A 56712-nucleotide genomic window follows, 5' to 3' on the forward strand; every position below is an offset into this window, starting at 1 on the left:
GGACCGTCTCGTAGACGACCCGCAGCGTCGTGCGGGAGACTCCGGCTTCCTCCGCGGTCTGCCGCTCACTGGCGTGGTGCAGGGGGCCGCCCGCGATCTCGGCGAAGTTCAGGTGCGCCCGCAGCACCCGCAGCGCGGTCCGTCCTCGCTCACCACGCCACGGTGTCGTCTCGATCCGGTCCCGCAGTGCGGCGAGGACCTCGTACGCGTCGTGCCGGGAGCTCAGCGCGATGGTGGTGCTGATCGTCTTGGAAGCGCTGTTCCAGACCCGGCGGATGTAGTCCAGGGCGCGGGTCTGCCCGGAGCGCAGCGCGATGCCGCGAGTGTGCCGTCCGCCTTCGTGCTCAGGGTGCAGCAGAAGTTGCGTCAGCTGGTCGATGCTGCCGCCGGCGCGGGCGACGTGGCAGGCGATGGCTGCGGTGATCCGGTGTCCGTGCTCGGCCGCGCCTTGGCGGTCCGCGCGCGGGATCACGGTCCGGCCGTCGGAGGTGAGTCGGCTGTAACTGCCGGTGGCGTAGCGGCCGGTGAGGTCGCCGAGCAGAATGAGATCGGTTGCAGCCGACGGAAGTTGGGCGTAGCCCAGAACAACGCCGTTGAATTGGGATGCGTTTGGTCGAGAGAGGTCGTGATGGGTGTTGTGCGTCACGGTGGGGTCGTCTCGCAAAGACGTGGACGCCACCCAGGCCCGCTAAAACCACGGGTGGTGCCCGGAACCGACCTCCATCAGCGCCGGCAGGGTCCCCAGGATTGCCGTCCTGGAGGCCCTCGTCATACCGGCCCCGAGTGGAGGCAGGCGTCCCCATCGCAGCTCGACCGAGGTCGAAACAGAGCCCCGCCAGAGTGGTCCACTCTTGATCCACCCCGGTCAACTCAGGTCCCCCAGAGGCCTGTTGCAGAGGCTGATGCCTCTGACTGCCTCCGAGCGACCCGGGTCGAACCGGGGTCGAATCAGAGCGGTTTCCTCTGACTGCCTCCGCTCGCCTCTGCAACCCGACCTAGCAGGTCACAGCCTCATCGCCCCCACACAAGCGCAGGTCAGAAAGGTGCGCTAGCTGTACCACTGGTTCCTGGCGAAGGCGGTCGTGTGCGGCATGGATGCGGCTCCCGTCGTTGGGTGATGGCGACATCGTCGGGAAGGGCGTCGCGGCGCCGCAACACCTCTTCCGCCTCACGGAAGGGGCTGGGGAAACTGCCTGTTCAGGGCGGGTGCTCATCTGTTGACCAGAGCTCTCTCGCGCTCAGGTCCACGGTCCGCCGGGGCCGCGCCTGCGCCGGTCGCGGGTGGTGCTCGTCGGGTCGGAAGACGGGGCGAGCGGGTGGAGGCAGGTTTGACGAGGCCGTGGAGGTGGGCGTAGGCGACGGCCTGGACCCGGTCGCGGAGGTTGAGTTTGGTCAGGATGCGGGAGACATGGCTCTTCACGGTCTCGTCGCCGATACCGAGGCGGTCGGCGATCTCGGTGTCGGTGCAGGCCTCGGCGACCAGCAGCAGCACGTCGCGCTCCCGCGAGGTGAGGTGTTCCAGGCTGGCGGGGACGGCCGGCGGCGCGACCCCTTCGGCGAGGCGGGTCAGGAGGCGGCGAGTCACCGAGGGATCGATGAAGGCGTCGCCGCGGGCGGCGACCCGGACGGCGGCGATGAGCTCCTCCGGGGGGAGGCTCTTGAGCAGGAAGCCGCTGGCTCCGGCGCAGGGCGCGGTGGACGTAGACGTCCTGGTCGTAGGTGGTCAGCAGAACGACCCTGGTGCTGTTCTCCCACGACGACGGCCGCGAAGATCACCCAGTGCCACGTCGTCAGCGGGTGGGATCCGTCGGCGAGGAGGAAGCCGAGGCAGTCCACGACCAGGGTGGTCGCGGCGACCAGGAGCGACTGCCGGGTCAGCGATCCGCTGACGTCGCGGGCGCGGACGGACGCGGCCCGGCGCCCCACGTGCTTCACGTCGTCCCCCGCTCGGGGGAGGCGGCCTCCCCTCTCACATGACCGTCCTCTCCCAGCCCGGCCCCCCGATGGCCCTGAGCTACTGACGAGCGGATCCCCGTCGAGCGCGTCGCGGCCCGTGGCCTTGAGGGGCGGTGCTTCAGGGGTGTGTAGCGCGACCGGCGAGGGTGCGGCCGCACCCTCGCCGGTCGTTCTTTCACACCATTGCGACGGGTGTCAGGTGAGGGTCCACTTCTGGTTGCTCTGGCCGTTGCAGGTCCACAGGATGAGCTTGGTGCCGTTGGCGGTCGCCGCGCCGGAGGCGTCCAGACACAGGCCTGAGAGGTTGTTGGTGAGGGTGCCGTCGGAGTGGGCGGTCCACTTCTGGTTGGTGCCGTTCGTGCAGTCCCAGATGATGACCTTGGTGCCGTTGGTGGTGCCGTTGTTGTCGGCGTCGAGGCACTTGGTGCCGTAGACCACCAGTTCGCCGCGTGAGGTCTGCTGGAGAGTCTGGTTGCGGCCGCCGGAGCAGTCCCAGATCTGTGCCTGGGTGGCGTTGACGTACGTGTTCTTCTCGATGTCCACGCAGCGGCCCGAGGCGGAGCCGACGAGGGCCGCCCCGTCGGTGCCGGGGACCCCTTGGACGCGGAGGGCGTCGATGTCGGGTGGGGTGCCGCCGGAGACCGCGGCGAACTTCACGGTGTTCGCGCCCTTGGCCAGATGGGCGAGCACGGAGACGGTGCGGTAGGTGGTGGCCGAGCCGGTGGGCGGGAAGGAGACGACGTACGCGTACTGGCCGTCCACCTTGATGGTGGCCTTGCGTGCGGTGGTGCCGCCGTTGGAGTAGGTGATGTCCACGAGCTTGGTGCCCGCCGCGGAGGCGGTGACGCCGAAGCTCGGCGTGGTGGCGGTGGTGGTGTCCTCGTACGTCGTGCCGGATGCCTCGGTGCCGGAGACGGTCAGCAGCACAGCGTCGTTCGCCGGGACGGAGGTCGTGTAACTGGTCGCGAAGGATCCGGCGTCGGTGCGGGTCCAGGCGTTGCGTACGGTCGCGTTGGCCGGGGTCAGGCCGAGGTCGGCCCAGCGGACGGTGATGTTCGCGGCGGAGCCGGTGCGGTTGAACAGCATCACGGCTCGCTTGCCGGTGCCGGCGAGTACCTTGCCGTACACCTGCAGGTTTCGGGTGTCCTCGGCGACCTTGACGCCCTGCAGGCCGCGCGGGTCCTGGTCGATGGCGAGGACCTCGGGGTTGGTGAGGATGTCGCGGGTCTCGGTGGTCATCGTGGCCACGTTGTTGCCGGCCAGCAGCGGGGCGCCCGCGATGGACCACAGGCTCATGTGCAGCCGGTTGCGGGCGGCGGTCATGCCGTTGAGGCCGACCATGAGCATGTCGGGGTCGTTGTAGGAGCCGGTGTGCTGGGCGGCGGGCTGCAGGGCCTCGTCGAAGTTGCGGTACATCTTCGTCAGGCCTGGGGTCTCCTGGTACAGCAGCACGTCATGGCTCGTGCGCCACAGGTCGCCGTAGCCCGTGGCCCAGTTCCACGGCAGTCCGGTGCCCCATTCGCAGAAGGACAGCACCAGGTCGCGGCCGGTCACGGCGCTCGCGGCCTCGTTGGCGGCGGCGATCTGCTTGTACGTGGTCTCCTGGTCCAGTCCCTCGACCTGACCGCCGCACCAGTCGATCTTGACGTAGTCGAAGCCCCAGCGCTGGAAGGTCTCGAGGTCCTGCTGGTAGTGGCCCTCCATACCGGTGTCGGGCGCCGCGGCGCGGGTGGTCGGGTAGTAGTAACCGCAGCCCTGCTTGCCCGCGTCGGTGTAGATGCCGGCCTTCAGGCCCTTGCTGTGGATGTAGTCGGCGATCGCCTTCATGCCGCCCGGCCACAGGGTTTCGTCGACGACGATGTCGCCGTCCGCGTCCCGGTCGCCCTGCCACCAGCCGTCGTCGAGGTTGACGTACTGGTAACCCGCGGCAGCCATACCGGAGGAGACCAGAGCGTCGGCCTGCTGCTTGATCACGCTGTGGTCGATGCTGCTGAAGAAGGTGTTCCAGGACGCCCAGCCCATCGGCGACGGTGTGACGTCGATCTGGTTGGTGCTCACGGCAGTCGGCTCGGCGAACAGGGACACCGACGGCTCCTGCCGGTCGAGGCTCGCCAGGCCCGTGACCGCGAGAGCGGCGGCCAGGGCCTGAGCGGCAACGCGTCTGGTCCATCTTCGTACCGCGGGGTGCGACATGCGGCTCTCCAGGGGGGAAGGAGGGGGATCACTGGCGTGCGAGGCTCCGGGCCGACGGTGGCCGCCGGGCCTTGTCACTACGTCGGCTGCTGCCGGGGTTCTGGGCCCCGGGAGACCGGTGAGCTGTCGACGTGGCGGGGACGTGTACTCGGTGACCACCTTGAGGGACACGCCCTCGCGGCTAGAGCCACCGTCCGATATGTCGGACGGTGGTCGATGAGCCGGTCAAGAAAGTAGGACTGAGAGGGTGTCAGGTCAATGGTTCTGTCGTTTCTCGTTGGATTCTGTGTGAGTGGCGGAACCGTGAAGTGGGTGTGCCCGTGACGGATCAGGGAGCGTGGGCGCACAGGTCGGCCGACCCTGGGCCCGTCGACCGAGCCGACCGAGTCGCCGGCGTCGAGGACGCGGCCCGCCCGATGCGCCTCGGAACTGAAAGGCGCCAGCGTGCTTGCCTCTGCGGCGCGCATGGCGGTGCATGCGACTGGCGATGCCGTCGGCCCGGATGACGGGCTGAAGCGGCCCTGGAGACCTCGGACGGGAACGTCGACGACGTGGTGCGGTCGACGAGGCTCTGGCGTTCTCGGCCTGGCGTGGGAGATGCCGGCCCGTGCGCCCGGCCCTTCGCCGAGCGGGCGTCACTCGACGCGTCGGCGCCCTGTTGAGGCCCATTCGGCGGGCCTCACGGTGTGCGGAACCCCCGGAAGGTCACCTGCGTGCGGCTTTCGAAGCCGAGCCGTTCGTAGAGCGCGATCGCGGCGGTGTTCGTGTCGGCCACGTGCAGGAAGGGGCGTTCGTTCCGGGACAGGACGCGTGCGGCGAGCGCGCTCACCAGGCGAAGAGCGTGGCCCTGCCCGCGTGCCTCAGGAGTTGTGCAGACAGCGCTGATCTCGGTCCACCCCGGAGGCCGCAGCCGTTCGCCCGCCATGGCCACCAGCCTGTCCCCGTCACGGATGCCGAGGTAGGTGCCCAGTTCGTGGGTGCGCGGCCAGAACGGTCCCGGTTGGGTCCGTGCCACCAGATCGAGCATCTCGGGCACGTCGGCCGCACCCAGTTCGACCACGCCCGGGTCGGTCGTGGCACCGGCCTGAACGGGTCGGTCGCCGCGCCAGATCATCTGTCGGCCTTCCAGGGTGAAAACCGGCTCCCAGTCCGGAGGCGGGGCCGCCCGGCAGCTGAACATGTCGGCGAACCCGCCGCTGCCGAGCAGTCCGGCGAGGTCGGCCCAGTCCGTCGACTCCGCGGCGGCGGGCACCGCCGAGAACGTCGCGACGTCCGGCAGGTAGGTCACGGCCCGGCCGAGGCGGCGGGCGAGTCCCGCGTGACGGCCGCGCAGCGACTCGCCCACCGGGTCGTCGAGTACGGCGGCGTCCCTGCTCGTCATCGTGATGCGCCTTTCTCGGACCGTTTCGTGGATCCTGATCTCCGGGTCCGCGGACAGTCAGGGCTTCAGGCCGCCGACGACGTCTTACGCCATGCCCGGGACGTTGGATTCATGGCCGTGATTCCGGTAAGGGCGGCGGAGTGATGGAGTCGTGATGGAGTCATAACCTCTGTCAATCGCCCATGCCCTCATCGGCGTACTGAGCGAGAGTCGCGACGAAGTGCTCCAGGTCGGCGGCGAGCGGGGTGCCGTTGTCCCAGACGGCCTCGTAGGCGATCTCGACGGGAGCCCCGGCCCGGACGAGGGGGCGGCTGCCGCCGTGTTCGGGTGTGGTCTTGGACTGGGGCAGCAGCGCGGCGCCCACGCCCATGCGCGCCCACTCGTCCAGCACGCGGTAGTTGGAGGCTTCGCCGGGGTAGGTGCGCAGCGCCAGGTCGTGGCTGCGGAAGAGTTCGGTGGTGAAGGTGGTCAGTCCGCAGCTGTCCGGTACGAGGATGTAGGCGGCGTCGGCCGCGGCGTGGAGCTCGACCGGGCTCTCGGTCCGGGAGCCGGCGGGGTCGATGACGACGACCGGCTCGCGGGAGATGACGCGGCGCCGGAAGGTGGGCATGGCCTGCACGGCGGGCACGAGCACGATGTCCAGCTCACCTGCTCGCAGGTCGTCGCGCAGGTGGGTGAGATCCGCCTCGCGCAGGACCAGGTCGCGCGGCCGGGCCAGGTTGCGGGCGGCGTCGAAGGCCCGGGCGACGAGGTCGGCGCCGATCAGCGGGGAGACGCCCATGCGGATCGTGTCGGCGGTCGGGTGGGCCAGCCGGTGGGCCTCGGCGACCACCGAGTCGAGGGCGTCGAGGGCTTGGTCGATCATGGGCAGGATGCGGGCGCCGTCCGGGGTCGGCGTGACCCCGCGCGGCGAGCGTTCGAACAGCGTCACGCCGAGTTCCCGTTCCAGGCGTGCGATGCCGTTGGACAGGGCCGGCTGGGTGACGCCGTAGGCTCGCGCGGCGGCACTGAAGGACTTCGTCGCGGAGACGGCCCGTGCGTAGCGCAGCCCCTCGATGTTCATACTGCTCCCCTCCTGGCTATAACTAGCATTTATACCCCCATTCCCCATGATCCTCTACCGGGGTCCTCCGGAACGCCTTACGGTGCAGACGAAGCCGCACCTGCGGTATTGCGTGGATAGCCACGCCCCTTTTCATTTCTTGGAGAGAATCCCGTGGCCCAGGATGCCAACCGTTTTCACCGGGCCGCACAAGTGGCGGAGCCCGGGGGCGCCGTACGGGTCGTCCCGGTCGAGGCACGGCCGCCCGGGGTCGGCGAGGTGCGTGTCGACGTGGCGGCGACCGGGATCTGCGGCGCCGACATCGGCACGGTCTGCAGTCCCGCTCCGGCGGCCGGCTTCCCGATCACTCCGGGCCACGAGGTCGCCGGGGTGATCGCGGAGCTGGGCCCCCAGGTGCAGGGCTGGGACGTGGGGGAGCGGGTGGCCGTCGGCTGGTTCGGCGGCAGCTGCGGGCACTGCTCCGCCTGTCGGGTCGGGGATGTCGTCCACTGCCCGGAGCGGAAAGTGCCGGGACTGTCGTATCCCGGCGGCTGGGCGAGCACCATCACGGTTCCCGCCACCACCCTCGCCCGGATCCCCGAGGGGCTGTCCGCGGCGGAGGCCGCGCCCTTCGGCTGCGCGGGCGTCACCACCTTCAACGCCCTGCGGCACTCCGGCGCCGGGCCGGGTGACCTGGTCGCCGTCCTCGGGATCGGCGGTCTGGGGCATCTGGCGGTGCAGTTCGCGGCGGCGATGGGGTTCGAGACGGTGGCGATCGGCAGGGGCGAGGAGAAGCGGAAACTCGCCCAGGAACTGGGCGCGCGGCACTACATCGACACCGAACGGCAGGGACCCGGAGCCGCGCTGGGGAAGGTGGGCGGGGCGAAGCTGATCCTGTCCACGGCCGCCGGCAGCAAGCCGCTCGCGGAACTCGTGGACGGGCTCGCCCCGCACGGGCGGCTCACCGTCGTCGGCTTCGACGGATCGCCCTTGCAACTTCCCCTGGCCAAGCTCGTCATGAGGGCTCGCAGCGTCAGCGGTCATCTGACCGGCAGCCCCGCCGACACCGAACAGGCCATGCGTTTCGCCGTCGCCACCGGTGTCCGCCCCCGGGTGCAGACCGTCCCGCTGGAGGAGGCACAGCAGGCGCTCGACACCCAACAGGCCGGCAAGGCCCGCTTCCGGATGGTCCTCGCCCCCGGTGCCTGACCGCCGTCGTGGAGCGGAGAAGCACACCGGCAGAGCAGAGAAAGGGAGCCGCGCATGCTCCAGCAGGACGGCCACGACGTGGTCGTGATCGGTGCCGGGATCGCCGGACTGGCCGTGACCGCCGCTCTGACGGCGGCCGGGCGCGACACCGTCTGCCTGGAGGCGCGGCACCGCTGCGGCGGGCGTCTGCTCAGCGTCGCGGCCCCGCCGGGGGCGCTCGACCTGGGGGCCACCTGGTTCTGGGACGGCGAGCGACGGGTCGCGGATCTTGCCGCGCGGCTCGGCATCGACACCTTCGAGCAGCACCTCGCGGGGGACACGATGCTTCAGGACTCCACCGGGGTACGCCGGCTGGCCGGCGATCCGATCGGCGTCCCCGCCCGTCGCTTCGCGCCAGGAGCCGACACCCTCGCGCGCGCTCTCGCGGCCGAGCTGCCGGCGGACGTCCTGCGACTCGACACCCCGGTCACCGCGATCCATCGCCGCGCCACCGGCGGGCTCGACGTCCGTACGCCGGACATGGTGCTGCATGCCGAGCACGTCGTGCTCGCCGTTCCGCCCGCGCTCGCCCTCTCTCACATCGCCTTCGATCCGGAACTGCCCCCGGACCTGGTCCGCCTCGCCCGGACGACTCCGGTGTGGATGGGGGCCGTTGCCAAGATCGTCGCCCGATACCCGTCCGCTTTCTGGCGGGAGGCGGGGCTCGCCGGGGCGGCGTTCAGCAGAACCGGCCCGCTGCAGGAACTGCACGACATGTCGGGGCCCGACGGGCGGCCCTCCGCGCTGTTCGGCTTCGCCCCGGCCCAGGCCGTCGGCCCCGGCTTCGAGCAGGCGGTGACCGCCCAGCTGTCGCAGCTCTTCGGCGCCGCCGCCGCGGAACCCGAGTCGCTCCATGTACAGGACTGGAGCAGCGAGCCGTGGACCGCGCCGCCCGCCGCGCATCGCCTGGCCGACTACTCCCTGTTCGGGCACCCCCTCTACCAGCGGCCCGCGCTGGACGGCAGGCTGCACTGGGCCACGACCGAGACATCCGTCCAGTACGCCGGGCACATCGAGGGCGCTCTCGCCGCCGCCGAGCGAGCGGCCTGTGCCGTTCTGTCCACACCCCCTGCCCGCACGGGCACCCCCGCTCCGTGACAACGGCACCCCTGAACGCAGAAGAGGCGACACCATGCACGAGATCGAAGCACTGCTTGGCGAGTACGACCGCGCCCGCGCCTACACCGACGACCTGTGGCGGGACCTCACCCCGGACGAGGTGACCTGGCGTCCGCACGAGAACTCCAGCGCCATCGGCTGGCATCTCGGCCATCAGGCCCACGTCGCCCACTTCATGATCCGCAACCTCACCGCGGCCGAGCCCAGCCCCGACCCGGAGCTCGACGGACTCATGGACTCGGCGAACCCCGAGCAGTTCCGGGGAGCCCTGCCCACCGTCCGGCGACTCACCGACTTCCGTACCACCGTCGCCGAACGCGTGCACGCCCGCATGGGCGACATCGCCGCCGGCCGGGTCGGCGCCCCCACCCAGCTCACCATCGTCGCAACCCACTTGCTCACGGCGCTCATCAACCACGAGTACCAGCACGACCAGTGGATCAGCGAGGTGCGCGGCAACGATCTCGGGCACGCCCTGCCGCCGGATCCCGACTGCGCGCACGTCCGGCGTATTGACGGCTACCTCGTCGTTGACGGGTTGTAGCCGGCCGTCGACGAGTCGTGGTCAGTTTCTGGCACGTCACCACCAGCCCGGCGCTGCCGCCGTTCGTGCAGCGCCGGGCGATGTCGTCCCCTGCCGGCTTCGGCCGCCTCACCGGAAAGAAGAAGTCCCCGTGACGAGTACCGCCTCAGACACCCCAGCTGGTATATCCCCCCGGTCCGAGGCACAAAGTCGAGTCCTCACCGTCCTGGTCTGCAGCCAGGTCCTGAGCGGGGCCGGGCTCGCCGCCGGTATCACCGTCGGTGCCCTGCTCGCGCAGGACATGCTCGGCTCCAGCGACCTCGCGGGCCTGCCCAGTGCCTTGTTCACCGCCGGCTCGGCCCTCGCCGCCGTCACTATCGGCCGTATCTCCCAGGCCCGGGGCCGCCGACCGGGCCTGGCCGCGGGATACCTGACCGGAGCCGTCGGCAGCGCGGGTGTCATCGCCGCGGCGGTCGCCGACAGCCCCGTGCTGCTGTTCATCGCCCTGTTCGTCTACGGCGCCGGGACGGCCACCAACCTCCAGGCGCGCTACGCCGGAGCCGACCTCGCAGCGCCCGCCCACCGTGCCCGCGCGGTCTCCACCGTCCTGGTCGCCACTACTCTCGGCGGCGTGGTCGGCCCGAACCTCGCCGCGCCCACCGGCGACTTCGCCGACCACCTCGGTATCCCCACTCTGGCCGGGCCGTTCCTGCTGGCCGGCGCCGCCTACGCGCTGGCCGCCCTCGTCCTGGCCGTCTGGCTGCGCCCCGACCCTCTGCTGCTCGCCCGCACGCTCGACCTTCAGCAGCCGACGGAGGCCACCGCGGCGGAGACGCGCGGGCCGGGGCTGATGCCGGGTGCGCTGACGATGATCCTCACCCAGCTCGTCATGGTCGCGATCATGACGATGACCCCGGTGCACATGCACGACCACGGGCACGGCACCGCCGCCTCCGGCCTGGTCATCGCCATCCACGTCGGCGCCATGTATCTGCCCTCACCGCTGACCGGCTGGCTCGTCGACAGATACGGCCCCACGGTCGTCGCCGCCGCCTCCGGACTCACCCTCCTGGCCGCCGGCCTCACCGCCGCCGCGGCGCCCGCGGACTCCGTCGCCCTGCTCGCCCTGGCGCTCGCCCTGCTCGGGCTGGGCTGGAACCTCGGCCTCGTCTCCGGTACGGCGATGATCACCGACGCCGTGCCGCTGGCGACCCGCGCCAGGACCCAGGGGCTGGTCGACGTCTCGATCGCCATCGCCGGCGCCACCGGCGGCCTGAGCTCAGGTCTCGTCGTCGCGGCCGCAGGCTACCCGGTCCTCGCCCTGACCGGCGGCGTCCTCGCCCTCGCCGTCCTCCCGGCGATCGCCGTCAGCGCGAGCCGCCGATGAGTAGGCCCGCTGCACCCGCCGGTGCCGGCCTCACCGTGGACGGCACCGGATTGCTGTGCGTCACCCTCTTGCTGCGTCTTCGCCGGGCCATCGACGGTGCGGCGGCGGGCACCGTCGTCCACGTCGTCGCCACCGATCCGGCCGCGCCGCTCGACCTGCCCGTCTGGTGCCACATGACCGGGCACCTGTACCTCGGTCCTGTCCCGGGCACCGACCGGGCGGTGTACGCGCTGCGGCTCGCCGCCGACGCGTACCCCACCCACCCCGAGGCCCCGTGGCGGCGAGCCGGAGACGTACAGGGAGGTGCGCATGTGCCGTCCCCTCCGCCCGGCGATGCGAGGAACCCTCTTGCATGTTCTATGGCATACCCCATAAGTTACCTATCGGTAGTGGCCGTGGGCGCCCGAGGAAGGCCGGTGACGGTGTGAGTCCGCGCAAGAGCGACAGCCGGGAGCGGATGGTCCTCGGTGCCGCCGCCCTGCTGGGGGAGTACGGCGCCGGCGCGACCAGCGTCGACCGGGTCCTCGCGCACACCGGTGCTCCGCGCGGATCGGTCTACCACCACTTCCCGGGCGGGCGCGCCCAGTTGATCGACGAGGCGGTGGCGCGGGCCGGTGACTACATCGCTGGCCTCATCGACGCCGCGACACGGGCCGACGACGTGACGGAGGCGATCGACGCGTTCTTCGCCCTGTGGCGGAACCGGCTCGTCGACAGTGACTTCCGGGTCGGCTGCCCGATCGTGGCGGTGGCCGTCGAGACCAACGACGACGCCCCGCAGCTCGTCCGCGCGGCCGCCGAGGTCTTCGCCCGCTGGCGCGAGGCGCTGGCCGCCCTGTTCCTGCGCCACGGTCTGCCCGAGGGGCGGAGCAGGAGGCTTGCCGCCTTCGTGATCGCCGCGGTCGAGGGCGCCGTGATCATGTGCCGGGCCGAACGCAGCACCACGCCGCTGGACGACGCCGCCGCCGAGATCCACGACCTGTTGGTCCACGCTCTGCGCGACCGGCCCGACGCCGACCCCGATCCCGGTCACGGCACCCGCTCGTGACCGCCCAGCCCGAGAGAGCCGCCATGCCTCAACTCGACCGACAGGACGACGTCTTCATACTCGATCTCGGAGACGGCGAGAACCGTTTCCACCCCGACTGGATCGCCGCCGTCGACGCCGCGCTGGACGAGGTGGAGAAGGCGGACGGGCCGCGCGCCCTGGTGACCGCCGCGACGGGCAAGTTCTACTCCAACGGCCTCGACCTGGACTGGCTGTTCGCCCACGCCGACCAGCACATGGACTACGTCGTGTCCGTGCAGGCGCTCTTCGCCCGGCTGCTGTCCCTGCCGGTCGTCACCGTGGCGGCCCTCCAGGGGCACACCTTCGCCGCCGGTGCCATGTTCTCCCTGGCCCACGACTTCCGGGTGATGCGCGCCGACCGCGGCTTCTGGTGTCTGCCCGAGGCCGACATCAACATCCCCTTCACACCCGGCATGTCCGCCCTCATCCAGTCCCGACTGACGCCCCGGACCGCCCACGAGGCCATGGTCACAGCCCGGCGCTACGGCGGCTCCGACGCCCTGGACGCCGGTATCGTCGACCACGCCGTCGACGAGGGCGCCGTACGGACGACGGCAGTCGGGATCGCGCGAGCCCAGGCCGCCAAGGCGGGCGACACCCTCGCCACCATCAGGACCCGCATGTACGCACCCGTCCTCGCCGCCCTGCGGGACACCAGCAACCCCCTCGGCTGAAACCCCGAGCAGCACAGAGCTAGGAGCAACCCGTGTCCACGACCGACCCCACCGCCCTGTCCGGCCTCGAACTGATGCGCTGGATACAGTCCGTGCGGCCGACCGACACCGACATCCCCTCGATCGGCAGGCTGCTCGGCATGCGGTTCGACGAAGTGGAACACGGCCGCGTGGTCATCTCGCTCGACACCCGGCCCGACTTCGCCAACCCCCTCGGCGCCGTCCACGGGGGCATCGCGGCCACGCTCCTGGACTCCGTCATGGCGTGCGCGGTGCACACCACCCTGCCCGCGGGCGTCGCCTACACGACCCTCGAACTCAAGGTCAACTACATACGGGCCGCCCACACCGGCGGCCAGACGCTCAGCGCCGAGGGAAACGTCATCCACGCCGGCCGCCGCACCGCCACGGCGGAGGGCAAGGTGGTGGACGACGAGGGGAAGCTGATCGCCCACGCCACCACGACCTGCCTCATCCTCGGCAGCGACTGAGGACCCCGCTGCTCTGCACGATCCGTGCGGTCATCGCCAGGACGACGGCCGCGAGCAGGGCCAGGGCGGCCGAGCGACGCCGACGCGGCGGCGAGAGCCTGCTCGACCGACTCCGGATCGCGGACGTCCGCCGCGAAACCACGCGCGGTGACGCCGTCGGATTCCAGCCTGGCCGCCAGCTCGTCCACACCGGCCTGCAGAGACCCGGCCTGAGCCGGACGGCCGCCGCGCCGGGGCGTCCAGGACTCAGGGCCGCGGGATCACCGGCGCGTCGGTGCGGGACGCGATGTCCTGGGCGGTCACGCCCGGGGCGCATTCCACCAGTGCCAGGCCGTCGGCCGTGACGTCGAGGACGCCGAGGTCGGTGATGACGCGGTGGACGCAGCGCTCGCCCGTGAGCGGGAGGGCGCACTCCTTGACGATCTTCGGGGTGCCGTCCTTGGCGGTGTGCTCCATCAGGACGACGACGCGGCGGGCGCCGTGGACGAGGTCCATCGCGCCGCCCATGCCCTTGACCATCTTGCCGGGGATCATCCAGTTGGCCAGGTCGCCGGTGGCGGAGACCTGCATGGCTCCGAGTACGGCGGTGTCGATGTGGCCGCCGCGGATCATGCCGAAGGAGAGGGCCGAGTCGAAGAAGGACGCCCCCGGGAGGACGGTGACGGTCTCCTTGCCGGCGTTGATCAGGTCCGGGTCGACCTCGTCCGCCGTGGGGTACGGGCCGGTGCCGAGGATGCCGTTCTCCGAGTGCAGGACGACGTGGACGCCGGGCGGGAGGTGGCCGGGGATGAGGGTGGGCAGGCCGATGCCGAGGTTGACGTAGGTGCCGTCGGCGAGTTCGGCGGCGGCGCGGGCGGCCATCTGGTCGCGGGTCCAGCCCGGTCGGGTGCGGACGGTGGCGCTCATGCTCGTACGGTCCTCTTCTCGATGTGCTTGTCGGCGGCCTGGGCCGAGGTGAGGGGCACGACCCGCTGGACGAAGATGCCCGGCAGGTGCACTTCGTCGGGGTGCAACCCGCCCGGTTCCACGAGCTCTTCGACCTCGGCGATCGTGACGCGTCCGGCCGTCGCGGCGAGCGGGTTGAAGTTGGCGGCGGACTTGCGGAAGACCAGGTTGCCGTGGCGGTCGCCGCGCCAGGCCCGGACGAGGGCGTAGTCGGTGGTGATCCCGAACTCCAGGACATGGGTACGGCCGTGGAAGGTGCGGGTCTCCTTGGCGGGGGACGCGTAGGCCACCGACCCGTCCGGCGCGTACCGCCAGGGCAGACCGCCCCGGGCGACCTGTGTGCCGACGCCGGCGGGGGTGTAGAAGGCGGGAACGCCCGCGCCGCCCGCCCGCAGCCGCTCGGCCAGCGTGCCCTGCGGCACCAGCTCCACCTCCAGTTCGCCCGACAGGTACTGCCGGGCGAACTCCTTGTTCTCGCCGACGTAACTGCCCGTGACACGGGCGATCCGGCCGGCGGACAGCAGGACGCCCAGCCCGCGCCCGTCGACCCCGCAGTTGTTCGACACGACCTCGAGGCCGGTCGCGCCCTGGGCGTGCAGGGCCTGGACGAGTACGTCGGGGATGCCGCTGAGGCCGAAGCCTCCGACGGCCAGCGACGCGCCGTCGGGGATGTCGGCGACCGCCTGCGCGGCGCTCGGACTCACCTTGTCCATGGAGGGAGGGCCTTTCTGCCGTGCGTTGGTGCTGGGTCAGGCGCCCGTGCGCAGGGCGTCCGAGATCGACTTGGTGCCGCCGTGCGCGGTGAGGCCGCCGTCGACCGGGATCTCCGCACCGGTGATGAAGGAGGACTCGTCGGACAGCAGGAACACCACGAGCGGGGTGATGTCGTCGACGGTTCCGGTGCGGCCGAGCGGTGTCTCCCGGAGGTTGGCCTCGCGGAAGGCGGGCGCGGCGGAGGCGGTCATCTCCGTCTCGACGAAGCCGGGGTGGACGGTGTTCACGCGGATGCCGCGGGGGCCGAGTTCCATCGCGGCGGTCCTCGACAGGCCGCGCAGCGCCCACTTGCTCGCCGTGTACGCGACCGGGTAGTGGGCGGTCAGCGCCGCCGAGGAACCGACGTTGACGACGGAGGCCCCCGGGCGCATCAACGGCAGGAGGTACTGGATGCCCAGGAGCGGACCGGTGACGTTGACCGCGTGGACCCGGGCCATGTCCTCGGGCCGTACGTCGTCGAGGCGGGCGCGCCGGGTGACGCCCGCGTTGTTGACCAGGCCGTGCACCTGCCCGTAGGCGTCGCGCAGGTCGGCGGCGAGCTCCGCCCAGTCCTTCTCGCTGGTCACGTCGAGGCGGCGGCAGCCGGGTGCCTCCGTCACGTCGGTGGCGACGACCCGGGCGCCCTGCCGGGTCAGCGCCTCGGCCTCCGCGGCGCCCTGGCCGCCGGCCGCGCCGGTCACCACGACGACCTTGCCGAGCAGCCGCTTGGGACGGAGTCCGTCGGTCACGGCCGCTCCCGCGGACGGCGCCGGGCGGCCGGAACCGGTACGGGATCGGGACCGGTCACCACGGTGTTGGAGAGCGTGCCGATGCCCTCGACGGTGAGCGTGACCGTGTCGCCGGGCTTCAGCGGCGCCGGGTTCCGCCGGCCTCGTACGCCCCAGAGCTCCGCCAGACAGCCGCCGTTGCCGCAGGTGCCCGAGCCGAGGACGTCACCGGGACGCACCCAGGTCCCGCGCGAGGCGTAGGCGACCATCTCCTCGAAGGTCCAGCTCATGTTGGACAGCAGGTCCTTGCCCACCACCTCGCCGTTGACCTCGGCGGTCAGCGCGAGCCGCAGGAAGCCGTCCGGGTCGCGGTACGGCTCCAGCTCGTCGGCGGTGACCAGGTACGGGCCCAGGGTGGTGGCGGTGTCCTTGCCCTTGCACGGGCCGAGGCCCACTCTCATCTCGGCGGACTGCAGATCGCGGGCGGACCAGTCGTTGAAGACGGTGTAGCCGACGATGTGGTCGCGGGCCTGCTCGGGGGTGAGGTCGCGGCCCTCCTTGCCGATCACGGCGGCGACCTCGAGCTCGAAGTCGAGCACGCTCGACGCCGGCGGCACCGGGATCTCGTCGTAAGGCCCGTACACCGCATAGGGGTTGGTGAAATAGAACGTCGGGGCCGCGTACCACTGCTCGGGCACCCCGGCCGCCCCGTCGACCGATCGTCGTACACCCTCGACGTGTTCCTCGAAGGTCACGAAGTCCCGCACGGTGGGCGGCTGGAGCGGCGGCAGCAGGGTGACGTCCGAGACGTGCGGACCGGCCGGGACGTCGAGCATCACGGAGCCCGCGTCGAGCAGTTCGGCGAGGCCGCCTCGGTCGGCGAGCAGGCCGGTGAGCGAGCTGACGCCGGGCAGCGGGTAGAGGTGGCCGTCCTCTTCGACGACGGCCACCTGGCGTCGGTTGCGGTGTTCGTACGTGGCGAAACGCATGGGAGGGGTCCTGTCGACGGGAGGACGGGAGGACGGGAAGACGGGGAGGCCGGGGGGAGGCGGACGGAGCGGGACCGGGGGCGCGGCGGGGAGTCAGGGCATGACCGGGCCGCCGCGCCCCCGGAGTGCGGGGGATCAGACCGGCGGAGCCACGAACACGCCGGGGTCGACGTCGTTGAACGACTCCTTGGTGACCAGCTCGTTCATGGGGTTGGCGGTGCCCCACTGGTCGGTGACCTCGGGCTGGGAGAAGTCGTAGACGTGCGGGTGCCAGGTGTCCTCGTCGAGGAGCTCCAGCTCGGTCGTGTACTCGACGGTGTTGCCGTGCGGGTCGAGGAAGTAGGTGAAGGTGTTGTCGCCCGCCATGTGCCGGCCGGGGCCCCAGATCTTCCGGAAGCCGGCCCGCATCACCCGGCCGGAGCCGCGCATGTACTCGTCGATGCCGCGCATCTCGAAGGAGACGTGGTGCAAGGAAGTGTGCGGGCCCTTGGCGATGGCCATGGAGTGGTGCTGGTTGCTGATCCGCATGAAGTGCATGACGTCGCCGATGTGCGGATGGCCGAGGGTGTCGGACAGCCGGAAGCCGAGGTGGGTCTCGTACCACCGGCGGGTGTTGTCGAGGTCGGGGGAGTTGAGGACGACGTGCGAGAGCTTGACCGGGATGGCCTCCTTCTCCTCGATCTTCCGGTGCCGGCGCACCTCGACGTCGGCGGAGACCTCGATGGTGCGCCCGTCGACGTCGAAGAAGCGGAAGCCGTAGCCGCCGCCCGGGGTGTCGACCTTGCCCGGCTGCGAGATCAACCGCACGCCTGAGGCGAGGAGTCGCTCGGCGAGCGTGTCCACGTCGGCGGCCGACGCGGCCCCGTAGGAGACCAGGTCCAGGCGCTTCTCGTCGGCCTTGCGCAGCCGCACCACGTACTGCTCGGGGCTGCCCTCGGCGGCCAGGAAGGAGATCCCGGAGTCCTCGGCGACCTTGGCCAGGCCCCAGACGCCGGCGTAGAAGTCGAGCTGCTTGTCGTAGTCCGGGACGGCGAGGTCGACGTGTCGCAGATGGGTGAGCAGGCGGTCGCTCATGGGGGGTTCCTTCTCAGGAGAGGTTGAGCAGGGCGGCGGCGTTGCCGCCCCGCACCGCGTGGAAGTCGTCGTCGGGCAGACCCGCGGCGCGCAGTGCGCCGAGCGGGTCCTCGGTGCCCATGTCGAAGGGGAAGTCGGAGCCGAGCAGGACCCGGTCCGGGCCCGCGGCCCGCAGCAGCTCCCGCAGCACGTGCGGATCGTGGACGAGAGAGTCGAAGTACAGCTGCCTCAGGTAGCTGCTGGGCTCCCGTGAGCAGCTCCGCGCGTCGGGGCGGGCCCGCCAGGCATGGTCGGAGCGGCCGATGTGAGTGGGCAGATAGCCGCCGCCGTGGGCCGCGATCAGCCTCAGGCCCGGATGGCGGTCCAGGACGCCGGAGAAGATCAGCTGCGAGAGCGCGACCGCGTTCTCGGTGGGCTGGCCGACGGTGTTGGACAGGTACCACCGGTCGAGGCGCTCGTCGAGGGTGCAGCCGAACGGGTGCAGGAAGACCAGGGCGCCGGTCTCCTCGGCCCGGGACCAGAAGGGCTCGTACGCGGGATCCGAGAGCTCACGGCCGGGGGCGTGCGAGGAGATCTCCACGCCTTTCAGACCCTGGTCCAGCGCGTGGTCTAGCAACTCCACGGTGAGACCGGGGTATTGGAGGGGCACCAGGCCGAGGCCGTGCAGCCGGTCGGGGGCCTTCGCGCAGTGCGCGGCGGTGCCCTCGTTGGCCAGCCGGCAGACCTGCTCGGCCAGCAGAGAACCGGCCCAGTAGTGGTAGTGCGACGGGGACGGGCTGATCACCTGGATGTCCACACCCTGCTCGTCCATCGCGGCCAGGCGTACGGCGGCCTCGGCCAGCTTCGGCACGCGCGCCCCGACCATCGGGCCGTTCACGGCCAGCGCCGCCGGACCGTTGCGGCGGGCGTCGAGCTCCCGGGCCTCGGCGAGGCCGGGGTGCCCGGCGACGGCCTCCTCGATCTCCGGCAGCAGCAGGTGCGCGTGCACGTCGATCGTGGGCACGGAGGATGCGGTGGAGGTCACGGGCGCTCCTTGAGGAGGTTCATGGTGCGGCCGACCAGCCCGGCCATGTCGGCGTCGCGCACGCCGTCCAGCTGCCACTGGCCGATCTGCACGGATGCCTCGACGACGGTGCGCACGCGGGGGATACGGCGGTCGTGGAAGGCCTGGAGCAGCTCGTCGTCCCAGTCCCCTCCGCCGGTCAGCAGCTCCGCCAGCACGGAGGCGTCCTCCAGGGACATCGCCGCGCCCTGCGCGATGGTGGGCGGGCAGCAGTGGGCGGCGTCGCCGATGAGGACGACCCGGCCGCGGTGCCAGGAGCCCTCGACCAGCAGGCGGTCGAACCAGGTGTAGTTGACCTTCGCCGGGTCGGTGATGTGTGCGGTGATCTCCGGCCAGGCGCCGCCGTAGTGCCGCGCCAGGCGGCGCATCTCGTCGGCGTAGGTGGCCGGGTCGATGGCGGCGCGGTCGCGGCACCCTTCGACGACGTAGGCGTAGATCGTGTTCTCGCTGGTGGGGCAGTAGCCGGCGATGTAGGCGGGGCCGCCGTAGGCGAGGTCGGTGCGCGTCACGCTCTCGGGGCGCGGGGCGGCGATGCGCCAGATGGCCATGCCGGTGGGTTCGGGTTTGTCGGTGATGCCGATCGACGCGCGGGTGGCGGAGTTGAGGCCGTCGGCGGCGATCACCAGGTCGTAGCCGCCTTCGCTGCCGTCGCTGAAGCGCACCGAGACGCCGTCGGCGTCCTGGTCCAGGATCTCGGCGGTCGTGCCGAGGCGGATGCCGGCGCCGGAGGCGCGGACCGCGTCGATGAGGATCTGCTGCAGCTGCGGGCGCTGCATGCCGAGGGTGGCGGGCAGGTCGGGGCCGCCGGTCTGGATGTCCTCGGCGACGAACAGGACGGTGCCGTCGGGCGCGGTGACGCCGAGCGAGCCGAAGGGGTATCCGGAGGCCTCCACCTGGTCCCACACGCCGAGTTCGCGCAGGACGCGCAGGGCGTTGCCCTGGAGGGTGATGCCGGAGCCGGTGGTGGCGTTCCAGTCGGGCTTGGCCTCGATCAGGTCGACGGCGACGCCGGCGCGGCGCAGCAGGACGGTGACGGCGCTGCCCGAGGCGCCCCCGCCGATGACCAGTACGGAACGAGGGCTGGTGATGTGGTCAGCCATGTCGGGGATACCTCCCGGGGTTGGGCCGCGCGGCTTCGGGCGGCTGGGGTGCGGCTACTTCACCGCGACGGGATTGACCGGGGAGCCGACGGCTCCGGTGATGGGCAGGGGCGCGGCGGTGAGCCAGAACGCGTACACACCGTCGGCCGCGCAGTCGGCGGCGAGTGCGTCCGCGTCCCACATCTCGCCGATGAGCAGGCCGATGTGGGGGATGGCGACCTGGTGCAGCGGCTGGAAGGCGTGCTCGAACTCGTTGGGCCGTACCTCGAAGCCCCAGGTGTCGGTGGCGATCGCGGCGATCTCGGTGCGGTGCAGCCAGCCGGCGGTGGTGAAGGACAGACCGGGCGCGGGGCCGCCGGCGTAGTCGCCCCAGCCCTCGCGCCTGGCGCGGGTGAGATGACCGGTGCGGACGAGAACGATGTCGCCGCGGCCGACGCTCACGCCGTGGGCCTCGGCGGTCGCGGTCAGGTGCTCCTCGGTGACGGCGAAGCCGTCCGGCAGCTCGCCGTCCTCGCCGATGACTCGGCCGACGTCCAGGAGGACTCCGCGTCCGGCGACGTACGGCGCCATGTGCTCGATGCCGGTGACGAGGTCGCCGTCGGAGGTGACGACCTTCTCCGCCCGTCGCCCGTTCCAGGCGTTGCCGTGGTCGAAGATGTGGCCGAGCCCGTCCCACTGGGTCGAGCACTGGAGCGGCATCGCGATCACGTCGTCGGCGCCGCCGATGCCGTGCGGGAAGCCCTGGTTGCCGAGGGCGGCGTCGGTGCCGGTGTCCAGCATGGTGTGCACCGGGTTGGTGCGCCGCCGCCAGCCCTTCTGCGGGCCGTTCATGTCGAACCGCTGGGAGAGCGAGAAGCTGACGCCCCGCCGTACCAGCGCGGCGCCCTCGCGGCGCTTGGCCGCGTCGAGGAAGTTCAGGGTGCCGAGCACGTCGTCGGCGCCCCAACGCCCCCAGTTGGAGCAGGCCTTGGCGGCCTCGGCGATCGCGCCCTCGGGGTCGAGGCGGTCCAGGCAGCTCATGCCGTCCCCTCCGCGACGCATCGGGTGCGCTGCACGCCGAGGCCGGTGATGGAGCCCTCCATCACGTCGCCGTCGCGCAGCAGCCGCCCCCAGTGGATGCCGTTGCCTGCGGGGCTCCCGGTCAACACCAGGTCACCGGGGAGCAGTCGAGCGGTCTGCGAGATGTACGACACCAGCCGGGCGACCCCGAAGAGCATGTCCTTGGTCGACTCGTCCTGCATGGTGTCGCCGTTGAGCTTCAGCGTGACCCGCAGGTCACCGGGGTCGGCGATCGACTCGGCCGGCACGATCCACGGCCCGAGCGGGGTGAATCCCGGCGCGTTCTTGCAGCGCAGCCAGTCGGTGCCGATGGCCTTCATGTCCCGGCGGAACACGGTGGCCCGGTCGGTGAGGTCGTTGGCGATCGTGTACCCGGCGACGTACTCCAGTGCCTCCTCGACGGAGACCCGGTGGGCGGGCTTGGCGATGACGGCGGCCAGCTCCAGCTCCCAGTCCGGCTGTTCGGCCCAGGACGGGAGCACGACGTCGTCGTAGGGGCCGGCGATGGTGCTCGGCAGCCCGATGAACACGTACGGCAGGTCCTCCGCCGCCCGGCGGTCCATGACGGCGGCGATCTCCGCCCGCGCCTCCTCGACCGTGCGCGGGTCGTCGGGGGAACGGTGGGCGACCTCCAGATCGATCACGTGCTGCCGGTAGTTCGCACCGGACTGGAAGAGCTGCCGCGGCTCGACCGGCGCGTGCACCCGCAGGCCGTCGAGTGGGTGCCGGTCGAGACCGGGGTCGTCCGCCAGTGCGTGCAGGACGGGCAGGAACTCCTCCCACCGGTCCAGTACGGTCCGTACGTCGGCCGGCGCCCCGTCCAGGGCTCTGCTCAGGTCGAGCACCCGGTCCGCGGCCACGAGGCCGGGGAAGCGAGGTCCCTCCGGAGCGGAGAACGTGCCGAGCGCGAAGGGGCCGGCAGGTTGCGCGAGCGTTGCCATGAGATGTCCTCCTGCTGGGTTGCGGTCCACTGTGGCCCTCATCGACCGATCACGGAAATAGATTCTGTGGATGCGGCAAATCCATGCGACTGATACCTCTGGGCCTACGGCGCGGCCGCCCTTCGGCGCGTCGCCTGCCCGTGCGTTGCATGAGGAGGCGCCCGGTATCCGGCTCACCTATCGGCACCCGTACCCTCCGCACGGTGCCCCGCGGCCGTCACGGGCAGCGGTCACGCCAGTTGTTCCGGCAACGGCCGCGGATCGATCGCCTCACCCCGCCGCCGGGCGGCCGCCCACAATCCGCCGGCGACCAGGGCCGCGGCCAGCCCCAGCACTCCCACCGCACCCGCGAGGCTCCCCACCGCGGCCTCTCCCGCGAGCAGCACCAGCGGGCACACGAACTCGCCGCCGAAGAAGGCCGCCGTCCACAGCCCGGTGCCGCGGCCGCGGTCCTCGAAGGCGAGTCGGGACATGGCGCTGGTCAGCAGCGCGGGCAGCAGCATTCCCGTGCCGAGGCAGTTGACGATCGCCCCGGCGACCAGCAGCGGTGCGTTGCCCGCCAGGAACATCAGCCCGAAGCCCACCGCGCACACCGCCAGGATCGCGGGCAGCATCGGGTCAGGCGAGCGCTTGAGGCGGGCGAAGGCGACCGCGCCGCCCACCGTCGCCGCGCTGGCGATCGCCGTGGCCAGTCCGATCACCCCGGAGTTCTTCACTCCGAGGTCGTCGAGCAGGTACGCCATCTCGACCGGGACCGTGTAGAAGACCATCGCCCCGAAGAAGGTCACGGCGCAGATCCCGCCCAACTGCCGCCAGGGGAAGGGGTGTCGGGCCCTGGAGGCCGGCGTCTCGACCGCCGCCGCGCGGGGCGCCGGGCTCGGCAGCGCCGTCGCCATCAGCGGGGCCAGCACCAGACTCACGGCGTAGACGAAGAACGGCACGCGCCAGTCGGCCGATCCGGCCGCGCCGCCGAGCACGAAGAAGACCGTGGCCGACGCGGACGCGCACATGGTCTGCAGGGCGAGGTACCTCACCCGCCGCTGCCCCGAGTAGTAGTCACCGATCAGCGTGGTGCAGCACGTCATGATCGCGGCCTCGGCCACACCGACCAGGGCGCGACTGGCGATGATCGCGCCGAGCGAGTCCAGCCAGAGCGGGGCCGTGCCGAACACGGCGTACAGCAGGGTCGCCACGACCAGCAGCCGCTTGCGGCCCAGCCGGTCCACGATCACCCCGGCGAACGGGGCCAGCACGGCGAGGGCCAGGGCCGGCACGGTCAGCGCGAGCGGCACCAGCGCCTTGGCCCCCGGCACGGAGGCGAAGTGGTCCTGCATCTGCGGCAGGACGGGGGCGATCAGCACCGCCCCGAGGATCGGCAGACAGCTGCCCGCCATCAGCAGGGTGACCCGCAAGCGATGGGCCGGGCCCGAGACGGCCACGGGGGACGAGGCGGCGTCGTCGACCTCGGTGGCGGACGGCGACGGAACGGAACCGGGCATGGCGACTCCAGAGGACGGGATACGGAGCGGGCATGCCTTTCACAGGCGCGAGCGGGCGCACGGCATGCCGGGGACGGCCGCGCACCGAGGGCTCATCCGGACATCGGCGGGCGGGTAGAGACGACTATGGGTGGTCACGTCGCGCACCGCCATCCTCGGCGCGATCCGAATCGCGTATCCGCGTCATCCACGCGGTTGATGAGCACGGACCCGCGTGAGACGCCGACGCAGGCAATCGATGTCGGCCCAGGGGGCGTGTCAACTCCCGGGGCCGACAGGCTCGCGAAACACTTTCGGAAACCTGCCAGTGACATGACGGGACGGCGTCCCAATACTGACTCCAGCCGCCGCAGGGCTCAACGAGCCGCCTTTGTATTCCCTGAGCAGCGGGGCGCGAAAGGGTTTCCGGATTCATGTACACATGGGCAAGAAAGGCTCTCGCCGCAGCGACAGCCACAGGCATCGGCGTGGCATTCGCCATCGCTTCCGCACCGACCGCGTCGGCATATCAGCCGACCTCCACGAACCTTTATACGGCGACGAATTCGGCCGCCTGCAACAAGAGCCCCTGCGTCCTCTACCCGAAGTCGGCCCAGCTGCCCAGCGGGCGGATCGTGGCGACCTTCGAGGACAGCGAGAGCGCTCCGGTGGGGCAGACACTGCCCGTCTACAAGAGCGACGACGACGGCACGACCTGGTCGAAGCTGACGGACGTCAAGGCCCCCGCCCACCTCTCCAGCGACTCGGCGTACGCGAAGTACACGAGCAACTGGACCAACCCGTACCTCTACGTGCTCCCGCAGGACGTGGGCTCCCTGAGCGCGGGCACCCTGCTGCTCGCGAGCATCGTCTCGGGCGACGACTACTACTACCAGGAGCAGAAGGCCGCGAACTCCTCCTGGACGCCGACCGCCGACGGCGACCGCAAGGACGTGGCGCTCGCCCTGTACGCCAGCACCGACGACGGGGCGACCTGGAGCTTCAAGAACATCATCGCGGCCGGTGGCTGGCAGGGCGGCAGCGCGGGCAGCATCGGCCGCACCTCGACAGCGAACACGTACCAGCAGGTCGACCCGGTCTGGGAGCCGCACCTCCTCGCGCACAACGGTCGGCTCATCGCCTACTACTCCGACGAGAACGACTACACCGGCTACGACACCTCCACCGGCGCACCCACGCTCGACCCGGCCAACGACACGGCGACGGACTCCGGCGGCCAGGTCCTCCTGCACCGCACCTGGAACGGCACCAGCTCCTCGTCCTGGAGCAGCCCGGTCGTCGACGTCCCCGGCTCGACCGTGAACATGGGCGGCGGGAAGACGGAGATCGGCGATGGCCGTCCGGGCATGACGACGGTCGCTCCGACGACCGACGGCAAGTGGCTCATGACGTACGAGTACTGGGGCGGCGGCACGAACGTCCGTTACCGGATCGCCGACGACCCCACCAAGTTCTTCTCCGGCACCGACGGGGCGATCACCTCGCTACCCGTGCCCTCGGGCGGCAGCACCCTTTCCATCGGCGGCAGCCCGGTCCTCCTTCCGATGCCCGACGGGCGGATCGTCTACAACGCGTCCGGCAGCGGCAGCGTGTGGGTGAACGAGTCCGGCACGAGCACCGGCACCTGGAAGCAGTACCAGACGCCGATCGCCGCCGGGTACAGCCGCCACCTGCAGTACGTCGAGGGCACGGGCCGCGTCCTGGTCCTCCAGGCGTCCTGGAGCGGTACCAGTGTCGGGCCCGTGAAGTACGCCGAGGTCGACCTCGGCCGCTCCGACGGCGCCTACTACAGCCTCGTCAACCGGCTGACCGGCCAGGTCCTGTCCACCGCCTCCGGAAGGACGCAGGACGCGAACCTCACCGGAGACAGCCCCGACCTCGTCCTGGGCGCGGACACCTCGGCCACCACACAGCGCTGGCACCTGACCGCCAAGGGCAGCGACGTGACGCTGCTCAACAAGGCGGGGGGCCGCGCCGTCGCCATCTGGACCGGCAGCGCCACGGCCGGGCAGAAGCTGGCCCAGTGGGTCGACGACGGAGCCACCGACAAGCAGTGGACGCTCGTGTCCTCCGCCACCTCCGGCTACTACAAGCTCCGCTCGGTCCGTAACACCAGCCTGTACATGACCGGCTCGACCGCGGGCGGCTCGGTCACCGTGGCGGCATCGGCCGGCGACGGCTCACAGGACTGGCAACTGGTCCAGGACCCGCTCCCCACGGACTCGGCCTTCACCCTCAAGGGCACCTACTCCGGCAAGTGCCTGGACGTGCCGAACGGCAGCACCGGCGTGCAGGTGCAGATCTACACCTGCTCCGGCAACGCCAACCAGACGATCACCCAGACCACGGCGGGCGAGCTGCGGGTCTCCGGCAAGTGCCTGGCCGCGGACGGCGACGGCACCACCGCGGGCACCAAGGTCATCCTGTGGGCCTGCAACGGCAAGACCAGCCAGCAGTGGTGGTTCCGGGTCGACGGCACCATCGCCAACCGTTCCAACGGCCTGGCCATCGATGTGACCGGCTGGGGCACGGCCAACGGGTCCAAGGTGCAGCTGTGGACCCCGCTGGGCAATGCCACCCAGGGGTGGACCCGGGGATAATCGCACGGTGACCGTTCAGGACAAGGGACAGCTGGACGCGCAGTACGGACTGCTGACGAGCATCGCCCAGGAGGTGGGCGTCTCGCTCAGCACCGTGTCCAAGGTCGTCCACCGGCGCCGTGACGTCGGCGCCACCACCCGGGCCAGGGTCGAGGAACTCCTGGCCCGGTACGGGTACGTCCGCTCCTGGGAGCGGGAGGCCGAGGCGCCCCGCCAGATCATCACGGTGTTCCGGGACCTGTCCGGCCCCTACACCCTGGAGGTGGTCCGCGGCATCGTGGAGGCGGCGGGCGAACTGGGCGTCGACGTGGTCACCGGCACCACCAGCCGGCGCTCCATCTCCCAGTGGCTCCAGGAGTGCGTGACACTCGGTGCCACCGGACTGGTCATCGTGATCTCGATGCTCTCCGAGGACGACCAGCGGCGGATCGTCGAGCAGAAGCTGCCGGTGGTGCTGGTGGACCCGCTCAGCGCGCCGTCGTCGGACATCCCGAGCATCGGGGTGACGAACTGGAGCGGGGCCAGGGACGCGGTGCAGCACCTGATCGGCCTGGGCCACGTCCGGATCGGCATGGTCGCGGGCCGCTCGCACTCACTGGCCGGGGCGGCCCGCCTGCACGGCTACCGGGCCGCGCTGGAGGAGGCGGGCATCGCCTACGACCCCGCGATCGTGCGCTCGACCGACTTCGACTACGACGAGGCGCTCGCCGCCACCCTCAAGATCCTGCGCGCGGAGCGGCCGCCCACGGCCGTCTTCGCGGCGAGCGACGCACAGGCACTCGGCGTGCTGGAGGCCGCCCGGCAGCACGGACTGCGTGTGCCGGACGACCTGGCGGTGATGTCGTTCGACGACACCCTGGTGGCGGCGATGGCCAGCCCCCCGCTGAGCGCGGTGCGCCAGCCCTTCGAGGAGCTGGGCCGTGAGGCCACCCGGATCCTGCTCCAGGTGGCCGAGGGCCGTCCGCCGGCCTCGCCGCGCATCGAACTGGCGACGGAACTGGTGCTGCGGACCTCTACAGGTTCCGCTGTCCGCCGGTGAGCCGCAGCACGGCCTCGTTCGGGGTGTCACCGCTGGACGAGCCCGCGTACAGCAGGATCTCGCCCGGCTCCACGATCCGGTGCCCCTCCAGGCCGGTGAAGGCGAGCCGGTCGGTGTGCACGCCGAACCGCACGACCGTCTCCTCACCGGGCTCCAACTCGACCTTGGCGAAGGCCAGGAGCGCCCGCACGGGCCGGGTGACCTGGGCGACGGGGTCGGTGAAGTAGAGCTGGACGGTCTCGGCACCGCGTACGGCACCGGTGTTCCGTACGCGGACGGAGACCTCGAACTCCCCGTCCGTGGGCACCTGTTCACGGTCCAGGCGCAGTCCGTCCACCGCGAACGTCGTGTACGACAGCCCGTGCCCGAAGGGGAAGGCGGGCGTCGGGTCGAGGTTGGAGAGCCAGCTCTGCCGGTCGCCCAGCGGCGGGTGGAGATAGGTGTACGGCTGTCCCGCCGGGGAGCCCGGGATCTGGACGGGCAGCCTGCCGCTGAAGTTCGCGGCGCCGGACAGGAGTTCGGCGACCGCGCGGCCGCCCTCCTCGCCCGGCAGGAAGACCTGCACCAGGGCCGCCGTGTCGGCCGCGAACCGCCCCACGGCGTACGGCCGCCCGCTGTTGACCACGAGCACGACCGGCTTCCCGGTCGCCAGCACCGCCTCCACCAGCTCCTCCTGTACGCCGGGCAGCCGCAGGTCCTCGACGTCGCAGCCTTCGCCCGAGGTGCCGATACCGAACATGCCGGCCTTGTCGCCGACGACCAGGACGGTCAGGTCGGCCCGGTGGCTCGCCTCCACGGCGGCCGGGATGCCCGATCCGTCGGCGTCCCGGATCGGGCAGCCGGGCACGAACTCCCACTCCACACCCGGCAGTTCCGCGGTGAGCGCCTCGCGCAGAGATACCGCCTCGACACCGTTGCCCAGGTCGTCGCGGTCGGCGAGGACGTGGTTGGGGAAGCTGTAGCAGCCGAACATGGTGCGGACGTCGTCGGCGCACGGGCCGATCAGCGCGATCCGGCCGGCGGACGGCAACGGCAGACCATCAGCATTCTGGAGCAGCACGACGCTCGACTGGGCCACCGTGTAGGCGAGTTGACGGTTGGTCGGCTTGTCCAGGTCGAGTTCGCCCGCGCGCAGGGCGGGCGGCTCGGGGGCCCAGTCGGGGTCCAGGAGACCGAGCGCGACCTTCTGGCGCAGCACTCTGCGCACCGCCCGGTCGACGTCGGCCTCGGCGGCCCGTCCCTCGCGCACGGCGGTGACGAGCGCGTCGCCGAAGCCGCGCTGGTCGGGCAGTTCGACGTCCAGGCCCGCCGTGAGGGCCAGCGCCCCGGCGTCGGGCAGGTCGGCGGCGACCCGGTGCGCGTTCACCAGGAACGGCAGCGACCAGTAGTCGGAGACCACGGTGCCCTCGAAGCCCCACCGCTCGCGCAGGACCTCGGTCAGCAGCCAGCGGCTCGCGGCGGGGGCCTCGCCGTCGATCTCGGCGTACGAGTTCATGACGGAGCCCACTCCGGCGGCGACGATCCGCTCGAACGGCGGCAGGATCACGTCGTACAGCTCGCGGCGGCCGAGGCCCGCGGGGGCGTGATTGCGACCGCCCATCGAGGCGGAGTACCCGGCGAAGTGCTTGAGGGTGGCGACCACCCCCGCGCTCTGGAGCCCCAGGACGTACGCCTCGCCCATCTCGCCGACGAGATGGGGGTCTTCGCCGTACGTCTCCTCGCAGCGGCCCCAGCGATAGTCACGGATGACGTCGACGACCGGGGCGAGGCCCTGGTGGACGCCGGCCGCGGCCATGTCGATGCCGATGGCCGCGCCGACCCGGCGGATCAGGGCGGGGTCGAAGGTGGCGGCCATGGCGAGGGACGTGGGGTAGATGGTGGCGCCGTACGCGGTGAAGCCGGTCAGGCACTCGTCGTGGGCCATGGCCGGGATGCCGAAGCGGCTCTGCGCCATGATCTGCCGCTGGCGTTCGGCCAGGAGACGGGCGTGCTCCAGGGCCGGACGGGGGAGGGTGCCGTAGGGGCGGGTGAGTTGCCCGAGGCCGTGGCGGGCGACCTGGTCCAGGTCGCCGACTCTGCCGAAGTGGTTGCTGCCCGGGGCCACTTCGGGGCCGTCGGCCTCGATGTCGTCCCAGGTGCTGCTCAGTTGGGCGACCTTTTCCTCCAGGGTGAGGAGGGCGAGCAAGGCCTCGACGCGCTCCTCGACGGGCAGACTCGGGTCGGTCCAGGGGCGCGCCGGGGAGAGGTCGGCCTGGCCGGGCAGGGTGGTCGTCAACGCACGACTCCGTTCTGGGACATGCCGAGGCGGGCCGGCGCCCCGGGGGCGCCGGCCGACTGCCTTCGGCGGAGAGTTACTTGGAGAATCCGGCGGTCAGTCCGGCGACCAACTGGCGCCTGGCGAGGACGAACACCACCAGCATGGGAAGGGTGGACAGGACGACCGCGGCCATGGTCGCGGGCACGTCGATGCCGAACTGCCCCCGGAAGAGGGTCAGAGCGAGCGGCAGGACGGCCTTGTCGCCGCTCTGGGTGAGGATCAGCGGGAAGAGGAAGCCGTTCCAGACCTGGAGGCCGTCGTACACCGCGACCGTCACCAGCGCGGGGCGGGCCATCGGGGCCGCGAGTGAGAAGAGCATGCGCCAGTCGCCGGCGCCGTCCACGACCATCGCCTCGAACAGCGAACGCGGCACGTCCCGGAGGAAGCTGACCAGGATCATCACCGTCACCGGCAGCGCGAACGCCGCAGAGGGCAGCACGATCGCGAGCAGGCTGTCGTACATGTTCATACGGATGATCAGCAGGTACACCGGGATGATCACGGCCTGCAACGGGATCGCCAGCCCGAGCAGATACAGCCGGAACGTCAGACGGGACCAGCGGTTCGTGTACCGGACGATCGAGAACGCGGCCATCAGCGCGACGGCCAGGGTCACGGCGACGGTCGCGGCGGTGACGATCACGCTGTTGAGCAGGTAGGTCGTGAAGTCGCCGGCGAGGACGGTCCTGTAGTTGTCGAAGGTGGGGCTGGTCGGCGGCGCCAGCGGGCTCGCGGTGGTGAAGTCGGTGCGGCCGCGGAGGCTGGTCACCACCAGCCAGTACACGGGGACGACGACGAGCGCGGTCCACGCGAGCGCGGCACCGCCGGTGAGGGTGCGGCGTAGGGCGGTCACAGGCCCTCCTGCTGGCTGTCCATCCGGGTGAAGCCGGACAGGCGGGTGGTGAACAGGGACAGTGCGAGGCCGAAGACCACCAGCAGCGTGGCGATCGCGCCGGCCCGGCCCATGTCGTGGGCCTGGAAGCCCGTGATGTACATGGCCAGCGGCAGGACGCGGGTGGCGGTGCCGGGGCCGCCGGTGCCACCGGACAGGACGTAGATCAGGTCGAAGTAGGTCAGCGAGCCCACCAGCATGAGCGTGCTGGAGGTGACGAAGGTGTACTTCAGCTGCGGCAGGGTGATGCGCAGGAAGCGGGTCACCGGTCCCGCGCCGTCGATCGCGGCGGCCTCGTACAGGGAGACCGGGATCTGCCGGATGCCGGCCTGGTAGAGCAGGGCGTGGAACGGCACGAACTGCCAGGCGATCACGAAGATCACGGTGTACAGGGCCAGGTCGGGCGAGCCGAGCAACGGCTGCGCCAGCCAGTGCAGACCCGGGGCGGCGCCGATACCGAAGGACGGATCGAGCAGCGCCTGCCAGGTCAGGCCGATCGCCACCGCCGACAGCAGCAGGGGCAGGAACCACAGCACGGACAGCAGCGCGCGCACGCGGCCCTTCGGGGCCTGGAAGACGCCGAGGGCCAGGGCGAGCGGCGTCTGGACCAGCCAGCTGACCACCATCACCTTGAGCGTGAGCCACAGCGCCTGCCAGGTGGAGTCGTCCGCCAGGACACCGCTCCAGTTGGCGAGACCGGCCCAGCCGACGCTGCCGAGTCCGTCCCAGCGGGCGAGGCTGAGCACCAGCACACCGACCAGGGGGACCAGACCGAACAGGCCGAACAGCAGCAGGGCGGGCGCGGCCATCAGCAGGCCGCCGGAGCGGCGGCGGTGCCGGCGGGCGGGCACCGAGCCCGGCCGCGTCCTGTGGGACGCGGCCGGACGGGACGTACGGACCACGGCGGTCATTACTGCGCCGCCTCGCTCATGTTCGTACCGAACTCCGCGGGCTCGATCTGCCGCAGAAACGATTTGTCCACGTTGGTCAGCAGCGGGTCCGCCTGGTCGGAGGGCAGGGCCTGGTCCCAGGAGAGCTGGAAGCTCGGGGAGTCCTGCACCAGCTGGTAGACGAAGCTCAGCCAGGCCCTGTCGCCCGACTTCACGGCAGCCAGCTTCGAGTCGAGGCCGTTGACCGGGGGCACGCTGCCCGACGCGAGGTAGGCGTCGACCTGGTCGTCGTTCATGACGTACTTCTTCAGATACGTCAGCGCGGCGGACTTGTGCGTGCTCGCCGAGTTCAGCGACAGGAAGTTGGAGGGGTTGCCGACGATGGATTTCGGGTCGCCCTTGCCGCCGGACAGGGAGGGGAAGGCGACGTAGCCGAGGTCGTTCTTCACGAAGTCCGGCGCGGCCTTGACCAGGTTGGCGTACTCCCAGGTGCCCATCAGTTCCATGCCGGCCTTGCCGGTATGGAGGAGCGCGGTGGAGGCGCCCTGGTCGTAGCTGACGGACGAGGCGTTGTCGCCGAAGGCACCGGCCTTGGAGAGTTCCTGGAGGCGGGTGTTGGCCGCGGTGACCGCGGTGTCCTTCCAGCCGCTCGCGTCACCCGAGGCGATCTTCTCGAACACCTGGGAGCCGCCCTCGCGGTCGAGCAGGTACTCCAGGTACATCAGCGTCGGCCACTTGGAGTTCGCGGCCAGCGAGATCGGGGTGACGCCGTCACCCTTCAGCTTCTTCACCGCGGCGAGGAGTTCGTCGTACGTCTTCGGCGGCTGGACGCCCGCGTCCGTCAGGACCTTCTTGTTGTAGTAGAGGACGACCGGGGCGAGGCCGTTGGCGGGGACGCCGTAGACCTTGCCGTCGAAGGTGGCGCTCTTCAGCACGCTCGGGGTGAACCGGAGCAGATTCGCCTGGGCGTCGGTGAGGGGGTCGACCTTGCCGGCCTTCACGTAGTCGTTCAGGGCGCCGCCGCCCCAGCTGAAGAAGATGTCCGGGGCCTGGTTCGCGCCGAACGCCACACGCAGCTTCTGCTTGTAGTCGTCATTGGCGAACAGCCGCAGGGTGATCTTCTCGTCCGGGTGGTCCTTGTTGTAGGCGTCCACGGACTCCTTCAGGATCGTCTGGTCCGTCAGCGCCCACATGGTCAGGCCGTTGGACGAAGAGGTGGAGGACGGCCCGGACGTCCCGCACGCGGCGAGGAGGCCCAATGCCGCGGTCGCGGTGACCACGGCCACGCCCGCACGCCACGTCGTGGAAAGTGCGCGGCCACCTGAAGGGGCTGTCCCCGGGAATCCGTGCATGGTCTGTCTCGCTTTCGAAAAGCTTTCGGTGAATTCACCGCGGATTTCCTACCTGCTGGACCGGGACACTGACATGCGCTTCACGCCCGGGACAAGGAGGGGAAATCCGTCGGTTACGAAAGACTTTCGTTCACCTCTCGTGGATCACTGTCCACCGGGCAGACGGTCACCGCGGTTTCCTGGGCTCGCGTTCCGGGCCCACCTCCGCGCCGGTCTCGTTCGACCTCAACGGCAGAACCTCTCCTCCGGCGCCGACACCAGCCCCGAGTCCGGGTGGCCGACCGGTGCGCCCGGATTGAGCGGAGCGCGGCGGGTGGCGCAACCGCGCGGGCCGGCCATGACGTCCGGCACCCCTCGTCAACGGCTTCTCCGATGCCTCGGCCCCCTTCCCCTTCCGACGGCCGCCCCCCGGCACACCGGCCTGCGGGAGCATCACCGTCCGCCCGGTCCGCGAGGGCTTCGTGGACATCGAGCGCATGAAACGGATCGCCAACGGCAGCGACCTCACCCCGGCCGTGTACGCCCTGCGCCGCACCGAGTACCTCGGCGACCTCACCCGGCCCCGCTCCGGCCGCATCCCGCGCACGTCGAGCCTGCCCTACGCCGACTCCTCGGCCCGACAACACCCTCTGCGGCGTGCGCAGGACCAGGAGCGGCGAGGAACTCTGGATCAAGGACGTAAAGATGTGGGATCTCCTCGATCCGACCCTGAGGACCTGATGACTGCCCATGTGTGGGATATCGATGTCTCCCCACATGTCTTTCCCGATGCATGTCACACCTTCAGCGGAAGCACTGTCATAAGGGTGACAGCGGGCAGGAGCCCGCAGACCGAAGGAGTGCAGTGATGACAAACCCCGTTCTTGAGCCCGCCGCGCAGGAGATCGCGGACGCCACGGCCAACCCGCCGTTCCTGTACGAGCTCGGCCCGGAGGGCGCGCGGAAGGTCCTGGACGACCTGCAGTCGGCGCCGGTGGAGAAGCCGGACGTCGAGGACAAGTGGATCACTGTGCCCGCCGAGGTGGGCGATGTGCCGGTACGCATCGTCAAGCCGGTCGGGAGCCGAGGCGTGCTGCCGGTCGTTCTCTACGTGCACGGAGGCGGCTGGGTCATCGGCAACGCCGGCACCCATGACCGTCTGGTGCGCGAGCTGGCCGTCGGCACGAATGCCGCCGTCGTGTTCGTCGAGTACGACCGTTCGCCGGAGGCCAAGTACCCGGTCGCCATCGAGCAGGCGTATGCGACCGCGCAGTGGATCACCGCGAAGGGCGCCGAGGAAGGTCTGGACGCCTCCCGCCTGGCGGTGGCCGGCGACTCCGTAGGCGGCAACATGACCGCGGCACTGACCCTCATGGCCAAGCAGCGCGGTGACGTCACCTTCGTGCACCAGTCGCTCTACTACCCCGTGACGGACGCGGCCCAGGACACCGAAAGCTACCGGGAGTTCGCCGACGGGCCCTACCTGACGGCGAAGGCCATGGCCTGGTTCTGGGACTGCTACACCACCGACCCCGCACAGCGGGCCGAGATCACCGCCTCACCCCTGCGGGCGAGCCTCGAGGAGCTGCGGGGGCTGCCGCCGGCGCTGGTCGTGGTCGACGACAACGACGTGCTGCGGGACGAGGGTGAGGCGTACGCCCGCAAGCTGACGCAGGCCGGCGTTCCGACCACGAGCATCCGCATCAACGGCACCCTGCACGACTTCATGATGCTCAACCCTCTCCGGCCCACCCAGGCCACGACGGCCGCCGTCGAGCGCGCCATTCAGACCCTGCGCACCGCCCTTCACAGCGGCTGAGACCTTCGCGCCGCTCTCAGCCGCAGCATCCGAAGAAGCCCCAGCACACAAGCTGTCACCACCTCCGACGCGAGTGCCGCCGACATCATCGAGAAGGCGGCGCGGCCGGTCTGCTGACCGGCAGGTCCGCGACAGGGCCCGGATTCCTGCGCGGGGTGACGACGGCGTTGGGCGGTGCGGGCGCGGGGAGGCGTTCGCCGTCGTAGCCCTCCACTCGGCCGAAGCGGTCGGACTCGTCCTGCCAGGCATCTCGGGCCCGCACGGTGTCCTGGCGGCTGCCGGCGTCCAGCCGGCGCCGATGAACGCTGCGGCGCAGATGCGCAACCTGGGGTAGAGGCGTGCACAGTGAACATACCGTGTGAAGCAACACCCTGTCACACTGATGCCCGGCGCTCTCGATCGGGCAACGCGTGGATCGGACGATCACGTGCACGGACCCTTGTGATCAACGACGCGGGAGTGATGGCACCGGCCACCCGGCACACCGCAGCAGCCGGATCAACTGGGACGACCTGCAGAGCGAGCAACGCCATGCGCCGGTGCGTGCCTACAACCTCCCGAAGCTGGCCAATCTGCTGTTCGACCTCGCATCGGACCGCCTCAGCACGGCGAACGGGTGGGGCATCGTCAGCAACGCCGCCCATCCCGGTACGACATCGACCAACCTCTACGGATCCGGTCCCAACCTCGGCCGCAGCCGTCCCGCCCCCCATGAGGCGATCATGAAGCGGCCGGCCCGCTGGGGTGTCTTCGTACACTCCGTCGACGCAGGGGTGCTTCCCCCGCCGTACGCGGCCACGAGCCCGTAGGCCAGGGGCGGGCTCCGCTCATGCGCGGTGTGGATCGCTTCGTCGGCCAACAAGCGCAGCATGCCTGGGAGTTGAAGATCTGGCTCACGCTGTCCGGCAAGCGCCTGCAACCGGATCGACATCGTCGACGAGCAGCCCGCCGGCGACTACCGGCCCGGCCAGTCCGGCTGACCGGCCGCCCTGTACGGTCCGTCTCCGCGCCGCCCCGACCAACGGCGGGAGACGGACCATCGACGTCCCAGCCGCCGCATCACGGTGGTGGCCTGTCCTACGAACACCGAGCAGGGGGAAGCCATGGCCAGCCCCACATCCCCGCACTTCACCGGCCGCGTCGCTGTCGTCACAGGGTCGGGGTCGGGCATCGGCCGCGCCGCCGCGCTCGCTCTCGCCGAGGCGCGGGGGCACTCGTCCTCGGTGTGGGACGCCGGAGGGAAGCCCTGGAGGCCACGGCCCGCGTCCACTCGAACATCGCGATCCCGTCGCTCGACATCGGCGAGGACGGCGCCGTGTGGCCGTAGCCCCACCGCGACGCCGTGGGGCTACGGCCGGCAAGGCGCCCGAGTTCCGCGTTCGCTTCCAGGGCCGTGCGGACGGTGAGGATCGCGGCAGTGATCCGCTCCCCTGGCAAGATCACCTCTAGGAAGGACACCGGCGCGGAAGCAATCCCGGAAGCTCTGTCAGCCATCCTCATCCGCCACGAGCACCCACAGCCTCTTGTGACCTCGCGGGCGGCTGCCGGCGCGGCGACGGCCCGGTCGGCAAGTGCCGTACCGGGCCGGATCCGTTCACTGGGCCGGGTTTCTCGGTGGGTGCCTCTCGCCTGCGGCGGCATCGGCCGGGGCGGACGGGCGGGGGATCAGGCGCAGCGCGTCGGACAGGGACCGCATACGTTCGTCGAGCTGTGCGAGGTCCTGGCGTAGTGCTGCGGCGTGGTTGTCGAGTTCGGTGGCCTGGGCGGTCAGGGACCGTACGGTGGCCGCCACCGCTCGTAGGGTTTCGGGGGAGAGGGCTGAGGTCATCACTCGTCCTGCGTCGGCGGAGGCGGAAGAGCTCCGGTGGGTGCGTCGGACACACGGGCGCACGCTCTGTCGTCAGGTGGCTTCCGGGTAGACCTGGGCCGCGGAGATGTCGAGGTGGATGGGCAGTTCGATGTCCTTGATCCTGCGGTTGCCTGCCAGGCGGAACTCGTCGTCACCGACGGGGACGATCCCGGCGGAGCGGAAGGTCATCAGGGGAAACGTCGTGGCCACGCACGTGGGAGATCATCGCGTGCCGGACGGAGAATCCGACTGTGCTCTGCACCGGATCAATAGTGTGGATACGGGTATCGAGTGTCCGAGGCGGGGTGGCCCTGAATTCAGGGCCACCCCGGGGACCTCAGCCCTGCTGCGCGAGCCAGTCGGTGAAACGGGTCTCGGCGATGCGCGCGTCGGGGCCGGGAAGCAGCGTGGTCTCCTGCAGCTCGGCACCGGAGTAGGGGGCGTGCGGGTCCGTCACGACCGTGCGCGGGTCGTTCTTCGCCGCCAGGCCCTTGCGGATGAGTTCGTCCAGCTGGAAGGTGTCCGGGCCGGCCACCTCCACCACGCCGTTGACGGGGGTGCCCACAGCCGCGCGGCCCACGGCCGCGGCCACGTCGTCGGAGTAGATGGGCTGGATCTTCACGGGGGCCAGACGCACGGTGTCGCCCTCGGTCGACATGTCCGCGATCCCCTTCATGAACTCGAAGAACTGCGTGGCGTGGACGATGGAGTACGGCATCCCGGAGTCCTTGATCAGCTTCTCCTGCGCCTGCTTGGCACGGAAGTAGCCACTCTCCTGGAGCCGCTCGGTGCCGACCACGGAGAGCGCGACGTGGTGGGTCACACCGGCGTCCGCCTCGGCCTTGAGCAGGTTGGCGGTCGAGGTACGGAAGAACTCCATGACGGCGTCGTCCTCGAACGAGGGAGAGTTCGACACGTCGACCACGACCGAGGCGCCCTCCAGGGCCTCGGCCAGGCCCTCGCCCGTGAGCGTGTTGACACCCGTGTTGGGCGCGGCGGCGACCGCCTCGTGCCCGTGCTCGCCCAGCTTGCCGACCAGCTTCGAGCCGATCAGTCCGGTACCACCGATCACTACGACCTTCATGATGGGAAAACCTCTCTCAGAGTTTTTATTGATGTGGCCCGCACCAGGGAAGACAAGGTGGTCACTGGATTTGTGACAGGGCACCCGGGGGAGTCCCGGAAATCACTCGGCGAGCTTGCCCTCGGTGGAAACTTCCTCCATCAGGGAGGCGATCTCGTCAGGGATGGGACGAATGCTCTCGCGGGTGATGCCCGTCGTCGGCGACCACACGAGATTGACCCGCAGGGCGGGGTCGAGGTCGGGATAGTCGCTGCGGTTGTGGCAACCGCGGGTCTCCCGGCGTTCGAGCGCCGCCTCCAGGGTGGCCCGGGCCGCCAGGGCGGCGGACTTGAGGTCGAAGGCGTGTGCGAGATCCTGGAAGCCGGCGATGTCGGGGTGGACCCCTACGTTCTCCATCCGCTTCTCGATCATGTCCAGCTCCGCCAGTCCGGCGCGCAGCCCCTCCTCGTCGCGCACCACGCCCGCGTGCTCGGTCATGGTGTTGCGGATGGCACGCTGGAGCGCGCGCACGTTCTCCGGGCCGTCTGCGGCGAGCAGTTCGTCGACCTCGGCGCGGGCCTCGGCCGCCGCCGACGCCGAGCGCGGCTGCGCGGTCAGGGACTCCGAGTAGGCGGCGGCCGCGCGCCCGGTGATACGGCCGTAGACGAGCAGCTCGATGAGGCTGTTGCCGCCGAGCCGGTTGGCGCCGTGCAGTCCGCTGGAGGCCTCCCCGATGGCGTACAGGCCGCGGACGTCGGTGCTGTGGTCCTCCGGCCGGACCCAGACCCCGCCCATCGAGTAGTGCGCGGTGGGCGCGACCTCGATCGGTTCACGGGTGATGTCCAGCATCTGCAGGTCGAGCATCGTCTGGTACACCCGGGGCAACCGGTTCATGATCGTCTGCCGGGGGAGGTGGGAGACGTCGAGCCACACCCCGCCCTTGGGCGTCCCGCGGCCTTCCTTGATCTCCGTGTAGGAGGCGAGAGCCACGCGGTCGCGCGTGGACAGTTCCATGCGCTCGGGGTCGTAGCGGTTCATGAAGCGCTCGCCGAGCGCGTTGCGCAGGATGCCGCCTTCACCTCGCGCGGCCTCGCTGACGAGCGTGCCGGCCGCGTTCTCCGGCTCGATGATGCCCGAGGGGTGGAACTGGACCAGTTCGGGGTCGCGCAGGCGGGCTCCGGCCTCCACGGCCAGCCGGAAGGAGTCACCCGTGTTCTCGTCGCGCCGTGACGAGGTACGCCGCCAGATGCGGGTGTGGCCGCCCGCCGCGAGGATGACGGCGTCCGCGTGGATGAGATAGCGCGTTCCGTCCCGCAGATCGAAGCCGTAGGCCCCGAACACGGCGCCGTCGTGGGTCAGGAGCCGGGTGATGTACACGCTGTCGAGCAGGGGGATGTCCAACTGGATCGCGCGCCGGATGAGGGTGCGCTGGATCTCCAGGCCGGTGTAGTCGCCGGCGAAGGCGGTGCGCCGGAACTTGTGCGCGCCGAAGAACCGCTGGGAGATCCGGCCGTCCTCCTCACGGGCGAACGCCATGCCGTAGCGCTCGAGGTCGTCGATGCCGCGCGCGGCTCCCTGGGTGACGATCTCGGCGGTGCGGGGGTCGCCGAGCAGGTAGCTCTCCTTGAGGGTGTCGGCGGCGTGCTGCTGCCAGCTGTCCTCGGGGTCCATCGTGGCCAGTGCCGCGTTGATGCCGCCGGCGGCGAGGGATGTGTGGGCGTCCTCCTTGGGACGCTTGCCGACGGCGAGGACGTCGGCGCCGGTCTCGGCCAGCTCGATCGCCGCCCGCAGGCCGGCACCGCCGGTGCCGATCACCAGCACCATGGTGGAAAGACGTTTTTCGGTGGCAACCACGATTGCTCCGATCGCTTGGGTGGTCACTGACTCTGACCAGGTCCTCGGGGTGTTTGTGACACGCCTGCCGGCAGAGGTCAGGGGAGAAGATCGTTCAGGGGGACGGAGGGGTCGGCGAGGACGGAGTCGTCGAGATCCGCCCCGGACTCGATCAGGGCACGGATCGTGTCGATGACGTCCCACACGTTGACGCTCATCCCGGCGACGACCCGGTTCCCCGACATCCAGAAGGCGACGAACCTTCGTTCGGCGATCGTGCCTCGGAAGATCACACGGTCGTAGCCGCCCGGCTCCGTGTACCCCGTGTACTCCATGCCGAGGTCGTACTGATCGGTGTAGAAGTACGGCAGCCGGTCGTACACGGCGTCCTTGCCGAGCATGCTCAGCGCGGCCGTGCGCGGTTGGTGCAGGGCGTTGGCCCAGTGCTCGACGCGCAGGTGACGTCCGAGCCGCGGATGGTAGGCGTTGGCGACGTCACCCGCGGCGTAGATGTCTGCCCTCGAGGTGCGCAGATGCTCGTCGGTGACGATGCCGTTGCGCACGTCCAGGCCCGCCTCCTGTGCGAGCCGGACATTGGGGGTGATGCCCACGCCCACGACCACCGCGTCCGCGGGCAGACGGCTGCCGTCGGTGAGCAGCACCCCGTCCGCGCGGCCGCCGTCTCCCGTGATGCGCTCGATTTCCGCATGGGGGATCAGCCGCACACCGTGATCCTCGTGGAGGCCGGCGAACACCTGGGCCGACTCACGCCCGAGGACCTTCAGCAACGGCAGCCCGGAGTGTTCCAGGACCGTCACCTCGGCGCCGGCCGTCCGGGCCGCCGCGGCGGTCTCGAGGCCGATCCACCCGCCGCCGATCACGACGATCCGCGCTCCCTCGGTGAAAGCGGCCTTGAGCCGTTCACTGTCCCCGACCCGGCGCAGGTACAGGACATTGTCGAGATCCGCTCCGGGAACCGACAGCCGACGCGGGGACGAACCGGTGGCCAGCAGCAGCTTGGCGTAGGGCACTCGAAGGCCGCTGTCCAGCTCGACCTCCTTGGCCCGCGGGTCGACGGCCCGCACGCTCGTGCCCAGAAGCAGGTCGACGTCGTGCTCGGCATACCAGTTCTCGGTGTGCACGTAGATCGAGTCGCGGGCCTCCTTCCCGAGCAGATAGCCCTTCGACAGCGGCGGCCTGACGTACGGCCGCTCCTTCTCGTCGCCGATGACGGCGAGCGGGCCGTGATGGCCGTACTCCCGCAGCGCCTGCGCCGCCATGCCCGCGGCCAGGCCGCCTCCGACGATCACAAAGGTGTTCGCCGTATTCGCAGGGGACATGAGGTTCCTCTTTTCCGGTTTTCCGGGGTGGTGCTGGTGAGAACAAGATGGGGACACTCACAGCTCAGAGGCCTACCAGGGCCACCGCCAGCACGGCCGGATCGTCCCGTCCGGGCAGCAGGACGAAACCGTGCCGCTCCAGCTCCCCGATCACCTCGGCCCGCGACGACGGCCACATCCAGAACGTCTCGGTGTGCTCCCGCAGCACGCTTCCCGCTCCGCACACCCAGTAGTCGAACCGTGTCCGGATCCGGCCTCCGTCGGCCGACATCACCATGCGGCCTCCGTACTCGTGCCGGCCGATCCGCTGATGCGGGAAGACCCGCACGATCTCCTCGCGGGGAAGGCGTGTCGGCGGTAGCTGGAGGAGCAACGAACCGCCGGGAACGAGTGCCCCGGCGATGGCCGGCCACAGAGCAGCCCGTGCAGTGGGCGCCAGACAGGCGACCGTGTTGTGGCAGATCGCCACGTCGGCGACCTCGCACAGTTCCGCGTCGTCGAGGGTCCCGGAGTGGACGGTCACCCGCGCCCTCAACTCCGTCGGCAACGAGGCCAAGCGCGTCATCAACGGAGACGACCAGGCGGTCCGCCGCAGCACCCTCGCCCGCGCCCAGCGCCACCGTCAGCGCGTCACGGTGGACCGGGTCGAGTGCGTCGCATTCGTGAAGCACCGGTTCGAGCACGTGGTTGAGGCCGGCGAAACCCAGGTCTGCGAGGAACTCGACTCCGCCGGAGCGCAGCACCAGCACGCCGGCCGCCCGCGCGGCCTTCGCCGCGGCCTCCAGGAGAACCGACTTGCCGACGCCGGGGTCCCCCGACAGCAGCAGAACACCGCCGCCCCCGCCGACCGTTCCGTCGACGAACGAGCGAAGCAGTGCCACCTCCTGGTCGCGTCCTACCAGCCCATCGGCCGTGTTCCGCGACGCTGAGCCTTCACCGGCCACAAGCGGCCTCCTTCGAGAGCTGACATGGCGGACCCGGCGGCGTCGAGGAAGCGGAGGAGGCCTGCGGGCCGCGGTCCCGCGCGAAGCGGCCGGCCACACAGCAGGCCCCCTCCCCTCGGCGGTTCAGCCGGCGGAAGGCCGCGGGGCGCGCAGATGCGCCCGCTTCTCCAGTTCCTCCTCGTCGACCAGCGTCAGCATCGGCTGGCCCGGCGCGGCCAGCATGAACACGATGTACTTGGCCGGCGCATTCGACGAGGCGTTGCCGTTCTGGTAGTGGATCACGTCACCGCCCGGCTCCCAGAACGTGTCACCGGCCTTGATCACGTGCTCCGGCTCACCCTCGAGCTCCCACCGGACCGCGCCCTCGGTGACATAGCCGAAACACGGCCCCGAGTGCCGGTGCGGAGGAGTGCCGGGGTGACCGGGCGGCCACTCGACGAAGACGGTCATCCCCGAAGCGCCGTCGGGAATGAAGGGCGGCTTGATGTCCGCCAGCATCCTGGGCCCGGTCCCGTCCGGGCCGACGGGCCCGTGCCCGTGCCCGTGCCCGTGCCCGTGCCCGTGCCCATGCCCGTGCCCATGCCCGTGCTCGTGCCCCTCGGCTCCGCCCACCGAATCCTTCTCCAACACCGTGCCACCTCCGTAACCGGGCCCGGACGCACACGACCGTGTCCGGACACGCACAACCTGCTTCGCAGTGAAGACAGGGCATGCCGCGCATCTGTGACACGTGGGCCGGGAGCCGACACCCGACGCCACCGAGGAACGCAATCGAAGGACTGAAGCAACTCGCCGCTTGAACACGGAAGCTGAAGTGGCCCTACCCGGGCCGGCACGACACGGTGATCCGGGACGTCGCCCAGGAGGCCACAGGGCTTCCGGGCATCGTCGAGAACGACGCGAACGCCGCCGCATGGGGCGAGTTCGTCCACGGCGCCGGTGCGGGGCACGAGGACATGCTGAGGGTGACCGCGGGCGCCGGGCTGGGCGGCGGCATCATCAGCCGGGGCCGAATCTTCCGCAGCCGCTTCGGTATGGCGGGCGAGATCGGCCACTACCGGGCGGTTCCCGACGGGCTCCAGTGCCCCTGCGGGCAGCGTGGCTGCATGGAGCAGTACGCGAGCGAAGCGGCCCACAAGCGCCGCGCCCGCGAGTGGCGGCCGCCGATCCGGGGCGGGCCGCGGCGGTGCTCGCGCTGGGCGACGGTACCCCCGCCGGCCTCCAGGGGCAGCATGTTACCGAGGCCGCCCTGAGTGGAGACCCCGTCTGCCTCGACGTGTTCGGTCGATCCGGCCGCTGGCCGGGCCAGGCCCTCGCCGACCTCGCCTCCATCCTCGACCCGTCCGTCCTCCTCATCGGCGGCGGACTCGGCGACACCGGCGAACTGATCCGGCGTCCGGCCGAGGTCGCTTACCGGCGGGCTCTCGGCGGCGGCGAACACCGGGGCTACGCCCAGGTCCGTACCGCCACCGTCGGACAGGACGCCGGTCCCGTCGGTGCGGCGAACCGGGCTCGTCTGCATGAACTGCTCTGGTCCCCGGCGACCGTCCTGCTGACAGCGGGCCGACGACATCGCGTGCCGACGGCCACGGTTCTCGACCGTGCCCGCAGGGCAGCCCGGCCCTCATCAAGGCGGCGCAGGTTCACATCCTGTCGTCCCGACCGGCCTTGGTGCGGGTCGGAGGTGTCAACCCGCATCGCCGTCCGGCTGGTCGGCCGCGGGGTGTCCGTCGTGGAGCGCCGCGAGCGCGGCGGCAAGCCGGCCGCGACCGGTGATGCCGAGGCGAGGGTAGATGCGGTAAAGATGGGCCCCGACGGTGCGGTGCGAGATGAACAGGCGCTGGCCGATCTCCCGATTGCTCAGCCCCTGTGACGCCAGCACCGCGATCTGCATTTCCTGGGCCGACAGTCGGTCGCTGGTGTTCGCATGCCGCCGGCTGCTCGACTCGCCGGCGGCGCGCAACTGCTCGCGAGCCATCTCGGCCCAGGGCCGCGCGCCGACCCGGTCGAACTCGTCGCGGGCGGCGCGCAGCGGGTTCCGGGCCTCGACGTTGCGCCGTTGCCGGCGCAGCCGACGGCCGTGGTGCAGGTGCAGCCTGGCTCGCGCGAGCGACCAGCCGGCAGGCAGGGCGGCCAGTGCCGCGGCGTAGAGCTCCTCCGCCGTGTCGTCCGCGGACAGGACCGCATGAGTGTAGGCGTGTGCCACCACCATCATTTCCGAGGGCAGCCGGGCGGCCAGCTCGGGGAGTCCGTCCAGCAGTTCCCGGGCCTGATCCACGGCGCCCGCGGCCACCGCGGCGTCCGCCAGGTCCGGTGCGATCAGCCAGCGGCTGACCGAGTGGTAGTGCGGGTCGGCTGGATCGAACGCACGCGCGAGAGCGTCGTATGCCTCGGTCGCGCGGCCGTCGAAGAGCGCGAGCAGGCCCTCGACCTGCTGCGCCATGACGGCGGCGAACGGCATACCGGGGAACAGCCGGTGGGCGCGCAGTTCCCCGAGCATCCGCGCCGCGAGCTCCGTCTCGCCGCGCAGCGCCGCCACCAGGCTCCCGGTCGCCTTCACGCCCAGCCAGACGATCCATTCCCCGGTCTCCTCGGCCAGGGCGAGTCCTTCACCGGACTCTTCGCGGGCCCGGTCGAGCTGACCGAGGTACGCCCGGGGCCAGCTGCCCGCCAGGGAGCGGGCCAGCAGTCCGAGCCTGCCCTGCGACCGCCACACCGCGGCCGCCAGGGACAGATACCGGGCGGCGCTGGTGATGTCGCCCAGGACCATGGCGCCGCTGCCGAGGAAATGCAGGATCCGGCCGTCCTGCCGGTCCGGCCGGAGGCCGTCGAGCCGGGCGAGCACCTCGGCGCCGTGCCGATACGGTTCGGTGTACGCCCGTACCGTCAGGACGACGGGAGCGTCCGGATCGGGGTTCCATCGATCCAGTTCGTCCGCGGCCAGCGCGCGCACCCGGGCGTCGCCGTCCTGGAAGAAACAGCGGGCGGCGGCACGCCACAGCAGGTTCTCGGCGACATGTACGCCTCCCGTGTCGAACGCCCCGGCCGCGGTAATGATCATGTCCTCGATCCGGCGGTGCGGCTCGTCGGGTTCGAACGCCGCCTTGTCGGACACGACCATGAGACGGGCCCGCTCCAGTGGGCCGAGTTCGCGCGTGTCGGCGCGGTCCAGCAGCATCTGGGTCTGGACGCGGTCGTTGATTTCGCTGGCCGACTCGGCTGCGCGGACCAGGATTTCGGTCCTGCGGCGCGTGTCGTGGACGAGTTCGGCCGCCTGGCGCAGGGCCGGAACGGCCGAGGCCACCTTGCCCCTGGCCAGCGCCCTGTCGGCGAAACGTTCCAGCTGGACGGCGAGTTCCTCGTCCGGTCCGAGCGTGGCGGCGGCCAGGTGCAGGAGCCGGCGCTCGGGCGTGTCGGCCATGGCCTCGGCGATGGCGCGGTGGGTGTCCAGACGGTCGGCGACCGTTGCGCGGGTGTAGATCGCCGAGCGCATCAGCGGATGCCGGAACTCGAGGGTACGGCCGACCAGGCCGACCAGGCCCGCGTCGACCGCCTCCTGCACCGCGTCCACCGAGACCGTCGTACCGCTCAGCCGGCATGACACCTCCAGCAGCCGGTTCAGCGGTGCGTTCGGCTCGGTGGCCAGGGCCAGCAGGAGGGTGCGGCACTCCTGGCTCGCCGAGTCCGTGCGCGCGGCGAACGCGTCCTCCAGCCGCTGGGTCAGCGGCAGGTCGTCCAGCTGCGTGGGCATGTCCTGCAGGGTCTTGGGCAGTTCGACCAGGGCCAGCGGGTTGCCGGCGGCGCGCTCGAGGACGAGAGCCCGTATCGGCGCCGACAGATCGGGTGCGCCCGCATCGAGCAGTTCGGCGGCGGCCGCCCGGGCGAGCGGTTGCAGAGGGAGGTTCGGCAGGGTTCTCGGGTCGTACACGTCGGGGGAGTGGATTCGGGAGCCGGCGATGATCAGCATGGGGAAGTCGCGGGTGCGCCGGGCGACGAATCTGAGCACGTCCCGGCTCGACGCGTCGACCCACTGCAGATCGTCGACGAGCAGCAGGAGCGGCTGCCGGTCGGCCTCGTCGGCGAGCAGTTCGAGTACGGCGAGTGCGACTCCGAAGATCTGGGGCTCGGTCTGCGTGGCGCTGAACGCGTCGACCAGCGCCGTCCGGTGGGGGGACGGCAGGTTCCCGATGCCGTCGGCCACAGGTTGCAGCAGCAGTTGCAGGGCTGCGAACGGCAGCCACAGCTCGGACTCCACCCCGGCCGTGCTCAGCACCTTGAAACCGCTCTCGGCGCCCGCCGTGCCGATCGCCCGCATCAGAGTCGACTTGCCGACGCCGGCGGTGCCGTGGACCAACAGCGCACCGCCGTGTCCGTCCGCGGCGTTCGCCAACAGCCCGCGCAGGGTTCGCAGTTCCTCGTCCCGGCCGATCACCGCGTGTGTGCCGGTTCGCGCCTCGGGAGGGTCTCGGCAGCTGCACTGAGCATGTGTGGGCTTCCTCCGCGCAAGGGTCACGTCGCACGACATCGTAGTCACGACAGCCGTGGTGCCTTACACCTTGGGCGCGACCGCACCATCAGTAGACCGACTTACGCCGAGCCCGCAGCACGGCGTCGACGACATGCTGTGGGAAGGCCGACGCTGCAGAACCGGTTGGCCGGTGGACAGGGCCGGTCCCTCGATGACGGTGCCGAGGAGTCAGGAACACCAGATCGCCACACTCGCCGTCTCCGGGATGACCAAGAAGCAGACCTGACCTGACGGAGATGGCGGCACGCACAGTCCGCTGACCGGCGTACACCACAGGACGGGGCGGTGACGACGCCGCCCTGGCTCTCGCCGGCCTAGGCCGGCGTCGCCTCGCCCGTGAGCCGTACGGTGCGGATCTCCTTGCGGGAGGTGATGCCGAGCTTCGAGAACACCTTGCGCAGGTGCCATTCGACGGTGTGGGGGCTGATGAACAACTGGGCGCCGATCTCGGGATTCGTGAGGCCGTCGCCGACGAGACGGGCGATCTGCTCTTCCTGAGCTGTGAGGGGCTCGTGGGTCGCGGTCGGGTGCCTGCGGACCTTCGCCCCCGTGGCCTGCAGCTCGTGGCGCGCGCGTTCGGCGAACGCCTCGGCCCCCATACGGCTGAGCATGTCGTGCGCGGCGCTCAGTTGAGCACGGGCGTCGGCCCGACGGTCCTCGCGGCGCAGCCACTCGCCGTAGAGCAGCCGGACGCGGGCGAGGTCCATCCGGACCTCGGCCCGACCGAGGCGCTCGATCGCCTCACGGTAGAGGGCGTCGGCGCTGTGCCCATCGCTCACCAGGGCACGGACGCCGGCGGCGGTGCCGAGAGCCCAGTCGGTGCCGCTGGCCTGCGCCATGTCGCTGATCCTGGCCACGGCCTCGGCCGCGTTCTCGGGTCTGCCGAGTCGTACGGATGCCTCGACGAGCTCCACCGTCGACTGCAGGGACAGCCCGAGTTCCTGCGGGTTCTCACAGCCACGCCGGGCGGCCGCGTAGGCATCCTCGTACCGTCCGAGGCCGTTGTAGAGCACCGCTGCCGCCCACTGCGTCGCCGTGTCCACCTTGCCTTCCCCGCGCAGAAAAGCGTCCTGGGTGATCGCTTCGATCGCCTGTCGGGTCGTGGACTCGCGGCCCGTCCAGGGCGCGACGACCAGCGCGCTGTAGTGCGCGAAGAAACTGCTGCCGGTCACTTCGCCGATCGCCGTGGCCTCCGCGACCAGGGAGTGGGCGCTGTCGAGATCGCCGGCGAAGACCCGGTTCGACAGCCGCAGCAGCAGAGCCGACGGCAGCACTGACAGGGACCCCGTCTCGCGGGCCAGGCCGACCAGCCGGGCGGACAGCACGGACCAGCTCGCGAAGTCCCACGTATTGTGGGCCAGGCGGCATGCGAGCGGGAGCCAGCCGAGTCCTTCACGCTTGGAAATCCCGTCGACACGGTAGGCACTGAGTGCCTGAAGCAGCATCGGCGCGGCGACGGCGTACCCTTCCGTGAACACCCGCGCCAGGCCGTCCAGGAGAAGATCGTCGCGCGTCGGATCGGCGGGTTCGGGCGCCCGCAGAATGGCCTCCGCCACCTCGCGGATCCCGTGGCCCTCGGTCAGCCGGCCGGCGGTGAGCGCCGCGTAGATCGCGTCCCGGTAGGTCTCACGGGCGAGCCCGGCGTCGAGCGGTTCGAGTCGTGCGGCCGCTTCCAGCAGCAGGGGAAGGCCAGTGCCGGCGCTCTTGGACGCGGTCATGATCCGACCGCGCAGCAAGGTCGACCGTGCGGCTCCCAGCTCGTCGAGGGAGCTCAGTTCGGCAGCATCGGCCAGTTCCCGCGCGGCGTCGAACGCGCCGGCCTGGTACTTGGCCTGCGCCGCGGCCAGCGCCCTGGCTCCACGGCGCGCGGGGCCGGGGGTGAGCTGTGCGGCCCGGTCGAGAAAGGCCGCCGCCGCAGCGACACCGCCGCGGGCCTGCGCGCGATCCGCCGAGCGCTCCAGCTCGGCGGCCACCATCTCGTCCGGTCCCGTCGCCGCGCGCGCCAGATGCCACGCCCGCCGGTCTGGGTCCAGCCGGGCGTCGGTCGCCTCCGCCAGCGCCTTGTGCACCTCGCGACGGTCCCCCGGGCCGGCCGCGCGGTAGGCCGCCGAGCGCACCAGCGGGTGCCGGAAGCGCACCCAGGTGCCGAGGGTGATCAGTCCCGACGCCTCGGCCTCGACCGATGCGGTGTCGACGGCGATTCCCAGCCGCCGGGCCGCACGCCGCAGCAACGTCACGTCACCGACCGGCTCGGCGGCGGCGACGAACAGCAGGCGTCGTGTCTCGGCCGGGAGTGACTCGACGCGGCGGAGGAAGTCCTGCTCGAGCCGATTCGCGACCGGACCCGCCGGGGCGGGTTCCAAGTCACCGGCCGAGTCCAACGCCATCAACGCGCGGGGCAGTTCGAGCAGGGCCAGCGGGTTGCCGCGGGTCTCCGCGACGATGCGGTTACGCACCCGCCGGTCCAGCGGACCGGTGACGACCGAGGAGAGGAGCTTGCGGGCGTCGTCGTCGGACAATCCCGTCACGGGCAGCTCGGGCAGACCGGCGAACAGCTCACCGGCGGTGGGCTCACGCACGGCCACGACGAGCACGACCGATTCCGCCAGCAGCCTGCGGGCGACGAACTCCAGCGTCTGCGCCGACACCCGGTCCAGCCACTGAGCGTCGTCGATGACGACGACCAGCGGCTCGTCGCCACCTGCGTTCGCGAGCAGGTTCAATGCGGCCAGACCCACGAGGAACCGGTCCGGTGTGTTTCCTGCGCGCAGCCCGAACGCGGTGCACAGCGCGTCCCGCTGCGGCTCAGGAAGGTTGTCGAGACCGGCCAGCAGCGGTGCGCAGAGCTGGTGCAGGCCCGCGTAGGAGAGTTCCATCTCGGACTGGACGCCGGCCGCGCTGACGGTAGCGCATCCCGTGGCGCGCTCGAGCAGGTACTTCAGCAGCTCGGTCTTGCCGATCCCCGCCTCGCCGCGCAGCACCAGGACCCCGCTGCGTCCGGCCCTGGCCGCCGCAAGGAGGTCGTCGAGGACCTGGCACTCGCCCTGCCGACCGAGGAGTCCGGTCCGCGAGCCGTGGCTCGTCATGGTCAGCCTCCCTGTCGGTAATCCAGCGGCCTTTCGGCCGGGGCGTTGCCGGATCACTGCGGCCGTGGGACGGCCGAGGCGAGCCGGATCCATCGTAAAGGCTCGTCGGAGGCGGTCGGCCACGGATCCGGCACGGCACGACCACGGGGTCTCCTACGGGTTTCCAAGGGCGCGCCCGGCCGGCGTGAGGGCCAGTTTGGTGGCAGTCGATTTCCATCCGCCGACCCACGGAGTACAGGAGCCCATCGTGGACACACAGGTGGCCGAAGCGAGACAGAGCCGGGAGACGCCGGGCACGAAGGCCGTTCCCACGATCGTCGGGGTGGACAACGCGACCTGGGTGTTCGTCCGGGCCAGGCCAGGACTTCTCTACCTCGCCCACCGCATCCTGGGAAACGCGCCGGAGGCCGAGGACGTCGTTCAGGAGGCGTGGCTGCGGTGGCAGGGAACCGACCGCACGGTCGTCTCGAACCCGCAGAGCCTGCTCAGGACGACCACCGTCCGGCTGGCCATCAACGTCATCCAGTCCGCCTGGAAGCGCCGGGTGGCCTACGCCGGTCCTCAGCTGCCGGAGCGGGCCGACTCCGCGCCGACGCCGGAGGCCACGGCCGTAGGGCAGGACGACGTCGAGCGGGCGGTTCTGCTGCTGATGGAGAGGCTGACGCCGAACCAGCGCGCCGCGTACGTCCTGCGGGAGGGTTTCGGCTACCCGTACGACCGGATCGCCGAGCTCCTGCAGCTCAGCGTCGTCAATGCGAGGCAGCAGGTGGCACGTGCCCAGGAGCGTCTGAGCGCCGACCGTCGGCGGAGGCCGGTGGACTCCGTCGCGCATCGGCGTCTGGTCGCGGCGTTCCTTGCGGCGGCCCGCTCAGGTGATCTCGGGCGGTTGGAAAGGGTGCTGTCCGCCGACGCGCGTCACCGCCGGTGAGCCCCCGCGCCACGTGAGCGGGTCCGGTCGGTCGGCCGGGTCCACCGCACCGGTGTCCCGCCCCTCGCCGGGAACGCCGTACTGCTGGTCGGAGGCAGGACTGCCCGGCGCACGCCCATCTCGCACCCGGAGCCGGCTTTACAGGTGCGTCGCCTTCGGACAGTGGGGAGGTGGTGCGCGGGGCTCCGCCGCTCGGCCCTGTCACACCGTCCCGCCCCGCCTGGTCTATCCGGTGTCGAACAATGAGCAGAGGGAACCATGCGCGAGATTCTGATCGTCGGTGGCGGCTACGCGGGCTTCTACACCGCGTGGGGCCTCGAAAAGACACTGCGTCCGGACGAGGCACACGTCACGGTCGTCGACCCACGCCCCTACATGACCTACCAGCCCTTCCTGCCCGAGGTGACGGCCGGCTCGGTCGAGGCACGTCATGCCGCCGTGTCCCTGCGGCGGCACCTGCGCCGCACGCGGCTGATCGCGGGGAGCGTGACCGAGATCCGCAACGCGGACCGGACCGTCACCGTCCGGCCGGCGAGCGGACCCGACCACACACTCCACTACGACATCCTCGTGGTCACGGCCGGTGCCGTGACCCGCACCTTCCCCATACCGGGGCTGGCGCAGGAGGCCATAGGCCTCAAGCACGTGGAGGAGGCGGTGGCCATTCGCGACCGGCTGATGACCGCGTTCGACCAGGCCGCGTCACTGCCGCCCGGTGCGGAGCGGCAGCGGCTGCTCACCGTCACGTTCGTCGGCGGCGGGTTCTCCGGTGTCGAGGGCTTCGGTGAGCTGCTGTCGCTCGCGACCGCGATGCTCAAGTCCTATCCGGAACTGAGCATGGACGACCTGTCCTTCCACCTGGTCGAGGCCCGGGGCCGCATCCTGCCCGAGGTGGGAGACGGGCCCGGTGCCTGGGTGGTGCGTTCGCTGGAACGCCGGGGCGCGCGGGTCCACCTGAACACCCAGCTCGTCTCCGCCGAGGACGGGCACGTCGTGCTCTCCAGCGGGGAGGAGTTCGACTCGGCGCTGATCGTCTGGACCGCGGGAAACGCCTCGAACCCCGTGGTGCACAACCACACGGATCTGCCCGTCGACGAGCGTGGTCTGCTCATGGTCCGGCCCGATCTGCGCGTGGGCACCGACGGCGAGCCCGTGCCGGACGTGTGGGCGGCGGGGGACGACGCGGCCGTTCCCGACCTGGCGTCGCCCGTGTCGGGGGCGCACACCGTGCCGAACGCCCAGCACGCCGTACGGCAGGGCAGACGCCTCGCGAAGAACATCGCGGCGAGCCTGCGCGGAGGCAGAGTCCGGGACTACCGCCACAGCAGTCTGGGCGTGGTGGCGACGCTGGGGCTGGGGCGCGGCATCTTCCAGTACAAGCGCCTGGTCATCAAGGGACTTCCCGCCTGGCTGATGCACCGGGGCTATCACGTCCTGGCCGTGCCCACCTGGGAACGGAAGGTCCGCGTCCTCGCCGTCTGGCTCACCGCGGCCCTGTTCGGGAGGGACCTCGTGTCCCTGGCGTCCGTCCAGCACCCCAGGGACGCGTTCGTCGCGAGCGGTGACATGACACACGGGGGCAAGAGCCTCACGCATCCGTTCCCTGAGTCTGGAGCACATCATGAAGGCGAGCGAGGAGGCCGCACGCGGCCTGAGTGACATCGAGGGGTTCCTGTACCGGGAGGCTCACCTGGCGGCGGCACGCCGGCGCGTCACGGATTTCACCGCACGGGAGCCGGGGCTGACCCGGGAGCAGAGAACGGACATCGAGCGGTGGTACCTCGACGAGCAGACCTACGTCGCCCGCATGGTGACCGAGCACATAGCCGAACGCATCGGGGTGGTGACGGAGCAACACCACATCCGCTTCGGGCGATGGCTCCGCGGAACACTGACCGCGATGGTCCTGATCACCATGGCCATGGGACTGTGCGTGACGGTGGTCCTGGGAACGTTCAGCTGAACCGTGCCGACCGGAGGGCGCTCTCAGGAGCGCCGGGCGCGGTAGAGACCCCGGCCGGTGCGCTGGACCCGGGACGCACCGACGAGGCGGTCGAGCGTGCTGCGCACGCCGTTGATGCTTCCGCTGTCGGTGTCGCGGCCGAGCGCCGCGGCAACGTCACGGGCCCGTACGTCGGCATCGCCGACTGTGGCGAAGTAGTCCATGATCTGCTCGGTGAGCTTGCCGTATTTCGTCTGTCCGTCCGCCTCGGCGCCGTCGGCGACGGGGCTTTGCGCGGACTCGGGGGAGACGAGGTCCGTCTGCGGGGCGGCGGGCGTCGCGGCCTGGCCACGTTCCGCGTCCGCGGCACCGGCCGGGCCCGTCGCGGTCACGGCAGCCCGGTCCTGCATCAGGGTCTCGAGAGCGCCGAGAGCCCGCTGTACCGAGCCGAGATGCGCCACGACCGCGGCGAGCTCCCTTTCCAGCGCCTGCTTCTGGATCTGCAGGCGGGCCAGGTCCTCTTGAAGGCTCTCAGCGGTGATCTCAATGTTGTGGGCCGTTGCGGAGACCATGTGTTCCTCTCATCCTCAACCCCACGTGCCGCGCACCGGCTCACGTGCGGTGCTGCCCGGTCGAACGCGGGAATGGGTTCCCCTTCGCCATCATAGGCAGTGGCCCCACTCGGGACATAGCTGTGACAGGGCGACCAGAACATCTCGTATCAATCGTTGCCACTGTTCGAGCCCGCGGGCAGTGCGTCGGCGGGGCGCAACCGGCGCAGCGCCTCGGAGGTTGCCCTGATGCGTGCGTCGACGGTGTCGATCGCCTCCTGAAGCAGGCGGAGGCGGGCCTCGAGCAGCGCGGCCTCGGCCGCCAGGGACACACCGGCGGCGGCAGGGTCAAAGTGCTGGTCGGGATCTCGTGACATGACGCGTCTTTCTGCGGTGGCTGTGACACGCGCGTGGTGGACGCGGCTCGGCCCCTGCACGCATGTTCATGACCCTAAGCCACGATCACACACATGGTTGAACAGGCAACGAAACAGAACAGATCCTCCTGCCCTACGTCACACACCGTGTGACCGCACGGACGTCGCCCGTCCTTCGGACGGCCGGGAGCAACCCGCTGCCCGCTCACTGTCACAGAACCGGTCCGTGCCCGGTCTTAGTGGAACGGATGCGATTGGAACAGCCGTGACGTTCAGCGACGGCGGCCGGAGGAACGGAGACCGCAGGACCATGGATCTCGAACCGTCCCCCACGACGAGTGACCTCGAAGGGGCTGTCTCCGTCTTCGTGCAGCATCGGAACCGTCTTTTCGGAATCGCCTACCGCGTGCTCGGCAGCGCGGCCGAGGCCGAAGACGTGGTCCAGGAAGTGTGGGTGCGCTGGCAGAAGACCGACCGCTCCGTGGTGGTCAGCCCGGTCGCCTTCCTGTCGAGCACGACGACCCGGTTGGCCATCAACGTCGCGCAATCCGCCCGCGTGCGTCGGGAAACCTACATAGGACCGTGGCTGCCGGAACCCGTCGACACGAGCGCGGACCCGGAGGTGGGCGCGCAGCGCGCGGAAGCTCTCGAACTGGCGCTCCTCCTCGTGCTGGAGAAACTGAGCCCCACCGAACGCGCCGCGTACGTACTGCGCGAGGCGTTCGACTACGCCTATCCCGAGATAGCCGACATCCTTCACCTTAGTCTCGTCAACGTGCGGAAGATCGTGAGCCGTGCTCGCAAGCATCTGTCGGAGGAGCAGCGGGAGAGCGTGGACACGGCCGAGCACCGACGGCTTCTCAGCGTCTTCGTCTCGGCGGCTCAGACGGGGGATGTGGCGTCACTGGAGGCCCTTCTCGCCCCGGACACCGTCAGTCTGTCCGACGGCAACGGTATGCGGGGCTGCGCTCGTATACCGGTGCTGGGCCGTGCACGCGTGGCCAGGATGGTCACCTATCCGAAGCTCTGGCGGGACGCGGAGCCCAGATTGGTCGACGCCAACGGCAGTCCGGGCGTGGTGGTCTACCGAGACGGCCGACCCATCGTGTTCATGACGTTGGCTGCCTCGAAGGAAGGTATCCACAAGTTGATGTGGATGTTCAGCCCGAGCAAGATCGCCGCGTTCCTCGGTTCCCGTGCCCGCCTTGCGCCCGCTCTCGGCCCCACGGCGGCGCCGGCACCGGCCGTCGCTCTGCCGTGACGGCTACCGCTGGGAGCCGGGGCCCTGAGGGGCGGTCGGCCGGTTCCAGGAGCGGAGTTTGTCGGGGTTGAGGACGACCCAGACCTGGACGACATGACGGCCGGCGATGTCGAGGCTGATGACGGCGGCGACCTGACGGTCGTAGCGGGCGACGAGGCCGGTGCGGCCGTTGACGGAGTGCGTGGTCAGCGTGGTGCGCGGGCGGTGGGCCAGGAGTGTCAGCAGGCTGTGGGCGATCTGCCTGTTGCCGTGGACGGGCCTGGTGAGGGCCCGCACCTTGCCGCCGCCGTCGAAGAACGCGGTGGCGTCGGGGCACAGCAGCGACGCCAGTAGCGCGGCGTCCTCGTCCACGCAGGCCTGGCGGACGGCTCGGGCGAGGGCGTCGTGCTCCGCCGGTGTCGTGGGACGTGAGCGCCGCCGACGGAGGCTGTGGCGGGCCCGGTCGGCGAGTTCGGCGCACTCCGGCGCGGTGCGTCCCATGATGTCGGCGACCGCGTCGGGCGTCATCCCGAAGACGTCGTTGAGGACGAACGCCGCCCGCTCGGCCGGCGACAGGGAATCCAGCGCATTCAACAGAACCTGGCTGACCTCGTTCTGCAGTTGCTCCCGCGCCGCCTCGGCGTCCGCCGTCCGCGTGGGGTGTTCCTCCGGCTGACCGGCCTCACCCCGGTCGGGAAGGGCGAGCCGCCTCAGGCAGATCCCGCCCGTGGTCCTCGCGAGCCAGGACCGGGGTACCGTGATCTGCCGGCGCGCGGCGTCGGACAGCCCGTACCACCGGCGGTAGGTCTCGTCGAGCACGCTGTCCGCCTCGTCGGGGCTGCCCAGCATCCAGTAGGCGACGTCCAGCAGGAAGCGACGCTCCTCGAGCAGCTCCGCGATCGGCACCGCGTCAGCGTGGTCCATACGGCATCCTCCTTCTCGCCCGGCACCAACGCGGCCAGCGCATCGACCCGGTCGACGTTCGGGACGGCTTCAGCGACAGGGGCATCCTGATGGCCCTCGTTTCCTGGCTCAATCCGACTGACCGGGCACACACGGATCTTGTGACATCCCCGCGGTGCGCCGGCAGACCCTCGCCGCTCGCGTGTCACAAACGCGCCGCTTGTCCGGTCTCACGTGAGAGTCCCCGGTCTCTCGTCGTGGAGATGAGAAACCCGCCGATCGAGTTCCGGGGTTCCTGCCGGATGACGAATCCTGGAGGTTCGGTTTCTCATGGCTGCTGAACGAGGAGACCGCGCCGTGCACTGGCGCGAACGAGCAGCTTGTCTGCACGTCGACGACCCCGACTTGTTCTTCCCCATTGGAATCAGCGGGCTGACGGCGGTCCAGGTCGACGAAGCCAAAGCCGTCTGTTGCCGTTGCCCCGTCGTGGAGCGGTGTCTCGACTGGGCTCTGCGGGTGGGGCACGTGGAAGGCATCTGGGGCGGCACGACGGAGAGCGAACGTCGCGCGATGAGCCGACGTGCGTCCCGCCAGAACAAGGGCACCGTCACCAGGGTGGCGTGACGGCTCCGGCCACAAGTCCTTCGTGAACGGTTGATGAATGGTGGTAGGGCATGGGTCACGTAAGTCGCGAAACCGCGGCGCGGTCGGAGGGAAAAGGGGAAAGGATTGCCGAGTGGGCCGAAGGGCGACTCGGTGTCTACGGCCTGGTCAGGGAAAAGGCGCGAGCGGCTTTCCCGGATCACTGGTCGTTCATGCTGGGAGAGATATGCCTCTACAGCTTCGTCATCATCGTCGTCACGGGTGTGTATCTGAGTCTGTACTTCCATCCGTCCATGGCGCAGGTGGAATACCACGGAAGCTACGCGCCGCTGCAGGGCCAGCTGGTGTCGGAGGCGTTCGATTCGACCATGCACATATCCTTCGACGTCCGCGGCGGCCTGCTGATCCGGCAGGCCCACCACTGGGCGGCGCTGATCTTCGTCGCCGCGATGCTCGTCCATATGATGCGCGTGTTCTTCACGGGTGCCTTCCGCAAGCCTCGTGAACTCACCTGGCTGTTCGGATTCGCCCTGCTGATCCTCGGAATGTTCGGAGGACTGACGGGATACGACCTTCCGGACGACCTCCTTTCCGGAACCGGACTCGCGGTCGTGAACGGAACGATCCTGTCCATCCCCATCGTCGGAACCTACCTCTCGATGTTCCTCTTCGGAGGCGAGTTCCCGGGGAACGATCTGGTGGCGCGCTTCAACGCGATCCACGTACTGCTCATTCCCGCCCTCATGGTGGGACTGCTGGTCGCCCATGTGCTCCTGGTCCTCCGCCACCGGCACACGCAGTATCCGGGGCCGGGCCGGACCAACAGCAATGTCGTGGGCCTGCCGCTGAAGGTGCGCGCCGTGAAATCCGCGGGGTATTTCTTCTTCGTCAGCGGTGCCGTCCTCGTCCTGGCTGCGGTCGCGCAGATCAACCCCGTCTGGGTGTACGGCCCCTACCGTGCCGACCAGGTCTCGGCCGGATCGCAGCCCGACTGGTACATGGGTGTGGCGGACGGGCTGCTGCGGGTCATGCCCGGCTGGGAAGTCACCTTCTGGGGCCACACCGTGGCCCTGGACAACCTGATCCCGCTCCTGGTGGGAGTCGGACTCTTCCTCGCCATGGGCGCGTACCCGTTCATCGAGTCCTGGGTGACCGGTGACGACCGTGAGCGGCACCTTCTCGACAGACCGCGCAACCGCCCGGTACGAACGGCACTCGGTGTCGCATGGATCGCTTTCTATCTGGTGGCCCTGATCGGCGCCGCGAACGACATCATCGCCATCCGCTTCAGAGTCTCGGTCGAATCAGTGACGTGGGCCGTTCGCATCGGCCTCCTCGTCGTGCCTCTCCTCGCCTACGTCATAACGAAACGGTGGGCACTCGGCCTCCAGCGCCGAGACCGC

51 protein-coding genes and 3 pseudogenes (1 of these 54 only partly in view) are annotated in these 56712 nt (G+C 70.6%); 21 read left to right on the top strand and 33 right to left on the bottom strand.

The features are described from left to right. The 5 genes and pseudogenes from ACIRF9_RS17900 to ACIRF9_RS17920 all read right to left on the bottom strand — a co-directional run. Nucleotides 1-646 (bottom strand): annotated as a pseudogene (locus ACIRF9_RS17900) (transcriptional regulator); the annotation flags it as partial. Nucleotides 647-1210: 564 nt separating this feature from the next. Then, nucleotides 1211-1585 carry a response regulator transcription factor gene (locus ACIRF9_RS17905; protein ID WP_403822483.1) on the bottom strand — a complete coding sequence of 125 codons (375 nt, stop codon included), beginning with the start codon at nt 1583-1585 and terminating at the stop codon, nt 1211-1213. A 566-nt stretch (nt 1586-2151) separates the two neighbouring features. After that, a complete protein-coding gene (locus tag ACIRF9_RS17910; RefSeq protein WP_403822485.1) occupies nt 2152-4149 on the bottom strand; it encodes an RICIN domain-containing protein in 1998 nt (665 codons plus the stop codon). Nucleotides 4150-4828: 679 nt separating this feature from the next. Then, nucleotides 4829-5530, bottom strand: coding sequence for a GNAT family N-acetyltransferase (locus tag ACIRF9_RS17915; RefSeq protein WP_403822488.1), 702 nt, complete (start codon nt 5528-5530; stop codon nt 4829-4831). 172 nt (nt 5531-5702) lie between these two features. Next, the gene (locus ACIRF9_RS17920) at nt 5703-6593 is read right to left on the bottom strand and encodes a LysR family transcriptional regulator (protein ID WP_403822491.1); all 891 of its coding nucleotides are present in this window, start codon (nt 6591-6593) and stop codon (nt 5703-5705) included. Nucleotides 6594-6746: 153 nt separating this feature from the next. On the opposite strand from ACIRF9_RS17920, the gene ACIRF9_RS17925 reads away from it, so the two are divergent. The 8 genes from ACIRF9_RS17925 (at nt 6747) to ACIRF9_RS17960 (ending at nt 13083) form a co-directional block, all read left to right on the top strand. After that, nucleotides 6747-7781 (top strand): alcohol dehydrogenase catalytic domain-containing protein, encoded by a 1035-nt coding sequence (locus ACIRF9_RS17925; RefSeq protein ID WP_403822494.1) that lies wholly within the window; start codon nt 6747-6749, stop codon nt 7779-7781. A gap of 54 nt (nt 7782-7835) precedes the next feature. Further along, the gene (locus tag ACIRF9_RS17930) at nt 7836-8918 is read left to right on the top strand and encodes a flavin monoamine oxidase family protein (RefSeq protein ID WP_403822497.1); all 1083 of its coding nucleotides are present in this window, start codon (nt 7836-7838) and stop codon (nt 8916-8918) included. A 34-nt stretch (nt 8919-8952) separates the two neighbouring features. After that, nucleotides 8953-9483, top strand: coding sequence for a DinB family protein (locus ACIRF9_RS17935; RefSeq protein ID WP_403822500.1), 531 nt, complete (start codon nt 8953-8955; stop codon nt 9481-9483). 130 nt (nt 9484-9613) lie between these two features. Next, complete coding sequence (locus ACIRF9_RS17940; RefSeq protein ID WP_403822503.1) at nt 9614-10849, top strand: MFS transporter; 1236 nt, start codon at nt 9614-9616, stop codon at nt 10847-10849. Further along, entirely contained in the window at nt 10846-11277 is a 432-nt protein-coding gene (locus ACIRF9_RS17945; RefSeq protein ID WP_403822506.1) for a sulfurtransferase TusA family protein, read from the top strand. The genes ACIRF9_RS17940 and ACIRF9_RS17945 overlap by 4 nt, the downstream gene beginning before the upstream one ends. Further along, entirely contained in the window at nt 11274-11897 is a 624-nt protein-coding gene (locus ACIRF9_RS17950; protein WP_403822509.1) for a TetR/AcrR family transcriptional regulator, read from the top strand. The genes ACIRF9_RS17945 and ACIRF9_RS17950 overlap by 4 nt, the downstream gene beginning before the upstream one ends. A gap of 23 nt (nt 11898-11920) precedes the next feature. Next, on the top strand, nt 11921-12592 hold the full coding sequence (locus ACIRF9_RS17955) for an enoyl-CoA hydratase-related protein (protein ID WP_403822511.1): 672 nt from the start codon (nt 11921-11923) through the stop codon (nt 12590-12592). 32 nt (nt 12593-12624) lie between these two features. Then, entirely contained in the window at nt 12625-13083 is a 459-nt protein-coding gene (locus tag ACIRF9_RS17960; protein ID WP_403822514.1) for a PaaI family thioesterase, read from the top strand. Between the two features lie 246 nt (nt 13084-13329). On the opposite strand, the gene ACIRF9_RS17965 is transcribed toward ACIRF9_RS17960, so the two are convergent. The 10 genes from ACIRF9_RS17965 to ACIRF9_RS18010 form a co-directional block, all read right to left on the bottom strand. Beyond that, the gene (locus ACIRF9_RS17965) at nt 13330-13989 is read right to left on the bottom strand and encodes a 3-oxoacid CoA-transferase subunit B (RefSeq protein ID WP_403822517.1); all 660 of its coding nucleotides are present in this window, start codon (nt 13987-13989) and stop codon (nt 13330-13332) included. Then, a complete protein-coding gene (locus ACIRF9_RS17970; RefSeq protein WP_403822520.1) occupies nt 13986-14741 on the bottom strand; it encodes a CoA transferase subunit A in 756 nt (251 codons plus the stop codon). Before ACIRF9_RS17970 ends, ACIRF9_RS17965 begins: the two co-directional genes overlap by 4 nt. A gap of 36 nt (nt 14742-14777) precedes the next feature. After that, entirely contained in the window at nt 14778-15530 is a 753-nt protein-coding gene (locus ACIRF9_RS17975) for an SDR family NAD(P)-dependent oxidoreductase (RefSeq protein WP_403822522.1), read from the bottom strand. Continuing rightward, complete coding sequence (locus tag ACIRF9_RS17980) at nt 15527-16498, bottom strand: fumarylacetoacetate hydrolase family protein (protein WP_403822524.1); 972 nt, start codon at nt 16496-16498, stop codon at nt 15527-15529. Before ACIRF9_RS17980 ends, ACIRF9_RS17975 begins: the two co-directional genes overlap by 4 nt. A gap of 135 nt (nt 16499-16633) precedes the next feature. Continuing rightward, nucleotides 16634-17572: a VOC family protein gene (locus ACIRF9_RS17985; RefSeq protein ID WP_403822527.1), complete on the bottom strand. Its 939-nt coding sequence runs from the start codon at nt 17570-17572 to the stop codon at nt 16634-16636. 13 nt (nt 17573-17585) lie between these two features. Then, the gene (locus ACIRF9_RS17990) at nt 17586-18596 is read right to left on the bottom strand and encodes an amidohydrolase family protein (protein ID WP_403822530.1); all 1011 of its coding nucleotides are present in this window, start codon (nt 18594-18596) and stop codon (nt 17586-17588) included. Then, a complete protein-coding gene (locus ACIRF9_RS17995; RefSeq protein WP_403822533.1) occupies nt 18593-19735 on the bottom strand; it encodes an FAD-dependent oxidoreductase in 1143 nt (380 codons plus the stop codon). The genes ACIRF9_RS17990 and ACIRF9_RS17995 overlap by 4 nt, the downstream gene beginning before the upstream one ends. 54 nt (nt 19736-19789) lie before the next feature. Then, nucleotides 19790-20755, bottom strand: a complete 966-nt coding sequence (locus tag ACIRF9_RS18000; RefSeq protein WP_403822535.1) for a cyclase family protein — start codon at nt 20753-20755, stop codon at nt 19790-19792. Then, complete coding sequence (locus ACIRF9_RS18005) at nt 20752-21735, bottom strand: fumarylacetoacetate hydrolase family protein (protein WP_403822538.1); 984 nt, start codon at nt 21733-21735, stop codon at nt 20752-20754. The genes ACIRF9_RS18000 and ACIRF9_RS18005 overlap by 4 nt, the downstream gene beginning before the upstream one ends. Before the next feature lie 230 nt (nt 21736-21965). Beyond that, nucleotides 21966-23234, bottom strand: a complete 1269-nt coding sequence (locus tag ACIRF9_RS18010; protein WP_403822541.1) for an MFS transporter — start codon at nt 23232-23234, stop codon at nt 21966-21968. 413 nt (nt 23235-23647) lie between these two features. Between ACIRF9_RS18010 and ACIRF9_RS18015 the strand changes: the two genes are divergently transcribed. Beyond that, the gene (locus ACIRF9_RS18015; protein WP_403822544.1) at nt 23648-25834 is read left to right on the top strand and encodes an RICIN domain-containing protein; all 2187 of its coding nucleotides are present in this window, start codon (nt 23648-23650) and stop codon (nt 25832-25834) included. A gap of 7 nt (nt 25835-25841) precedes the next feature. Next, a complete protein-coding gene (locus ACIRF9_RS18020) occupies nt 25842-26873 on the top strand; it encodes a LacI family DNA-binding transcriptional regulator (protein ID WP_403822547.1) in 1032 nt (343 codons plus the stop codon). Here the strand turns inward: ACIRF9_RS18020 and ACIRF9_RS18025 are convergent. The 4 genes from ACIRF9_RS18025 to ACIRF9_RS18040 form a co-directional block, all read right to left on the bottom strand. Continuing rightward, nucleotides 26848-29148 (bottom strand): glycoside hydrolase family 3 N-terminal domain-containing protein, encoded by a 2301-nt coding sequence (locus tag ACIRF9_RS18025; protein ID WP_403822550.1) that lies wholly within the window; start codon nt 29146-29148, stop codon nt 26848-26850. The genes ACIRF9_RS18020 and ACIRF9_RS18025 overlap by 26 nt on opposite strands. Before the next feature lie 76 nt (nt 29149-29224). Then, on the bottom strand, nt 29225-30043 hold the full coding sequence (locus tag ACIRF9_RS18030) for a carbohydrate ABC transporter permease (protein WP_403822553.1): 819 nt from the start codon (nt 30041-30043) through the stop codon (nt 29225-29227). Continuing rightward, nucleotides 30040-30891 (bottom strand): carbohydrate ABC transporter permease, encoded by an 852-nt coding sequence (locus tag ACIRF9_RS18035; RefSeq protein WP_403823598.1) that lies wholly within the window; start codon nt 30889-30891, stop codon nt 30040-30042. The genes ACIRF9_RS18030 and ACIRF9_RS18035 overlap by 4 nt, the downstream gene beginning before the upstream one ends. Nucleotides 30892-30992: 101 nt before the next feature. Then, the gene (locus ACIRF9_RS18040) at nt 30993-32258 is read right to left on the bottom strand and encodes an extracellular solute-binding protein (protein ID WP_403822556.1); all 1266 of its coding nucleotides are present in this window, start codon (nt 32256-32258) and stop codon (nt 30993-30995) included. 527 nt (nt 32259-32785) lie between these two features. Here ACIRF9_RS18040 and ACIRF9_RS18045 point away from each other — a divergent pair. After that, entirely contained in the window at nt 32786-33172 is a 387-nt protein-coding gene (locus ACIRF9_RS18045; protein ID WP_403822559.1) for a hypothetical protein, read from the top strand. Next, nucleotides 33172-34122: an alpha/beta hydrolase gene (locus tag ACIRF9_RS18050; RefSeq protein ID WP_403822562.1), complete on the top strand. Its 951-nt coding sequence runs from the start codon at nt 33172-33174 to the stop codon at nt 34120-34122. Before ACIRF9_RS18045 ends, ACIRF9_RS18050 begins: the two co-directional genes overlap by 1 nt. Nucleotides 34123-34207: 85 nt before the next feature. Here ACIRF9_RS18050 and ACIRF9_RS18055 read toward each other — a convergent pair whose 3' ends face one another. Further along, complete coding sequence (locus tag ACIRF9_RS18055; RefSeq protein WP_403822564.1) at nt 34208-34384, bottom strand: hypothetical protein; 177 nt, start codon at nt 34382-34384, stop codon at nt 34208-34210. Between the two features lie 277 nt (nt 34385-34661). On the opposite strand from ACIRF9_RS18055, the gene ACIRF9_RS18060 reads away from it, so the two are divergent. Further along, nucleotides 34662-34931, top strand: coding sequence for a hypothetical protein (locus tag ACIRF9_RS18060; protein WP_403822567.1), 270 nt, complete (start codon nt 34662-34664; stop codon nt 34929-34931). 785 nt (nt 34932-35716) lie between these two features. Here the strand turns inward: ACIRF9_RS18060 and ACIRF9_RS18065 are convergent. The 8 genes and pseudogenes from ACIRF9_RS18065 to ACIRF9_RS18100 all read right to left on the bottom strand — a co-directional run bounded on the left by ACIRF9_RS18065 (nt 35717) and on the right by ACIRF9_RS18100 (nt 41649). Beyond that, on the bottom strand, nt 35717-35950 hold the full coding sequence (locus ACIRF9_RS18065) for a hypothetical protein (protein ID WP_403822570.1): 234 nt from the start codon (nt 35948-35950) through the stop codon (nt 35717-35719). A gap of 72 nt (nt 35951-36022) precedes the next feature. Further along, nucleotides 36023-36160: a hypothetical protein gene (locus tag ACIRF9_RS18070; protein WP_403822573.1), complete on the bottom strand. Its 138-nt coding sequence runs from the start codon at nt 36158-36160 to the stop codon at nt 36023-36025. A 148-nt stretch (nt 36161-36308) separates the two neighbouring features. Then, nucleotides 36309-37055, bottom strand: a complete 747-nt coding sequence (locus tag ACIRF9_RS18075) for an SDR family oxidoreductase (RefSeq protein ID WP_403822576.1) — start codon at nt 37053-37055, stop codon at nt 36309-36311. Between the two features lie 102 nt (nt 37056-37157). Further along, nucleotides 37158-38858 carry an FAD-dependent oxidoreductase gene (locus ACIRF9_RS18080; RefSeq protein ID WP_403823600.1) on the bottom strand — a complete coding sequence of 567 codons (1701 nt, stop codon included), beginning with the start codon at nt 38856-38858 and terminating at the stop codon, nt 37158-37160. Nucleotides 38859-38965: 107 nt separating this feature from the next. Next, entirely contained in the window at nt 38966-40207 is a 1242-nt protein-coding gene (locus ACIRF9_RS18085) for an NAD(P)/FAD-dependent oxidoreductase (RefSeq protein ID WP_403822578.1), read from the bottom strand. Between the two features lie 64 nt (nt 40208-40271). Next, on the bottom strand, nt 40272-40676 hold the full coding sequence (locus ACIRF9_RS18090) for a hypothetical protein (RefSeq protein WP_403823635.1): 405 nt from the start codon (nt 40674-40676) through the stop codon (nt 40272-40274). Nucleotides 40677-40818: 142 nt separating this feature from the next. After that, nucleotides 40819-41250: pseudogene (locus ACIRF9_RS18095) on the bottom strand (AAA family ATPase); the annotation flags it as partial. 24 nt (nt 41251-41274) lie between these two features. Further along, on the bottom strand, nt 41275-41649 hold the full coding sequence (locus ACIRF9_RS18100; protein WP_403823603.1) for a cupin domain-containing protein: 375 nt from the start codon (nt 41647-41649) through the stop codon (nt 41275-41277). 344 nt (nt 41650-41993) lie between these two features. Here ACIRF9_RS18100 and ACIRF9_RS18105 point away from each other — a divergent pair, with 344 nt between their 5' ends. Together ACIRF9_RS18105 and ACIRF9_RS18110 are read left to right on the top strand one after the other, a co-directional pair. After that, nucleotides 41994-42404, top strand: a complete 411-nt coding sequence (locus ACIRF9_RS18105) for an ROK family protein (RefSeq protein ID WP_403822581.1) — start codon at nt 41994-41996, stop codon at nt 42402-42404. Beyond that, nucleotides 42338-42598 (top strand): annotated as a pseudogene (locus tag ACIRF9_RS18110) (ROK family protein); the annotation flags it as partial. The gene ACIRF9_RS18105 and the pseudogene ACIRF9_RS18110, both read left to right, overlap by 67 nt. Before the next feature lie 240 nt (nt 42599-42838). Here the strand turns inward: ACIRF9_RS18110 and ACIRF9_RS18115 are convergent. Both ACIRF9_RS18115 and ACIRF9_RS18120 read right to left on the bottom strand, forming a co-directional pair. After that, nucleotides 42839-45583, bottom strand: a complete 2745-nt coding sequence (locus ACIRF9_RS18115; RefSeq protein WP_403822584.1) for an ATP-binding protein — start codon at nt 45581-45583, stop codon at nt 42839-42841. Between the two features lie 410 nt (nt 45584-45993). Next, nucleotides 45994-48765: an AAA family ATPase gene (locus ACIRF9_RS18120; RefSeq protein WP_403822587.1), complete on the bottom strand. Its 2772-nt coding sequence runs from the start codon at nt 48763-48765 to the stop codon at nt 45994-45996. A 247-nt stretch (nt 48766-49012) separates the two neighbouring features. On the opposite strand from ACIRF9_RS18120, the gene ACIRF9_RS18125 reads away from it, so the two are divergent. From ACIRF9_RS18125 to ACIRF9_RS18135, 3 genes are all read left to right on the top strand, one after another. After that, nucleotides 49013-49693, top strand: coding sequence for a sigma-70 family RNA polymerase sigma factor (locus tag ACIRF9_RS18125; RefSeq protein ID WP_403822590.1), 681 nt, complete (start codon nt 49013-49015; stop codon nt 49691-49693). A 258-nt stretch (nt 49694-49951) separates the two neighbouring features. Next, nucleotides 49952-51352 (top strand): NAD(P)/FAD-dependent oxidoreductase, encoded by a 1401-nt coding sequence (locus ACIRF9_RS18130; RefSeq protein WP_403822593.1) that lies wholly within the window; start codon nt 49952-49954, stop codon nt 51350-51352. Then, nucleotides 51315-51656, top strand: coding sequence for a hypothetical protein (locus tag ACIRF9_RS18135; RefSeq protein WP_403822596.1), 342 nt, complete (start codon nt 51315-51317; stop codon nt 51654-51656). Before ACIRF9_RS18130 ends, ACIRF9_RS18135 begins: the two co-directional genes overlap by 38 nt. 23 nt (nt 51657-51679) lie before the next feature. On the opposite strand, the gene ACIRF9_RS18140 is transcribed toward ACIRF9_RS18135, so the two are convergent. Together ACIRF9_RS18140 and ACIRF9_RS18145 are read right to left on the bottom strand one after the other, a co-directional pair. Further along, nucleotides 51680-52207 carry a hypothetical protein gene (locus ACIRF9_RS18140; RefSeq protein ID WP_403822599.1) on the bottom strand — a complete coding sequence of 176 codons (528 nt, stop codon included), beginning with the start codon at nt 52205-52207 and terminating at the stop codon, nt 51680-51682. A gap of 149 nt (nt 52208-52356) precedes the next feature. Then, the gene (locus tag ACIRF9_RS18145) at nt 52357-52563 is read right to left on the bottom strand and encodes a hypothetical protein (RefSeq protein ID WP_403822602.1); all 207 of its coding nucleotides are present in this window, start codon (nt 52561-52563) and stop codon (nt 52357-52359) included. Between the two features lie 310 nt (nt 52564-52873). Here ACIRF9_RS18145 and ACIRF9_RS18150 point away from each other — a divergent pair, with 310 nt between their 5' ends. Further along, entirely contained in the window at nt 52874-53824 is a 951-nt protein-coding gene (locus ACIRF9_RS18150) for a sigma-70 family RNA polymerase sigma factor (RefSeq protein WP_403822605.1), read from the top strand. Nucleotides 53825-53827: 3 nt separating this feature from the next. Here ACIRF9_RS18150 and ACIRF9_RS18155 read toward each other — a convergent pair whose 3' ends face one another. Beyond that, nucleotides 53828-54727 carry a sigma factor-like helix-turn-helix DNA-binding protein gene (locus tag ACIRF9_RS18155; protein WP_403822608.1) on the bottom strand — a complete coding sequence of 300 codons (900 nt, stop codon included), beginning with the start codon at nt 54725-54727 and terminating at the stop codon, nt 53828-53830. 309 nt (nt 54728-55036) lie between these two features. Here ACIRF9_RS18155 and ACIRF9_RS18160 point away from each other — a divergent pair, with 309 nt between their 5' ends. Next, nucleotides 55037-55330 (top strand): WhiB family transcriptional regulator, encoded by a 294-nt coding sequence (locus ACIRF9_RS18160; RefSeq protein WP_403822611.1) that lies wholly within the window; start codon nt 55037-55039, stop codon nt 55328-55330. A 50-nt stretch (nt 55331-55380) separates the two neighbouring features. Next, nucleotides 55381-56712, top strand: the 5' portion of a protein-coding gene (locus ACIRF9_RS18165; protein ID WP_403822614.1) for a cytochrome bc complex cytochrome b subunit. The gene runs 288 nt beyond the window's last position; the window shows 1332 of its 1620 coding nt (coding positions 1-1332); it begins with the start codon at nt 55381-55383; its stop codon lies off the right edge, out of view.

The organism is Streptomyces sp. NPDC096132 (genome assembly GCF_044763345.1).
GTDB lineage: Bacteria > Actinomycetota > Actinomycetes > Streptomycetales > Streptomycetaceae > Streptomyces.

Coding starts and splice junctions, on each gene's coding strand:
- ACIRF9_RS18100 (WP_403823603.1), bottom strand. CDS start 41,649: ATGCTGGCGGACATCAAGCCGCCCTTCATTCCCGACGGCGCTTCGGGG.
- ACIRF9_RS17930 (WP_403822497.1), top strand. CDS start 7,836: ATGCTCCAGCAGGACGGCCACGACGTGGTCGTGATCGGTGCCGGGATC.
- ACIRF9_RS18085 (WP_403822578.1), bottom strand. CDS start 40,207: ATGTCCCCTGCGAATACGGCGAACACCTTTGTGATCGTCGGAGGCGGC.
- ACIRF9_RS18035 (WP_403823598.1), bottom strand. CDS start 30,891: ATGGCCGCGCCCGCCCTGCTGCTGTTCGGCCTGTTCGGTCTGGTCCCC.
- ACIRF9_RS17965 (WP_403822517.1), bottom strand. CDS start 13,989: ATGAGCGCCACCGTCCGCACCCGACCGGGCTGGACCCGCGACCAGATG.
- ACIRF9_RS18130 (WP_403822593.1), top strand. CDS start 49,952: ATGCGCGAGATTCTGATCGTCGGTGGCGGCTACGCGGGCTTCTACACC.
- ACIRF9_RS18050 (WP_403822562.1), top strand. CDS start 33,172: ATGACAAACCCCGTTCTTGAGCCCGCCGCGCAGGAGATCGCGGACGCC.
- ACIRF9_RS18080 (WP_403823600.1), bottom strand. CDS start 38,858: ATGGTGCTGGTGATCGGCACCGGCGGTGCCGGCCTGCGGGCGGCGATC.
- ACIRF9_RS18160 (WP_403822611.1), top strand. CDS start 55,037: ATGGCTGCTGAACGAGGAGACCGCGCCGTGCACTGGCGCGAACGAGCA.
- ACIRF9_RS17980 (WP_403822524.1), bottom strand. CDS start 16,498: ATGCGTTTCGCCACGTACGAACACCGCAACCGACGCCAGGTGGCCGTC.
- ACIRF9_RS18075 (WP_403822576.1), bottom strand. CDS start 37,055: ATGAAGGTCGTAGTGATCGGTGGTACCGGACTGATCGGCTCGAAGCTG.
- ACIRF9_RS17910 (WP_403822485.1), bottom strand. CDS start 4,149: ATGTCGCACCCCGCGGTACGAAGATGGACCAGACGCGTTGCCGCTCAG.
- ACIRF9_RS17970 (WP_403822520.1), bottom strand. CDS start 14,741: ATGGACAAGGTGAGTCCGAGCGCCGCGCAGGCGGTCGCCGACATCCCC.
- ACIRF9_RS17945 (WP_403822506.1), top strand. CDS start 10,846: ATGAGTAGGCCCGCTGCACCCGCCGGTGCCGGCCTCACCGTGGACGGC.
- ACIRF9_RS18155 (WP_403822608.1), bottom strand. CDS start 54,727: ATGGACCACGCTGACGCGGTGCCGATCGCGGAGCTGCTCGAGGAGCGT.
- ACIRF9_RS17915 (WP_403822488.1), bottom strand. CDS start 5,530: ATGACGAGCAGGGACGCCGCCGTACTCGACGACCCGGTGGGCGAGTCG.
- ACIRF9_RS18010 (WP_403822541.1), bottom strand. CDS start 23,234: ATGCCCGGTTCCGTTCCGTCGCCGTCCGCCACCGAGGTCGACGACGCC.
- ACIRF9_RS18150 (WP_403822605.1), top strand. CDS start 52,874: ATGGATCTCGAACCGTCCCCCACGACGAGTGACCTCGAAGGGGCTGTC.
- ACIRF9_RS18005 (WP_403822538.1), bottom strand. CDS start 21,735: ATGGCAACGCTCGCGCAACCTGCCGGCCCCTTCGCGCTCGGCACGTTC.
- ACIRF9_RS17920 (WP_403822491.1), bottom strand. CDS start 6,593: ATGAACATCGAGGGGCTGCGCTACGCACGGGCCGTCTCCGCGACGAAG.
- ACIRF9_RS18065 (WP_403822570.1), bottom strand. CDS start 35,950: ATGACCTCAGCCCTCTCCCCCGAAACCCTACGAGCGGTGGCGGCCACC.
- ACIRF9_RS18000 (WP_403822535.1), bottom strand. CDS start 20,755: ATGAGCTGCCTGGACCGCCTCGACCCCGAGGGCGCGATCGCCGAGGCC.
- ACIRF9_RS18015 (WP_403822544.1), top strand. CDS start 23,648: ATGTACACATGGGCAAGAAAGGCTCTCGCCGCAGCGACAGCCACAGGC.
- ACIRF9_RS17995 (WP_403822533.1), bottom strand. CDS start 19,735: ATGGCTGACCACATCACCAGCCCTCGTTCCGTACTGGTCATCGGCGGG.
- ACIRF9_RS18070 (WP_403822573.1), bottom strand. CDS start 36,160: ATGACCTTCCGCTCCGCCGGGATCGTCCCCGTCGGTGACGACGAGTTC.
- ACIRF9_RS18145 (WP_403822602.1), bottom strand. CDS start 52,563: ATGTCACGAGATCCCGACCAGCACTTTGACCCTGCCGCCGCCGGTGTG.
- ACIRF9_RS17955 (WP_403822511.1), top strand. CDS start 11,921: ATGCCTCAACTCGACCGACAGGACGACGTCTTCATACTCGATCTCGGA.
- ACIRF9_RS18135 (WP_403822596.1), top strand. CDS start 51,315: ATGAAGGCGAGCGAGGAGGCCGCACGCGGCCTGAGTGACATCGAGGGG.
- ACIRF9_RS18140 (WP_403822599.1), bottom strand. CDS start 52,207: ATGGTCTCCGCAACGGCCCACAACATTGAGATCACCGCTGAGAGCCTT.
- ACIRF9_RS17935 (WP_403822500.1), top strand. CDS start 8,953: ATGCACGAGATCGAAGCACTGCTTGGCGAGTACGACCGCGCCCGCGCC.
- ACIRF9_RS18120 (WP_403822587.1), bottom strand. CDS start 48,765: ATGACGAGCCACGGCTCGCGGACCGGACTCCTCGGTCGGCAGGGCGAG.
- ACIRF9_RS17985 (WP_403822527.1), bottom strand. CDS start 17,572: ATGAGCGACCGCCTGCTCACCCATCTGCGACACGTCGACCTCGCCGTC.